We start from the raw sequence: 57,671 nt of genomic DNA, 5'->3' as shown, positions 1-57,671 counted from the left end.
TGTGCGCTGGCAATTTTGGCGTTCCAGACCGTTTTGATCTGCTCACGAAACGGAATCATTTTTTCAGCAGGTATTTTTTCAAAAAAGACGCTGATAATCAGCATGGAAACAAGCGATAATACGCCGATTCCTAAAAATAGAACGCGCCATCCGAAAGCATTGCTGATGATAATGCCGACAGGCACGCCTAAAGCGATTGCGGAGCTGAAGCCCATGAAAATGATGCCGATCGCCCGCGCTCTGTATTCCGGCGCAACGATTTTAGGGGCAATCGTTAAAGAAAGGACGACAATCAGTCCCGTACTCATGGAAGCGAGCACCCGTGACACCATAAGCACGGTGAAATTGGGACTGAAATAAGCGACCAGATTACTCAGGAAGAAAACAAAAAGTGCGATTAAATAAAGCCGCTTTCGTTCAGCTTTTGCCGTCACTGCCAAAAGCAGCGGGCCGGATACCGCGTAACCGAGCGCAAATACGCTGATCAGCTGCCCTGCGCTGACGATGGATATATCTAAGTCGGAAGCGATTTGCGGGAGAATACCGCCCACAATTAATTCAACCAATCCGACTGCAATAGTAGATGCTGCAAGCAGAAATACTTTGAAATTCATGTACAGATACTCCTTTTTTTATTTTTTAGAAAATAAAAAATCCTGATTACAAAAAGTGTGCGGGACAATTTTTTGTAATCAGGATTTTACGGTTCCTGGTAGACACCCTCAAACCATATCATTGAGGTTATACAATGTATACAATATTCGTTTGTGTCCGTTTCTGCAAAGAATTCTACCATAATAGTGAGAGAGATTCCATAGAAAATTCGAGGAAATCCTTTCAATTTCAATAGCGGCGGCTGTAACGTCATTAATGAAGCAGAAAAAAATTTTATGATAACCGTAAGGAGTCTATACAGATCAAACATTACACAGCCTGAGGAAACCGATGAATAAGTACGAAAAAATCGCCAACAAAATGAGAACGAGGATTAAAAGCAGTGTTTATGACATAGATCAGCCGCTCCCTGATGAAAAGACGCTCGCACTGGAGTTCGGGTGCAGCCGGATGACCCGATATTAGAAGTCGGAACATGCAGGTTTTTTGGACAACGGCACTTCATTTTCCCGCTGCCGCCATGACAAGTTTGTCGTGACCTCAGTCCATATAAAACGTTCATAAAAGCGACGAAGGGTGAGAGAAAAACTCACTCTTTTTTTGTTGCAGCTGTTTACACCTTCGTTTACTTTATGTTATGTTATCCAATGATAGAATCATCCTACAAATTACAGAGGTGTTCTGATGGAAATATCCAAAACAAGCAGACTGTCGCTCGTAGAACAAGTGGTGGCGCAAATTGAATCGTTAATACAATCGGATAAATGGCCGGTCGGGACGCGCATTCCTCCTGAGCTGGATTTAATGAAGCAATTTGATGTGAGCCGAAACACATTGCGTGAGGCCATTCGGGCGCTCGTACATGCCGGGCTTCTTCAGACTAGGCAGGGGAGCGGTACGTATGTCAGCTCATCCAGTGTCCTCGGCGCTGCATTTTACCGCCATATAAAAAAATCAAATTTGCTTGAAACATTAGAAGTCAGATACGCACTTGAGAGAGAAGCCGCACGATTGGCGGCCCAAAGGCGTAATGACGAAGACCTTAAAGCGCTGAAGGCATGCCTGGATGAATGTGAAGCGGCCTTGCAAAATGAAGATCGAAAACGGTATGCCGAAGCTGACATTAATCTGCACAAAACAATTGTACAGGCGGCCCATAACAACATGCTTTCTGATCTATACGAGCATATGACGGAGGCGCTTTGTGCGTCAGTCCATAATCTCTTGGAAATTACGCCTGCTATCCGGATACACAACCAGCTTGCCGCTGCGATTGCCGGACAGAAACCGGATGAGGCCATGGAGGCCGTCAACCAATACATCACAGTATTTAAAGATACAATACACATGGAGGATGGACATGAAAATTGAAGACGAACATCAAATTCTGCAAGCAAGTCAGCGAAAAAAACTGATATTGCTGGTTATCGGAGTCATATTGATAGGGGCCAACCTCAGAGCGCCTCTGACATCGGTCGGGCCGCTCGTTTCCTCAATTCGGGACAGCCTCGGCATGACCAATGCGGCTGCCGGCACCATTACGACAGTGCCTCTTTTGGCATTTGCATGTCTGTCGCCGTTTGTTCCTTTATTGTCCCGGCGCTTCGGGACCGAGATTGTCTTACTGTCATCATTAATTGTCCTGACAGCCGGAACGCTGCTGCGCTCCATCGCCGGAATCGGCACTCTCTTTTTCGGAACGATCCTGTTGGGATTGTCGATCGCCGTATGCAACGTCCTGCTGCCGGGTCTCATCAAACATAAGTTTCCCGGAAATTTAGGCGTCATGACCGGCGTCTACTCGGTTTCTATGAATCTGTGCGGCGCGATTGCATCCGGCATCAGCGTGCCGATCGCCTCTTCAGCGGGGTTAGGCTGGAAAGGCGCGCTCGGCTGCTGGGCGATCCTTTCTTTCATTGCGTTCGTCATGTGGATTCCGCAAATGCGAGGACGCGAACTGCCCGTCCGCACGACTGGGACAAACGGAGAGAAGAAAAGCAGTCTGCTGCGGTCTCCGCTGGCTTGGAAGGTGACGTTGTTCATGGGGCTGCAATCCCTTATTTTTTACACCATCATCGCTTGGCTGCCGGAAATTCTTCAGCAGAATGGACTCAGCTCAAGTAAGGCGGGATGGATGCTTTCATTAATGCAATTCTCAGTCCTGCCGATTACTTTTATCGTGCCGATCGCTGCCGCTAAAATGAAAAACCAGCGCGGACTCGCCGGACTGACGGCTTTATTTTTCCTTATCGGCATTGCCGGCGTTCTTTTCGGAAGCCCGGCTCTTACTCCGGTATGGGTCATTTTGATCGGAATTGCGGGAGGCTGTGCGTTCAGTCTGGCGATGATGTTCTTCAGCCTGCGGACCCGGCATGTTCATGAAGCCGCGGCGCTTTCCGGCATGGCCCAGTCATTCGGATACCTGCTTGCCGCGTTCGGGCCGCTCGTATTCGGCCTGCTGCATGATATCACGCACGGCTGGACGGTTCCGTTATTCATGCTGATCGCGGTCTCCGTTCTGATTTTCATTTTCGGTGTCGGAGCCGGAAAAGCAGAACAGATCAAAACAGCATAAAAAAACAAAGGGCCCGCTTAGGGTCCTTTGTTTTTTATTTAAAAAGCTGTCTCAGGCCGTCACGTTGTCAGTTTTAAGCCGATGACACCGATGAGGATAAGCCCCAGAGACACCAATTGTGACAGATTGAATTTTTCTTTAAACCAAAGTATGCCCACGGCCGAAACGCCGATGCTTCCCATGCCGGTCCAAGCCGCATACGCGACACCTGTGGGAAGAACCTGCATCGCTCCGGAAAGGCAAAAGAATGAAAGCATAAAGCCTGTTACCATGACAATCAGCGGCCACTTTTTTTTAAAACCGTCAATATGTTTCATGGCAGCGGCCGCTACAACTTCCTCCGCTCCGGCAATAAATAACAGCAGCCATGCCATTAATGTTCACCCCTTGTTTCAGTTTCTTTCGTAAATACCTTCATTCCTAAAATGCCGGACAACAGCAAAGTTAAAAAGAAGATTTGCCCGATTGAAAAAGGTTCTCCTAAAATGACGCCCGTTACATATGTGCCGACGGTGCCTATTCCGACAAAAACGGTGTATGCGGCAGCCATCGGTATTTTTTTATAAGAACGGATCAACATCAGGAAGCTGACAGCAATCAGAAGGAAAATACCAATCCAATCAAAGAGCGAATCCGCATGCTTCAGGGCGGACGCCCAAACTACTTCTAACAGTCCGGCTATCAGTACAAGCAGCCAATACATTTACAGTCACCTCAGTTATGAATGAATGTCAGTCATTTTTGTGGCGGTCAAAAATGATCGGTCTTCCGCCAATCATTTCTGCAAGCTTCTTTTGAGAAAGCTGAATATTTCTTTTTTATATACTTCGAGATCGACATCCTGTTCACAGCCGATATAAAACCGTTCAGCTGCGTTCTCGACAACATTGATAATCGTTCTGGCCGTCCATCTGACATGAATGCCGCTGTTGACTTCACCCTGCTCAATGGCCGTATTGATGACGCCTTCCAGCCAGGAATAATAAGGCTGATAAATGGCTTCCCATTTCTCCATTGAGTGATCGATGGCAAGACCGGAATAACAGAGAACGATAATATCTTTATGAAGCCGGGTGATGTGAAATGTTTCATCTACCAAAATGTCCAGCAACGTCCAAAAATCTTCAGAACCGTCCGTTTTCCCTTTTATTCTGTCCAGCGTAGTGTCGAGCAGGTTTTCTGCAATCGCGGATATCAGCGCGTTTTTAGAAGAAAAATATAAGTAAAACGTCCCTTGGGCCGTTCCGGCTTTTTTGACGATTTCTGAAATGGATGCTTTGTCTAATCCTTTTTCAGAAATGACTTCAATCGCGGCTTGCAGGATCTTTTCGTATTTTCCCGAGCTTTGTTTTGCCAATAGAGGGGTTCCTCCTTTTATGAATGACTGTCATTCATTTTATCGCACATTCGCTTTTTTGTCATCCCTTAAAATAAAAATACCGGAAAGAAGACCATACTTCTTTCCGGCGTTCGTCATTTATCACTGTCGATCATAGCCTTCGGCAGACCCGTATATTTTGCCCAGTAATAAATACCGAGCGAACCGATGGCGATCAGAATCAGGTCAAGCGGATTGCTGATAATGCCCAATCCGTGGCCGAACGAGCCGAGATAGGAGAAAATCAGCATCATGACATAAAAGCCGACGATCCACCATGCTGATTTCAGCTGCTGGCGTATGCTGACATCATCTTTAGGAGCATATTTACTGAAACAGAGGTAGATCAGAAACATGACAATTTGAGAACCGAGAAGCCAAGATACGGTGCGCCATCCGGACCAATATACAATATAAGAAGTGAAAATAAACGACAGCGGCCCGATGATGCTCATCCCTTTTAAATAAAACGGTCTGTTAATCTCCTTGGCGTTCACCCTCAGCGCCGCTGAAGAAATCGGCGCAATCGCATAAGACAGAATCAATGCGACGGAGCACACGTTGACGAGAGCGTTCCAAGAAGGGAACGGCAGCGTCCAAAAAACAGACAGACCGAACGAAAGCCAAAGGGAGGCACGCGGTGTCCCGGTTTCTTTATTGACTTTAGAAAAGATGCTGAATAATGTTCCGTTTCTGGCCCAGGCGTAGACGAGACGTGAAGTCGTATTCATAAAGATATTACCGTTACCGCCCGGTGATAAAATCGCATCTAAAATAACCAATGTCGCCAGCCACCCTAATCCGAGCAAAACGGCGATATCTTTAAACGGAAGAGAGAATTCCTTCCCGATAGCCGGCCATCCGTGTTTCAGGGTATCTGCCGGAATCGCCCCGATAAAAGTGAGCTGCAGCACGGTGTAAATAATAGTAGAAACGATAATACAGACAATCAATGCGATCGGAATGTTCCGCTTCGGATTCTGCACTTCACTTGCGACAGCCACAATCGGGTGCAGCCCAAGATAGGCGAACATGACACCGCCGGTAGAAATCGCGGCTTGAATTCCGGTGAAACCAAAAGGCGCGAATCCGTGAACGGTCATATTGCCCGGGTGAAAATGAAAAATCAGTACTATAATAACCGTAATCGGAACGACATATTTAAAAATCGAAATAATGAAGTTTGCTTTTGCAAAGGTTTTGACACTCCAATAGTTGAGGAGAAAGAACAGGCAGAGCAGCGCAAATTGCAATATCCATCCGGCAATTGTCGGCGAGTCAGAACCTTTCACGGTCAGCCCGGGAAACCAGTACGCCACGTATTGGCGGACTGCCGTGACTTCTATAGAAATAAGGCTCGTGTAGGCCACAATGGTGACAAAGGAAATTAAATATCCGACCAGGTGTCCGTGTGAATATACGGGATACCGGATAATTCCCCCGGTCCGCGGCAGCGCGGCGCCCAGTTCCGCATAAACCAAGCCGATCAATAAGATGATTCCCCCGCCGACCAGCCAGGAAAAAATGCCTGATGGGCCCGCTTTAGAGGCGACGTTACTGACGGCAAACAGCCATGCTGAACCGAATATGGCTCCCATGCCGATTAAAATAAGATCAAAAAGTGACATAGATTTCTGGAAGTTTCCTTGCTTAGACATTCGCTGCCTCCTTATAAGACATGTTCTATTTACATAATTCCCATTATCATTCGAACATACCCAGCCGGCCGGCTGGAAAATTAGGACAGCTTTCGGTGCTGAAGTATGTACAGCAGTATGCTCAAATCATAATGGAGTGACTTGATACGGCCGCATGTCAAGATCTCCCCGCTTATATTCCCCGTTTTGCTCACGTTCAAACCTTACATCTATAAAAATAAAAAAACGCCCGAAGCAGGCGTTTTTTTATTACAAGTTCATATCTTTCAGTCCGGGGCTGTGCTCATTCGGAAGCTCAGGAAGTTCCGGCACAGGGAACCCTTTAGGCGGCTCAGACACACTTAATTCGCCGCCGTTTCGGCTCGGCGTCTGTCCTTGCAGAATTTCTCCGATCCGTGTCGGATCCAGTCTGAAATTAAATTGGGTATTATGATATCCCATCTCAACGAATTTCCGGCATTCCGGATATTTTTCAATGTCATAATTCGGCACGGGGAATAATTTGCCCCATTCAACACCCAGTGTTTCCAGCGCTTTTGTAAATGCATTTTGATGAGCGTTGTCACGGACGATCAGGAAACCGAGTGTTTCTCTGAACGTCTGGTTAGAACTCATCTCATAAATGCGCGTTTTTTGCAGCACGCCGGTTGATTCCAGCACGACATTGTCCAATAAGTCGGCAATCAGATTACCGTGATTGTAGACCCAAGAGCCGTTCCATGGATTGCCGCTTGCATCTGCAGGCAGAGAACTTTGCGCCCCGATAATATAATGGTGCGGATTGGCATGCTTCACCGCTTCGTCAATCGGCGCCTGATCTGAAGCCTGATTTCCGGGGCCCTCAGCCCCGCTTTCATCGAGCAGCGCATTAATCGTATGCTGGACGAGCTCAACGTGTGCAATTTCTTCTAAAAATACGCCGCGAAGCAGGTCGCGGAACTGCTTTTCTTTTCCCCTGAAATTAGAGCTTTGGAAAAAGTATTGCATCATCGTCCGCATTTCTCCGTAGTGCCCGCCTAAAATTTCCTGAAGCACCTTGGCGGCGGCTGGATCCGGCTTGTCCGGCTTAATGATATTGATCAGTTCTTCTTTGTAATAATACATGAACAGCGCCCCCTGAAATCAGTTTTCGGTTCTTCTGTTAGTGTCTTAGCAAAGTCGGTTTTTATGTATTGGCAGCAAAAAAAGGACGGAAAGTGTATCCCGTCCTTTTGCGTTAAGCCTCGACCGCCCCGCGGAGCTTCGTGTTGACAAGCCCGTTCCATCCTTGATCCATCGTACTGTGAATCTCCGAGCTTTTCCGATTGACTTTATTGATGACAGCATCCGGCTCTTTCCATCCGCCGTGAATGAGAGTGAATTCCGTATCTCCGCTTTCCGTTTCTTTCAAGACAAAAGAAACGATCCAGCCCTCCGTATCCCATGAAAAAGAAAGACGGTACGGCGCTTCGATATCCAGCACCTTGCACGGAGACGGACCGAATGGAGATTCCAGCTGAAACTCACTGTCTTCTTGAGGAGTGAAATCATTCGGCATAAACCAGAGAGACAGTCCGTCCGCAGTGGAGACCGTATCCCAGACCATTTGCAGCGGCGCCTTGAAAACGGCGGTATGAATAATGTCCGGTAATGTTTGATTACTGCTGTTGTTATTTTTGTTATCATTGTTTTGTTTATCAGACATGCTGCTAACCACTCTTTCGCTGTTTTTTCTTTTGATCATACTACACGGGGCAGGACATTTGAAAATAAATCAAACTTATTTTATGCTTTTTCAAAGCCATTCAATACATTTTAAGGAGACATAGTGATGACAGATCAATTTAAAGCGTTAGTAGTCGATCAACGTGAAGACCGGTTTTCAGTCAGCGTACAGGAGCTCGCAGTTCAGGACCTTCCCGAGGGTGAAGTACTGATTAAGGTTTGCTATTCAGGCGTGAATTACAAAGACAGCTTGGCTGCCATTCCTGACGGCAAGATCGTAACCTCGTATCCTTTCGTGCCGGGAATTGATTTAGCGGGAATCGTCGTTTCCTCAGATGACGCCCGTTTTAAAGAAGGGGACAAAGTCATTGCGACAAGCTACGGCATAGGCGTCTCCCACTTTGGCGGCTATAGCGGGATGGCCCGCATTCCGGCAGATTGGATCGTGCCGCTGCCTGAAGGTCTGACTCTTAAAGAAGCCATGACGATCGGAACCGCCGGCTTTACGGCCGCATTGTCCGTTCAGCGGCTTGAGGAAAACCATGCCGCCCCTGAAAAAGGGAAAGTGCTGGTGACGGGAGCAACAGGAGGCGTCGGAAGCTTTGCGGTTTCCATTCTTTCTTCATTAGGCTATGACGTAGAGGCCAGTACCGGAAAAGAAGAAGAAAGCGGCTATCTGAAGAGTCTCGGTGCGAAATCGGTTATTCACCGTGACGAAGTTTACAACGGCACGTTAAAACCGATGCAAAAACAAAAATGGGCTGCGGCCGTCGATCCGATCGGAGGTGAGCCGCTTGCTTCAGTTCTCAGCCAGATTCAGTACGGCGGAACAGTTGCAGTGAGCGGACTGACAGCGGGAACGAAACTCCCGGCTACGGTCTTCCCGTTTATATTGCGCGGCGTCAGCCTCCTGGGAATTGATTCCGTATTCTGTCCCATGGAGACAAGAAAGAAAACATGGCAGCGTCTGGCTGAAGATTTCAAGCCAGCGGATCTCGAGGCCTTTATTCAAAAGGAAATTACACTTGAGGAACTGCCGGATACACTTCCTGCTCTCTTAAAAGGAAAAGCGAGAGGGAGAACGATCGTTAAACTGAACGAAGAATAAACAAAAACCCCCGATCAGCAGTTGGGGGTTTTTTCATTATATAATCATTTGTTGATTAAAACTGAGATGATTATTGAGTATATTATGAACGTGGGCTTATTTTAAACAAATATTGATTATATGTAGATCATATTAAGAAAAACTTTGAAATTATCTGAAATATTTATTGACTGAAAGCGCTTTTAAAATTAAGATAATAACATAAGTGCTAATAATATCATTACAACTTAACTAAAAAATAACTATAAAGTAACAATTCGACGAAAGGAGAGAGCGAATATAAATGATAAATGATGACGCTTTCGAGTGATTTTTTATATAGAAGCTGTTTTGAATTGTCGAAACGTGGGTAAGACATTATAGGCGTAAATATAGATAACTGAATATTCGGTTTATATCTCTGTATAAAAACTGGGAGGATTTGAAGATGAATAAAAATAGCAGCCAGTATTCATTTTTGAGAACCATCATTTTAGTATCGACGTTCGGGGGGCTTCTTTTCGGTTACGATACAGGTGTAATTAATGGAGCGCTGCCGTTTATGGCGGAAGCTGACCAGCTTAATCTTACGGCGCTGACTGAAGGCATGGTGGCAAGCTCTCTTCTCTTGGGGGCTGCGATCGGCGCAGTTTTCGGAGGGCGGCTGTCGGACTATAACGGCAGACGTAAAAATATCCTTTTCCTTGCCGTTTTGTTCTTTGCGGCGACGCTGGGATGTACACTGGCGCCTAACGTATCGGTTATGATTATCTCTCGTTTTCTGCTGGGGCTTGCTGTCGGGGGAGCTTCCGTAACAGTTCCGGCATACTTGGCTGAAATGTCGCCGGCGGAAAGCCGGGGGAGAATGGTTACCCAAAATGAACTGATGATTGTAACGGGCCAGCTGCTTGCCTTCACGTGTAATGCCATCATCGGCAATGTGCTCGGTGATACGTCTCACGCTTGGCGTTACATGCTCGTTATCGCGGCTCTTCCGGCGGTATTCTTGTTTTTCGGTATGCTGAAAGTTCCTGAAAGTCCGCGCTGGTTGGTTTCTAAAGGAAGAAAAGAAGATGCTTTGCGTGTTCTCCGGAGAATACGGAATGACGAGAAAGCAAAGTCAGAACTCGCCGAGATTGAATCTGCTTTTCATGAGGAAGCGGAGATGGAGCAGGCGACATTTAAGGACCTTGCCGTTCCGTGGGTGCGCCGCATTGTGTTTATCGGAATCGGAATTGCTGTAGTGCAGCAGCTCACCGGCGTAAATTCAATTATGTACTATGGAACTCAAATACTAAAAGATGCCGGCTTCGAAACAAAAGCTGCATTGATCGGCAATATCGCTAACGGTGTGATTTCCGTGCTTGCGACTTTTGTGGGCATATGGCTTCTCGGCAGAGTCGGCCGGCGCCCGATGCTGATGACGGGGCTGATCGGAACGACTGCCGTGCTGCTGCTGATCGGGATTTTATCTGTCGTGCTGAAAGGATCCCCTTCCCTTCCTTATGTAGTTCTTACGTTAACCGTCACTTTCCTTGCGTTTCAGCAGGGAGCGGTTTCTCCTGTGACCTGGCTGATGCTGTCGGAGATATTCCCGCTTCGATTGCGGGGGCTTGGTATGGGAGTCACTGTCTTCTGTCTTTGGATCGCGAACTTCCTTGTCGGTTTAACTTTCCCGGTTCTGCTCGCAAACATCGGACTGTCTGCAACCTTCTTTATTTTTGTTCTGTTAGGAATAGCGTCCGTCATATTCGTGAAAAGGTTCTTGCCGGAAACAAAAGGTCTGTCGCTTGAACAGCTTGAACAAAACTTCCGTACTTATGAAAAACCAGAGCGAAAAAGTGCAGAGGTCAAGGTGAGCGGGTAATCAAGAGAGATGCAGGGTTCTTAGGAATCCTGTTTTTTATTTTCTATATATATAGAAGGAAGTAATAAGCGAGAAAAAACTTTTGTAAAAGTGTTGACGCGATTTAAGGGACATGGTATATTAGTAAACGTCGCTGATGAACAAAGCGATCACGCTAAAAGAGAAAATGAGCTTTTGAAAAAAGACTTTACAAATTCTCAGAAACGTGTATAATAAATGAGGTTGAGAAAACAACTTCAAAAAGAAATAAAAAACACTTGACATCATCACTGATTGATAGTATGATAGTTAAGTCGCCTGATAAGCGCCCGTAGCTCAATTGGATAGAGCGTTTGACTACGGATCAAAAGGTTAGGGGTTCGACTCCTCTCGGGCGCGCCAATTTAAAATGCGGGTGTAGTTTAGTGGTAAAACCTCAGCCTTCCAAGCTGATGTCGTGAGTTCGATTCTCATCACCCGCTCCATTATAATGATCTTTGAAAACTAAACAAGACAAAACGTACCTGTTAATTCAAAGTTTTAAATAAATCGCACAGCGATGTGCGTAGTCAGTCAAACTACTTTATCGGAGAGTTTGATCCTGGCTCAGGACGAACGCTGGCGGCGTGCCTAATACATGCAAGTCGAGCGGACAGATGGGAGCTTGCTCCCTGATGTTAGCGGCGGACGGGTGAGTAACACGTGGGTAACCTGCCTGTAAGACTGGGATAACTCCGGGAAACCGGGGCTAATACCGGATGGTTGTTTGAACCGCATGGTTCAGACATAAAAGGTGGCTTCGGCTACCACTTACAGATGGACCCGCGGCGCATTAGCTAGTTGGTGAGGTAACGGCTCACCAAGGCGACGATGCGTAGCCGACCTGAGAGGGTGATCGGCCACACTGGGACTGAGACACGGCCCAGACTCCTACGGGAGGCAGCAGTAGGGAATCTTCCGCAATGGACGAAAGTCTGACGGAGCAACGCCGCGTGAGTGATGAAGGTTTTCGGATCGTAAAGCTCTGTTGTTAGGGAAGAACAAGTGCCGTTCAAATAGGGCGGCACCTTGACGGTACCTAACCAGAAAGCCACGGCTAACTACGTGCCAGCAGCCGCGGTAATACGTAGGTGGCAAGCGTTGTCCGGAATTATTGGGCGTAAAGGGCTCGCAGGCGGTTTCTTAAGTCTGATGTGAAAGCCCCCGGCTCAACCGGGGAGGGTCATTGGAAACTGGGGAACTTGAGTGCAGAAGAGGAGAGTGGAATTCCACGTGTAGCGGTGAAATGCGTAGAGATGTGGAGGAACACCAGTGGCGAAGGCGACTCTCTGGTCTGTAACTGACGCTGAGGAGCGAAAGCGTGGGGAGCGAACAGGATTAGATACCCTGGTAGTCCACGCCGTAAACGATGAGTGCTAAGTGTTAGGGGGTTTCCGCCCCTTAGTGCTGCAGCTAACGCATTAAGCACTCCGCCTGGGGAGTACGGTCGCAAGACTGAAACTCAAAGGAATTGACGGGGGCCCGCACAAGCGGTGGAGCATGTGGTTTAATTCGAAGCAACGCGAAGAACCTTACCAGGTCTTGACATCCTCTGACAATCCTAGAGATAGGACGTCCCCTTCGGGGGCAGAGTGACAGGTGGTGCATGGTTGTCGTCAGCTCGTGTCGTGAGATGTTGGGTTAAGTCCCGCAACGAGCGCAACCCTTGATCTTAGTTGCCAGCATTCAGTTGGGCACTCTAAGGTGACTGCCGGTGACAAACCGGAGGAAGGTGGGGATGACGTCAAATCATCATGCCCCTTATGACCTGGGCTACACACGTGCTACAATGGACAGAACAAAGGGCAGCGAAACCGCGAGGTTAAGCCAATCCCACAAATCTGTTCTCAGTTCGGATCGCAGTCTGCAACTCGACTGCGTGAAGCTGGAATCGCTAGTAATCGCGGATCAGCATGCCGCGGTGAATACGTTCCCGGGCCTTGTACACACCGCCCGTCACACCACGAGAGTTTGTAACACCCGAAGTCGGTGAGGTAACCTTTATGGAGCCAGCCGCCGAAGGTGGGACAGATGATTGGGGTGAAGTCGTAACAAGGTAGCCGTATCGGAAGGTGCGGCTGGATCACCTCCTTTCTAAGGATTTTAACGGAATATAAGACCTTGGGTCTTATAAACAGAACGTTCCCTGTCTTGTTTAGTTTTGAAGGATCATTCGATTCTTCGAGATAATGTTCTTTGAAAACTAGATAACAGAAGTAATTCACATTCAATTGTAATGCAAGAAATCACGTAGTGATTCTTTTTAACGGTTAAGTTAGAAAGGGCGCACGGTGGATGCCTTGGCACTAGGAGCCGATGAAGGACGGGACGAACACCGATATGCTTCGGGGAGCTGTAAGCAAGCTTTGATCCGGAGATTTCCGAATGGGGAAACCCACCACTCGTAATGGAGTGGTATCCATATCTGAATACATAGGATATGAGAAGGCAGACCCGGGGAACTGAAACATCTAAGTACCCGGAGGAAGAGAAAGCAAATGCGATTCCCTGAGTAGCGGCGAGCGAAACGGGATCAGCCCAAACCAAGAGGCTTGCCTCTTGGGGTTGTAGGACACTCTGTACGGAGTTACAAAGGAACGAGGTAGATGAAGAGGTCTGGAAAGGCCCGCCATAGGAGGTAACAGCCCTGTAGTCAAAACTTCGTTCTCTCCTGAGTGGATCCTGAGTACGGCGGAACACGTGAAATTCCGTCGGAATCCGGGAGGACCATCTCCCAAGGCTAAATACTCCCTAGTGACCGATAGTGAACCAGTACCGTGAGGGAAAGGTGAAAAGCACCCCGGAAGGGGAGTGAAATAGATCCTGAAACCGTGTGCCTACAAGTAGTCAGAGCCCGTTAACGGGTGATGGCGTGCCTTTTGTAGAATGAACCGGCGAGTTACGATCCCGTGCAAGGTTAAGCAGAAGATGCGGAGCCGCAGCGAAAGCGAGTCTGAATAGGGCGCATGAGTACGTGGTCGTAGACCCGAAACCAGGTGATCTACCCATGTCCAGGGTGAAGTTCAGGTAACACTGAATGGAGGCCCGAACCCACGCACGTTGAAAAGTGCGGGGATGAGGTGTGGGTAGGGGTGAAATGCCAATCGAACCTGGAGATAGCTGGTTCTCTCCGAAATAGCTTTAGGGCTAGCCTCAAGGTAAGAGTCTCGGAGGTAGAGCACTGATTGGACTAGGGGCCCCTACCGGGTTACCGAATTCAGTCAAACTCCGAATGCCGATGACTTATCCTTGGGAGTCAGACTGCGAGTGATAAGATCCGTAGTCGAAAGGGAAACAGCCCAGACCGCCAGCTAAGGTCCCAAAGTATACGTTAAGTGGAAAAGGATGTGGAGTTGCTTAGACAACCAGGATGTTGGCTTAGAAGCAGCCACCATTTAAAGAGTGCGTAATAGCTCACTGGTCGAGTGACTCTGCGCTGAAAATGTACCGGGGCTAAACGTATCACCGAAGCTGCGGACTGTTCTTCGAACAGTGGTAGGAGAGCGTTCTAAGGGCTGTGAAGCAAGACCGGAAGGACTTGTGGAGCGCTTAGAAGTGAGAATGCCGGTATGAGTAGCGAAAGACGGGTGAGAATCCCGTCCACCGAATGCCTAAGGTTTCCTGAGGAAGGCTCGTCCGCTCAGGGTTAGTCGGGACCTAAGCCGAGGCCGAAAGGCGTAGGCGATGGATAACAGGTTGATATTCCTGTACCACCTCCTCACCATTTGAGCAATGGGGGGACGCAGGAGGATAGGGTAAGCGCGGTATTGGATATCCGCGTCCAAGCAGTTAGGCTGGGAAATAGGCAAATCCGTTTCCCGTAAAGGCTGAGCTGTGATGGCGAGCGAATTATAGTAGCGAAGTTCCTGATTCCACACTGCCAAGAAAAGCCTCTAGCGAGGTGAGAGGTGCCCGTACCGCAAACCGACACAGGTAGGCGAGGAGAGAATCCTAAGGTGATCGAGAGAACTCTCGTTAAGGAACTCGGCAAAATGACCCCGTAACTTCGGGAGAAGGGGTGCTCTGTTAGGGTGCAAGCCCGAGAGAGCCGCAGTGAATAGGCCCAGGCGACTGTTTAGCAAAAACACAGGTCTCTGCGAAGCCGTAAGGCGAAGTATAGGGGCTGACGCCTGCCCGGTGCTGGAAGGTTAAGAGGAGCGCTTAGCGTAAGCGAAGGTGCGAATTGAAGCCCCAGTAAACGGCGGCCGTAACTATAACGGTCCTAAGGTAGCGAAATTCCTTGTCGGGTAAGTTCCGACCCGCACGAAAGGCGCAACGATCTGGGCACTGTCTCAACGAGAGACTCGGTGAAATTATAGTACCTGTGAAGATGCAGGTTACCCGCGACAGGACGGAAAGACCCCGTGGAGCTTTACTGCAGCCTGATATTGAATGTTGGTACAGCTTGTACAGGATAGGTAGGAGCCTTGGAAACCGGAGCGCCAGCTTCGGTGGAGGCATCGGTGGGATACTACCCTGGCTGTATTGACCTTCTAACCCGCCGCCCTTATCGGGCGGGGAGACAGTGTCAGGTGGGCAGTTTGACTGGGGCGGTCGCCTCCTAAAAGGTAACGGAGGCGCCCAAAGGTTCCCTCAGAATGGTTGGAAATCATTCGCAGAGTGTAAAGGCACAAGGGAGCTTGACTGCGAGACCTACAAGTCGAGCAGGGACGAAAGTCGGGCTTAGTGATCCGGTGGTTCCGCATGGAAGGGCCATCGCTCAACGGATAAAAGCTACCCCGGGGATAACAGGCTTATCTCCCCCAAGAGTCCACATCGACGGGGAGGTTTGGCACCTCGATGTCGGCTCATCGCATCCTGGGGCTGTAGTCGGTCCCAAGGGTTGGGCTGTTCGCCCATTAAAGCGGTACGCGAGCTGGGTTCAGAACGTCGTGAGACAGTTCGGTCCCTATCCGTCGCGGGCGCAGGAAATTTGAGAGGAGCTGTCCTTAGTACGAGAGGACCGGGATGGACGCACCGCTGGTGTACCAGTTGTTCTGCCAAGGGCATCGCTGGGTAGCTATGTGCGGACGGGATAAGTGCTGAAAGCATCTAAGCATGAAGCCCCCCTCAAGATGAGATTTCCCATTCCGCAAGGAAGTAAGATCCCTGAGAGATGATCAGGTTGATAGGTCTGAGGTGGAAGTGTGGCGACACATGGAGCTGACAGATACTAATCGATCGAGGACTTAACCATTTTTGAATGTATGCTTACTGTTATCTAGTTTTGAGAGAACACTCTCAATGGTTTGGTGGCGATAGCGAAGAGGTCACACCCGTTCCCATGCCGAACACGGAAGTTAAGCTCTTCAGCGCCGATGGTAGTCGGGGGTTTCCCCCTGTGAGAGTAGGACGCCGCCAAGCTTTTCTAAAATTTTATCATCGCGGGGTGGAGCAGTTCGGTAGCTCGTCGGGCTCATAACCCGAAGGTCGCAGGTTCAAATCCTGCCCCCGCAACCAAAAAATAAAAATGGTCCGGTAGTTCAGTTGGTTAGAATGCCTGCCTGTCACGCAGGAGGTCGCGGGTTCGAGTCCCGTCCGGACCGCCATTTTCATTGTAAACGAAACGATCATGTTTTCGTTTTTTTTTTGTGTTTTCTTTTAATACTTTCAGCTTGGTTTCTAACCAAGCTTTCTTTTATATCGTTAAAGTCTTGGATATTGAAACATAATCCGATACACTAGAAAGAGCTGTATTTCACAAGAGCGTCAGAAAGGGAGACGGGAGAAACATGGACGAGTTTGATTTGATTCACAGTATTACTCCGCATTCGCATTATCATCCTTCTGTCGATGTTGGGATCGGTGATGATGGTGCGGTTTATACAGCGTCATCTCATATGCAGCAAATTGTCTGTTTAGACACGATGGTGGAGGATGTCCATTTTAAATCAGAGTACTCCACTCCTCAAGATATCGGTTATAAGGCGCTCGCTGTTAACATTAGTGATGTGGCGGCGATGGGAGGCATTCCGAAGTTTTATCTGGTGTCTCTTGCCGTTCCCTCCTGCTGGCAGAAAGCTGATGTCCAGGCAATGTATGAAGGGATGGCGGAACTGGCGAAACTATACCGGATGGATTTGATCGGGGGAGATACCGTTTCCGCTTCTGGTCAAGCCGTTATTACCGTTACGGTCATCGGAGAAGTCGAAAAGAATCGAGCTTGTCTGCGAAGTTCGGCAAGACCCGGGGATGTTGTGTTTGTTACGGGAGAAATCGGCTCTTCCGCAGCGGGGCTGTCTCTTTTATTAGGAGAAACACCTCCTTCTGCTTTTCATACGGGTGATTATTTTATCGAAAAACATAAACGGCCCGTGCCGAGGGTTCAGGTCGGCCGCTTCTGTTCTCAGCTTCAACGCGCCGCTCTGAATGATATCAGTGACGGATTGGCCAGTGAACTGCATGAAATAGCTGAGTCAAGCTCAGTTACGATAGAAATTGAAGAACAGCTTCTCCCGGTGCATCCGGATTTGCCTGAGGCAGATCCTCAGTGGAAGAGATGGGTGTTATTCGGCGGAGAAGATTATGAATTGGCTGGAACGGTCTCTCAGCAGGAGTGGATCTCTTTGCTTGATTACTGCACGCAGTCAGGCATTCGGATTGCGAAGATTGGAGCGGTGACTGAACGGAAGGAAGCAAGTGTTCTTTTGACAGCCAATGATCAGAGACAAATCGTCCTTGAGAAAAAAGGATACAATCATTTTAAATAAGACGGGTGACTCACTTTGAAGACATTACAATGGAGAACGAAAAACCCTGAAGAAACGAAAGCCGTAGCCAAGCTTGCCGCTTCATTGGCAAAGCCGGGAGACATTCTGACACTGGAAGGCGACTTGGGAGCGGGAAAAACGACTTTCACAAAAGGGTTTGCCGAAGGACTGGGGATCACTAGAGTGGTAAACAGCCCGACCTTTACAATTATAAAAGAATACCATGATGGTTCGCTTCCTCTATATCATATGGATGTGTATCGCATGGAGGATGAAAGCGAAGACTTAGGCCTTGAAGAATATTTTGAAGGACAAGGCGTCTGTTTAATTGAATGGGCTCATTTAATTCAGGATCAGCTGCCCGCTGAACGGCTGCAGATCGTCATCAAGAGAGCCGGTGATGAGGAAAGGGACATTACCTTTACGGCTTGCGGAACACGGTATGAAACGCTTTGTGAGGAGATTAATAAACATGACAATACTGGCAATTGATACGTCAAATTACACGCTGGGTGCCGCGCTCGTTCGTGAGAAAACGGTGATGGCGGAGTATATTACATATTTAAAAAAGAATCATTCCGTGCGGGCGATGCCTGCTGTCAATTCATTGCTGGAGGATTGCGGCCTAACACCGCAGGACCTTACGAAAATAGCGGTGGCGAAAGGACCGGGATCGTACACTGGTGTCAGAATCGGTGTGACGCTGGCGAAGACTTTGGCCTGGTCGCTGAAGCTTCCGATTTCCGCTGTGTCGAGCCTTGAGGTGATGGCGGCGAACGGACGGCATTTTCAAGGTCTGATCTGCCCGTTATTTGATGCCAGACGCGGACAGGTGTATACGGGACTTTATGAATATCAGGACGGCCGATTACAATCCGTTCTTCCTGATCAGAATGTGCTTTTGACGGATTGGCTCGGCATGCTGAAAGAAAAAGCGTCTCCGGTTTTATTTTTAGGGCATGATACAGCCATTCATGAAGAAACCATTCTGCATGAACTGACATCTCAAGCAGTGATGGGAACGGCTGCACAGCATAATCCGCGGCCGTCAGAGCTGGCGTTTTTAGGCTTGGAAAAAGAAGAAGCGGATGTCCACAGCCTTGTTCCGGATTATTTGCGTCTGGCAGAGGCTGAAGCGAAATGGATGGAATCTCAAAAATAGGGTGATGGGGATGAAAACGAAAACGGCGATTCGAAGCATGCGGCCGGAAGATATTGATCAAATTTATGAAATTGAAACAGCATCCTTCACTTCTCCGTGGACGAAGGATTCATTTTATCATGAGCTTTTGGAAAATCCGTATGCGCACTACCTTGTCATTGAAAAGGACGGCTGTCTGGCGGGGTATTGCGGAATCTGGATTATTATAGATGACGCGCAGATTACGAATATAGCCATTAAGCCGGAATACCGGGGCCAATCATTGGGAGAAGCTCTGTTTCGCGCTGCGGTAGAATTGTGCAGAGAAAAAAAGGCAAGGAGGCTCTCTCTCGAAGTCAGGGTCTCGAATCATCCCGCCCAATCCTTATATAAAAAATTCGGTCTTCAGGCCGGAGGAATTAGAAAACAATACTATACAGATAACGGGGAAGATGCGTTATTAATGTGGGTGACATTACATGAGTGAAAAACAAGATATTTATGTATTAGGAATTGAAACAAGCTGTGATGAAACAGCGGCTTCAGTCGTGAAAAACGGTAAAGAAATCGTTTCAAACGTAGTCGCTTCGCAAATTGAAAGCCATAAACGGTTCGGCGGGGTCGTGCCTGAAATTGCGTCCAGACATCATGTGGAGCAGATTACCCTAGTGATTGAGGAAGCTCTTTTAAAAGCGGAGATGGGCTTTGGTGATCTCGATGCGATTGCGGTAACGGAAGGACCCGGACTTGTCGGAGCCCTGTTAATCGGAGTCAATGCGGCAAAGGCGTTAAGCTTTGCCCATCAAATACCGTTAGTCGGCGTCCATCACATTGCGGGCCATATTTATGCAAACAGACTGGTAGAGGAGCTTCAGTTCCCGGCGCTTGCTTTGGTTGTGTCGGGCGGACATACGGAATTGGTTTATATGGAAGAGCACGGTTCATTCGAGGTTATCGGAGAAACGCTGGACGATGCCGCAGGCGAAGCTTACGACAAAGTGGCAAGAACGATGGGGCTTCCTTATCCGGGAGGGCCGCAGATTGATAAGCTGGCTGCTGTGGGAACAGATTCTATTCCGCTTCCGCGTGCGTGGCTGGATGAGGGATCTTACAATTTCAGCTTCAGCGGGCTGAAATCAGCCGTGATTAACACACTCCATAACGCCTCGCAAAAAAATGAGGTGATTCCTCCTGAGGATCTTGCCGCAAGCTTTCAGCAGAGTGTCATTGATGTACTGACGGCAAAAACCTCTAAGGCCGCAAAAGAATACGGGGTTAAACAAGTGTTGCTTGCGGGAGGCGTAGCTGCCAACAAAGGGCTGAGAGCCGCTCTGCAGCAGGAATTCAGCCATCCGGGAGATCCTGAGCTTGTTATCCCGCCGCTTTCTTTATGCACGGACAATGCAGCGATGATTGCGGCTGCCGGAACCGTTGCTTTTGAAAAGGGAATCCGGGGTTCATATGATATGAACGGACAGCCCGGCTTGGAATTAACATCTTTTGATCGTCTCACGTTGTAAAACGTGAGGCTTTTTTAATTTATTAACAGATAATTCTAACATATCCACAGGATTGTGAATATATTCAGAAATCCAGGCTGGATAAGGATCTAAAAGTTGTTAGTAAAGTGGATAAAGTCAGAAAATTTTGTGGATAGTGTGTATAAAGCGCTTACTTAAATAGCAGGCAAGGAGAAAAGCTGTGGATAAAAAAGCACCCCTTAAAGAGGTGCTTGACTTTTTCTATTCTTCTGAGGAGAGTTCTTCCCACTCTGCTAATAATCGTTCCAGCTCTTGATTCAGAGCTTCGTTCTCTGAGTGAATGGTCTGTACCTTTTCATGATCCTGATACACGTCAGGGTCGCACAGCAGCTCCTCATTGGCGCTGATTTTCTCTTCGGCGGATGAGACCGCTGCTTCGATTTCTTCAATGCGTCTCAGGCGCTGCCGTTCTTTCTTTTTCCATTCTTTTTCTTCCTCGTATGTTCTTTTCGTGTCCTGTTTTACCTTGCCGGCAGGTTGTGCTTGCTCTTTTTCCTGCCGTTTCATTTCTTCCAATTCCAGCTGCTGGGCTTTTTTCTCGGTGTAATAGTCATAGTCACCCAAATATTCTTCTGCATGATCCGGAGACAGCTCCAGCACCCTTGTGGCGATCCTGTTAATAAAGTAGCGGTCATGCGATACAAATAACAGTGTTCCCGGATAGTCAATCAGGGCGTTTTCCAGCACTTCTTTACTGTCCAGATCAAGGTGGTTTGTCGGTTCATCAAGGATGAGAAAGTTTGCTTTTTGCAGCATCAGCTTGGCAAGCGCAACTCTTGCTTTCTCACCGCCGCTTAGAGAACGGACAGGTTTCAGGACATCGTCTCCGCTGAACAGAAAGTTGCCGAGGCATGTCCTGATCTCTTTTTCCGGCATGTCCGGATATTCATCCCACAGCTCGTCCAAAACGCGTTTGGATGAGGTCAGTTCGGCCTGCTCCTGATCATAATAGCCGATTGTGACATTGGAACCGTACGTGATCGACCCGGATTTCGGACTGAGCGTATTGTTAATGGCTTTCAGCAGGGTTGACTTGCCGATCCCGTTCGGTCCGACGAGGGCGGCGCTTTCCCCTCTTGTAATGCCGAAGGTCAGGTTTTTCAAAAGCGGCGGCTGGCCGTCATAGCTGATGGAAACATCCTGTACGCGAAGGACGTCGTTTCCGCTCTGTTTTGTAATGTCAAAACGGAAGGCGGCTGATTTTTCATCACCGAGCGGCTTTGCCATGACGTCCATCCGTTCAAGCTGCTTTCGTCTGCTTTGGGCTCTTTTTGTTGTTGATGCTCTGGCCAGATTGCGGTCGACAAAATCTTGGAGCTTGGCGATTTCGTCCTGCTGTTTTTCATACAGCTTCAGGTCTTTCTCATACTGCTCAGCTTTTTGTTCTAAATAGGCGCTGTAGTTGCCGAGGTATTTTTTGCTTTCTGTCCGTGAGACCTCGTACACTTGGCTGACGACTTTATCAAGAAAGTATCTGTCGTGGGAGACAATCAGGATGGCGCCTGAATATCCCTGTAAATAATGCTCAAGCCATGTAAGCGTGTCGATGTCGAGATGGTTCGTCGGTTCATCCAAAATAAGCAGATCAGGCTGGGTCAGCAAAAGCTTGCCGAGTGCAAGTCTTGTTTTCTGACCGCCGCTCAGGCTTTGCACTTTCACGGAATCGTCAAATTTTCCGAAACCGAGGCCGTGAAGGATAGAACGGACGTCCGCTTCATACTGATAGCCGCCTTTATCCTTGAAGTCCTGCTGAAGCCTGTCATAGGTTTTCATCAGTGTCTCAAGCTCCGCGGGGGCGGCCGTAGCCATCTTTTCTTCAATAGAACGCATTTCTTTTTCCATTGCTTTCAGGAAATCAAAAACACTCAGCAGTTCTTCTTTTATGGTAAGCTGGGATTCCAAGCCTGTGTGCTGGGCAAGATATCCCATCGTTAATTCTTTCGGTTTGATTAATTCACCCTTTTCATATGAAAGGTGACCTGCGATAATTTTAAGGAGAGTTGATTTGCCGGCTCCGTTTCTGCCTACAATGGCGATGCGATCCCGAGATCTGACTTCAAGCTTTATATTGTTTAAAATAGGATCAGCGCCAAAAGATTTGGACAGCTGATTAATTTGTAAGATCATCATATTATTTCACCTCTGTTATAATAAGTTAAGTGTAGCTTATCAACCTGCTGTCAGCAAACAATACATCAGAATTGGAACATTATAGGATAAGACATCAGGGAGAAAATAGTGTATGATCAGAAGTAAGGAGAGTTTAAATATGAATGGATTTTCTCATTTTAATGAAGAAGGCCGTGCCCGCATGGTGGATATAAGCGATAAATCTTCAACAGTCCGTACTGCCGCTGCGATATCCAGCGTACACATGAAGCATGACGTGTACAGCAGAATCAAAAACCGCGAGATCGGAAAAGGAGACGTACTGGCTGTCGCACAGGTGGCCGGAATCATGGCTGCAAAGCAGACCTCAGCGATTATCCCGATGTGCCACCCGCTTTCTTTAAGCAGCGTCGACATTTCATTCGGCTGGGAGGAAAAGGATTCCGAAGCCGTTCTTCATATACAGGCAAGCGTAAAAACGAAAGGGAGTACAGGTGTGGAAATGGAAGCGCTAACTTCCGCTTCAGTCTGCGCTTTGACCGTTTATGACATGTGCAAGGCGCTGGATAAAGGAATGGTCATCGGCCCGACCTGCCTCATGGAAAAAACGGGAGGCAAAAACGGTGATTTTAAAAGAGATGCATCTGAGTATAAAGTGGAGGACCAATCATGAACAAGGATCAATCAAAAATTCCGCAGGCGACAGCAAAACGGCTGCCGCTTTATTACCGCTTTTTAAAGAATTTACACGCGTCAGGAAAGCAGCGCGTTTCATCTGCTGAACTGAGCGATGCGGTAAAAGTCGATTCGGCCACGATCCGCCGGGATTTTTCCTATTTCGGGGCGCTCGGCAAAAAAGGATACGGCTATAATGTGGATTACCTGCTGTCATTTTTCAGAAAAACACTGGATCAGGATGAAACGACGAACGTCATTTTGATCGGTGTCGGGAATTTAGGGACGGCGTTTCTTCACTATAATTTCACAAAAAATAATAACACAAAAATATCTATGGCTTTTGATGTGAATCAGAGTAAAATAGGAACTGAGGTAGGCGGCGTGCCTGTCTATGCTCTTAATGATTTAGAACTTCACATTAAGGATGAACCTGTGGCGATTCTTACCGTTCCGGCGGTTGCCGCGCAGTCAATCACCGATCGGCTCGTGTCGCTCGGAATCAAGGGAATCCTTAACTTTACGCCGGCCCGTTTGAATGTGCCGGATCACATTCGAATTCATCATATAGATTTAGCTGTAGAGCTTCAATCATTGGTTTATTTCTTAAAGCATTATTCTGTTTTGGAAGAAATTGAATAACGAAAGGAGGAGCTGCACATGATCGGTCCTGGAAGCCTGGCTGTTATCGGTGTGGTGGCGGTGATTATTTTCGGTCCGAAGAAGCTTCCCGAGTTAGGAAAAGCCGCGGGGGACACGCTTCGTGAATTTAAGAACGCCACTAAGGGATTAGCCGGTGAAGAAGAGGAAAAAAAGAAAGAAGAACAGTAAGATAGGATGACGCGTATGAGAGTGAATCAAATGACGCTTGTGGAGCATATTGCCGAACTTCGGAAACGATTGCTGATTGTGGCGTTATCCTTTACGGTTTTCTTTATTGCCGGCTTTTTTCTGGCAAAACCTATCATTGTGTATCTTCAAAAAGCCGATGAAGTAAAAGAGCTCACCCTTAATGCTTTTAACCTGACGGATCCGCTGTTTATCTTTTTGCAGTTCGCGTTTATTATCGGCATCATTTTGACTTCGCCGATTATTCTCTATCAGATTTGGGCGTTTGTCAGCCCGGGGCTGTATGAGAAGGAGCGCAAAGTAACACTCAGCTATATTCCGATTTCGATTGTGCTGTTTGTCGGCGGTGTGTCATTTTCTTATTATATTTTATTTCCGCTGGTCGTTGATTTTATGAAGCGGGTCTCGAATGACCTCGATGTCAACCAAGTGATCGGAATCAGCGAGTACTTTCATTTTCTGCTGCAGCTGACGATTCCGTTCGGGCTGCTGTTTCAGATGCCGGTGCTGATCATGTTTTTAACGAGGCTCGGGGTTGTCACGCCGATGTTTTTATCGAAGATCAGGAAGTACGCGTATTTTGTGCTGCTCGTGATCGCCGCGATGATTGCGCCGCCTGAGCTGCTGTCTCACTTGATGATTACGATTCCGCTTTGCATTTTATATGAGATCAGTATCCTGATCTCAAAAGCGGCGTACCGGAAAAGGCAGACCGGCAGCAGTGAGTCTGACCAGGACGTATCAGCATAAAAAAAGCCATTTCTCAATGATGAGAAATGGCTTTTCTTTTATTTTTGATTTTTTTTCACTTTAAATGAGAAAGCGAACATTTTAAACGAGATGCTGATATTATAAGCGGCGAAAACCATCAGCAGTATGGAATAAAAAGACCACATACTTCCCGGCGAGCTTGCGGCTAAATACGTAAAGATACAGCCGACTGCGAAATAAATCAAGCCCCAAGTCATTGGGTTCCTCATACAAACAATCCTCCAATAATTAATTGCATTTGTTCACTATGCTGTTCAATATATTTTTGGGCGGGGCCGAGCTGCATGACCACGACAATGGTATTCATCATGACATGGGCGAATATCGGCACAATAATCCGTTTCGTCTGCACATACAAGAACGCAAAGGTAAAGCCCATGGCCGTATATAGCAGCAGGTGTGTGAGGTCCTGATGCACAATGCCGAAAATGACGGAACTGATCAGTCCGGCGAAAAAGAAATTCGTTTTTTCATATAATACACCGAAGATGATCTTCCGGAAAATGATTTCTTCAAGAATCGGCCCGACGATAGAAGAAACGATGATCATGAGCGGCATGGCTTTTATAATGTTGAGAATGGCTTTCGTGTTTTCGGAACCGCTGTTCACGTGAAAGACATACTGCTCAATCATTCCGGCGATACCCTGAGAAAATAAAGCGAGCCATATTCCCGCGACCGCCCAGAGAACGGACATGCCGGCGGATGCTTTCTTCCCGTTTCTTAATGTCTGCTTCGGCGCGGTTCTCAAAATCAAGAGAACGATAATCAGGCAGATAAAAAAGCTTACGACGGAATAAATCCCCTGAGCCATGGTGAGATTCGCATTCGTAGGATGCCCGCCCGCATAGCCGAATTTGTACATTAAAGGAATGCCGATCAATGCGGAAAGCTGCATGATAACGTATGTCAAAATGATATACCAATACTGTTTTCTCAAATGATATGTACTCCTTTATCCTATAAAATCAACTTATTTGTTCTTATTGTAACACAAGTGAACCAGACGTGAAAAAAGGAGAAAATCAGTGTAAGAGAGAATGATGTAAGCGTGAAAATTTTTTATTCTTATGACTTGAAATTGGAAGTGAGATTCTTTATTATAATAATTGTGTTAGCACTCTTTAGAGCTGAGTGCTAAAATTACATATTCATACTATTGAGGAGGTTATTACATTGTTAAAGCCATTAGGTGATCGCGTTGTCATTGAACTCGTAGAATCTGAAGAAAAAACTGCCAGCGGAATCGTATTACCGGATTCTGCAAAAGAAAAGCCGCAAGAAGGCAAAATCGTGGCAGCCGGTTCAGGTCGCGTGTTGGAAAGCGGAGAGCGCGTTGCTTTAGAAGTAAAAGAGGGCGACCGCATTATCTTCTCAAAATACGCCGGTACTGAAGTGAAATACGAAGGTACTGAATACTTAATCTTACGTGAAAGCGACATTTTAGCTGTTATCGGCTAAGCAAATAAATACTTTTAAAAATTCGAGGAGGTTTCGTTAACATGGCAAAAGATATTAAGTTTAGTGAAGAAGCACGCCGCGCTATGCTTCGCGGTGTCGATGCGCTTGCTGACGCTGTAAAAGTAACTTTAGGGCCAAAAGGACGCAACGTGGTTCTGGAGAAAAAATTCGGTTCTCCATTAATTACAAATGACGGTGTAACAATCGCAAAAGAAATTGAACTTGAAGACGCGTTTGAAAACATGGGTGCGAAGCTTGTAGCTGAAGTAGCCAGCAAAACAAACGACGTTGCCGGTGACGGTACAACGACTGCAACAGTTCTTGCGCAGGCTATGATCCGTGAAGGCCTGAAAAACGTAACTGCGGGAGCTAACCCTGTCGGCGTGCGTAAAGGTATGGAACAAGCCGTAACCGTTGCAATCGAAAACTTAAAAGAAATTTCTAAGCCGATCGAAGGCAAAGAGTCTATCGCTCAGGTTGCTGCGATCTCTGCTGCTGATGAGGAAGTCGGAAGCCTTATCGCTGAAGCAATGGAGCGCGTAGGAAACGATGGCGTCATCACAATCGAAGAGTCTAAAGGCTTCACCACTGAGCTTGAAGTTGTGGAAGGTATGCAATTCGACCGCGGATATGCATCTCCTTACATGGTGACTGACTCTGATAAGATGGAAGCGGTTCTTGATAATCCTTACATCTTAATCACAGACAAAAAAATCACAAACATCCAAGAAATCCTTCCTGTGCTTGAGCAAGTTGTACAGCAAGGCAAACCATTGCTTCTGATCGCTGAAGATGTTGAAGGTGAAGCTCTTGCTACACTCGTTGTCAACAAACTTCGCGGCACATTCAACGCTGTTGCCGTTAAAGCTCCTGGCTTCGGTGACCGCCGTAAAGCAATGCTTGAAGACATCTCTGTTCTTACAGGCGGAGAAGTGATCACAGAAGATTTAGGTCTTGACCTGAAATCTACTGAAATCGGACAATTGGGACGCGCTTCTAAAGTTGTGGTAACGAAAGAAAACACAACAATCGTAGAAGGCGCCGGCGATACTGAAAAAATCGCTGCACGCGTTAACCAAATCCGCGCTCAAGTGGAAGAAACAACTTCTGAATTCGACAGAGAAAAATTACAAGAGCGTCTTGCGAAACTTGCCGGCGGCGTAGCTGTCATCAAAGTCGGCGCTGCGACTGAAACTGAGCTGAAAGAGCGTAAACTTCGCATCGAAGACGCCCTCAACTCAACTCGCGCAGCTGTTGAAGAAGGCATCGTTTCCGGCGGTGGTACAGCGCTTGTCAACGTATACAACAAAGTCGCTGCAGTTGAAGCAGAAGGCGATGCGCAAACAGGTATCAACATCGTGCTTCGCGCGCTTGAAGAGCCGATCCGTCAAATCGCGCACAACGCTGGTCTTGAAGGATCTGTCATCGTTGAGCGCCTCAAAAACGAAGAAATCGGCGTAGGCTTCAACGCTGCAACTGGCGAATGGGTAAACATGATCGAAAAAGGTATCGTTGACCCGACAAAAGTTACACGTTCTGCTCTGCAAAACGCAGCGTCTGTAGCAGCAATGTTCTTAACAACTGAAGCTGTTGTCGCTGACAAACCGGAAGAAAACGCCGGCGGTGCAGGAATGCCTGACATGGGCGGCATGGGCGGTATGGGCGGAATGATGTAATTAAACGGTGAAAACCCTTGATATAACAAGGGTTTGACCGTTTATTATCACCCCAATCTGCTGAAAAAACAGCAAAAAGATAACATTTATTGAGGATGCTTCCAAAAGTCTGCTGGGACTTTAGAGGAAGCATCCTTTTTTATTTATAAGGTGAAAAGTAGGTATATATTTTATTGTTGACTCCGCTTACCTTTTTCAATAATTGCATGTATTAATTTAAAATGTCTTAATTTTTCATTTATAAGTATTTTAATGCAAAAAAAGCCTATTGATGAATTTTGCCATAGTATGATGAAACCCTTCTCAACTGTGAAGGGTTTCCTTGTCATACGCTTGCCACCTAGATATGAATACTATAAAAGAGGTGATCATAATGGATGAAATGATTCAGAAAGTACAACTATGGGTAAATGCTGCTTACTCTGGAAAGCCTGGCTTCGTTCCAGCCCCTGAAAGTGGGAAAACTGGTTGGTCCACGATGTATGCTTTAACTAGGGCTTTGCAAATTGAACTTGGAATCTCTACACCTGCTGATAATTTTGGACCAGGAACTGAAGTGGCTTACAAATCATGGGGAGAAATGGAAATTGGGCGTGTTCCTACTGATGACAAAGGAAAAAGAATTGTACTAATTCTTCAAGGAGCAATGTATTGTAAAGGTTACAATCCAACTGGATTTACAGGAACTTTTGGAGAAGGGACTAAAGCTGCAGTAATTAAATTACAAACTGATGCGGGACTGCCTATTCGTGATGGGAAAGTTTATTCCTATATATTTAAAGCATTTTTAACTATGGATGCTTATGTGCTCACATCAGGTGGTAATTCTAGAATTAGAGAAATGCAAAGAGATCTCAATTCAAAATATTACAAAACATCTGGAGTCCAGCCCTGTGATGGTTACTACCAAAGAGGGACTAATAAAGCTTTAATATACGGTATTCAAACAGAAGAGGGAATTGCTCCCTCTCTACAAACGGGATCAATAGGGCCTTCTACGACCAACCTTTTACCAACTCTTAGCATAGGGAGTACTAATGCAAACTTTGTTAAGCTCCTTCAATATGCATTATATGTAAATGATTTCAATCCAGGAGAATTCAATGGACAGTACAGTACACTATTAAAAAATGTAGTTAGTGAATTCCAACAGTTTGTTAAGTTGCCATCCGATGGAGTTACAGGAAAACAAACTTGGCTCTCTTTGTTGCAGAGTAAAGGAGATCCTAATCGCAAGGGTACAGCTTGTGATTGTATAACAGAAGTTACGCCTGCTAGAGCTAAAGCTTTAAAGAATGCAGGCTATGAAAGTATTGGTCGTTATCTTGTAGACATTCCAGGAGGATTGGAGAAAAAAATAAAACCTGGCGAATTAAAAACTATTTTTAATGCTGGTTTAACTGTTTTTCCGATATATCAAACTTATGGGAACAATTCAAGACATTTCAGTGAAGCTCAAGGGAAAAGAGATGCTCAAGATGCTTTTACAGCTGCCAAAAATTATGGATTTAAAAATGGAACAACAATATATTTCGCCGTGGATTTTGACGCTTTAGGAGATGATATAACTAACAAAATTCTTCCACACTTTAAGGGTATCAATGAACAAATGAAATATCTGGGGAACCGTTATAAAGTTGGAATATATGGAGCTCGGAATGTTTGCAGTCAAGTATCGGAGAAAGGTTGGGCAACAACCAGTTTTGTAAGTGATATGTCCACGGGATTTAGTGCAAATTTAGGCTATCCATTGCCGAAGAATTGGGCATTCGATCAAATTTCAACTATTAGTGTTGGTTCAGGAGACAGTAAAATTGAAATAGACAATAATATTAAGTCGGGACTTGATAAGGGGGCTTCAAGTCTTGATTTCTCAACTGATCTCAATCAAGAGCTATACAAGCAATTATATGAAATTCAACTTTTAGGACTTCAATATACAAACAATGATATTAATCAAGCGAATAAGCTTACAACCAACTATTATCGTCGCAAAAGATATGAATCTTTAATATGGACATTAACTTCTGGCCAATTTGATAAAGACTTTGAAGAGTATGTGATTAATGCTGTAGGGGAAAATAGTTTTGTCTATGCAACTGATCCTGTTTCAAAATCTGAAGTTATTGATTTTCCTCATCTTATGGCTACATTATCTGCTCTATTGTATGCGAATCTTCCATTAGTTGGAACTACACAGCAAGATTTAGCAGGGTGGGGTGGTGATTTATTTACTGTTGCTGCAGATGTATATAAATATAGAGATAAGTATAGCGGCGATATTGAAACAAGAACATATCAAGCTGCTTACGACCTAATCGGTACAAAAACAATGGCCGGTAACTTTGATAATTCTGATTTTCTTGGAGATATCGATGCTATTAACATCGCACAGATCTTATTAAATAACAACACTAAGCCAATTTTAAATGCAGTTCAAGAGTATTATGATAGTCTTGTTTTCTCAAGATATAAGCTGTTTTATAAAAATAAATTTAATAGTAATGAAAATAATTTGAGACTGAATGCGAGTAATATTATGATTGGAGATAATCCTGATATTACAGCGGCAAGGGTAGCCCTAAGGGGTTCAATGCAAATGGAAGTCCCTTATTATACGGAAGAAGAGGGAGAAATGATTGCAAATGCTTTTGCTGATAAAATATTAGACCTTGTAGCAAGTGAATAGAAAATTTAGAGTAGAGTACCATACATTTCGAAAAATATGGTACTCTATATTTTAAGATCTTAAGAAGATACAACAAATTATAAGTTCAATTTTCTTTTTGATTTTATGGAAGGAAAGAGAAAGGGGGAAACATGAGGAAATATTTAGGGATAGTGTCACTTATCATGCTGTTATTCACATTGTGTTTTCTACCCCATATCCATTGGGCGCTTGGAATTCTAGGGATAGTTGTGGGGGGGCTTCTAGCATTAAAAGCCCCTAAAGGGATTGCTAAGTATCTTTCTATTTTTATCCTGGCACTCTGTATTCTTTTATTCTTATTATTGATCGTAGCAGGCCTTTTGATGGCGGGTTTAGTGGGGAAGTAACCATTATGTATAACCATACTAGATTTAAGAAGTATGCCGAAGCTATGAAAGATTACTAAAAGTAAGACTAAGCTCTAAAAAACTCGACAGTCCTTTTATTTCCCAATGGAATATCCATTTTGTGAAAATAGCAGACTTCAAAGGCAGGTTTCTTTTTTAATATTAAACACAAGAATTTCTTTTCAGCATAAGCTGAATTTGATTTGTCTAAGCGAATCGTACAAAGAGGTTCACTGTTTTAAAAAATTGATTAATACATAAATCTTTTTCATCATAAATAAGTTAAACCCTAATATCGTGAAATAAAGGAATCTGCTGATTTCATTAAATGATATTCACGGATATCTTCGTGGTATCCGTTTAGATAGACAGTTCTAAAGATAAAATTTATTATTTAATAGTGCGTAACACATGGTTTCTTGGGTTGAATATCAACGATATAATATTCTGCACAACTCACTATAAACTGGAAGAAATGCACTAACTTTATGAAATACAACCAACTTACAAGATGTTTTTGATAAAATTGTACTTCAGGCCATTATTCATAATATATTGGCCGAACGTGTCTTCACATATTTTAAAGCCAATGTCCAACAAGAGTAAATGCACAAGAAAACAATCGAAAAGATAAACAAAAATTCACATACACAATAACTGACCGAAAAGGCTATCGATGATATAGATCAATTCTTAAATGTGTTCACATACCCCCCTGCTTTAGAACTGCACAAAATCAAAGCTCCGTCGAAAAGTCATCACCCTGCATGTATGGGAAAACCATAAGAAAAGAAGAGGTTGGAAAAATCACTTAAAGTTTCAGGAAAAAAATCCTATGAAAAAATAAAACGCAATTTTGCAGATGGAAATAATAACTGATTCGTTATTTCGAGCATGCAAATAAAAGGCGTGCGAACAAATTATCCTCACATCCGCCTACTAGATTTGAAAAAAATTTTTTATAAAAGTGTATTTGTCTAGCACTTTGTAATCTTTTATTCGTGTATATGGGTTTATTGGACACCTTGGCAAAGCTTTTATAGATCTGATACTTCAAATTTTAAGCTTCATTTCACAAGAATCTTAAATTTGCATTAATATTAATAAATTTCTATCATACTTATTCATTTCTCGGAAGAAAGATATGGAAAAACCTCTGTTTTTTTTAGGAAAATATGTTATTATAATTGTGGATTTAAAATATTAAAAAGAAAAGAGGAATTCTAAAGATGAAAAAGTTAGTAATGACCCTGTTTACAGCAGTACTTTTGGGAGTTGCCATTTTCGCAGGTGGGCCAGAAGCCTTAGCTATGGATTCGAAAGGTACAATCAAATTTAAAACAGATGCTAATACATATACGAAAAGTGCTACTTCCATTGTGGTTACGGGTACTTTGGCTAGGGATTTAGATAATGGCTTTTCAGTAATTATCTTAAATAATAAAGGTAAAGTATTTGCCAGAAAAGATATTTCGCATAGTATTGGTTCACGTAATTTTCGTGTGAGTTTTTCAACGAAAAATCTTCCTGCAGGTAAGTATGATGTGCAAGTTGGACAGGATTGGGGAGGAAGATATTGGTCAGGTGAACTAAAACATTATATTACAGTACAGCATTAATACGGCTGTATAAGTATTAACCTCTTGTTGTTAAAAAGTTTAACTTTAGAAATTTGTTTTCTGTGAAAAATTAATTTTTCAATCAAGGTATCTTAATCAATTTACTGTACTGATAAAGATACCTTTTTATCTTTAAAAACAACAAGGTCATGAGTGTTTTTCAAAGCTCTTACCGCTAGCCGCAATATAGTTGTCTTTTAAATGAGAATATCCATTTGCTCCACCTCACCCCGAATCCCAATCCCAGGCTCCCACGAATCAATCAGACGAATCGCCTTTTGATTAGCTTCTATCGCTTTCGTATTTTCTCCTTTTCGGTACAACAGCTGTGCCATTCCGTAATGATAGTAAATCAGTTCAACTTGATTGGCGTTGTGTTTGTCATAGAGCATCTGTTCAAAGGCTTTTTCCGCTTTTTCGAGCTGATCACACTTGATGTAAGCCATGCCCAGGTTAAAATAGGCTTCTATCGTTTTTTCGCCGCCGTATGCGGCGCTGGTTGTGTTTGCCGCTTCGTATAATGTGATGGCTTCTTCATAGTGAGAGCGGGCGAAACTCAGGTCGCCGCGGACCAGAAGAACCCTGTGCCGGATAATGGGCGAGACGGGCTGATCTTTGATGCCGTCCAGCATTGCTGCCGCTTTGTCCGGTTCTCCAGTTTTTAACAGCAGCCTCGATTGCAGGGCGGTTCCCCATACTTTTAAGTCATCGTGATCCGGCGCGCCTGATTGTTCGAGTATCTTCAGGCCGGCTTCTATTTGCCTGAGAGCTCCGTCTGAATCGTTGACTTCCATCAGCGCCCAGCCTGCCGTGTCGATCCTGAAGTAGGCTTCCCGTGTGTGTTCGCCTGATTGATGGGCGGCATCGGCGGCTTTTAATCCGTATTCGATTCGCAGGGGCAGACTGATTCTGCTTAGAAAGTGGCTGATGCGGATGATGAGTTTAATCAGGATGTCATGTTGTCCGGTTTCGCCCGACCATTCGATGACCTTCAAGATATTCGGCCATTCCTTTTTCATTAGCTCTAAATTCCGTCCCAGCAGATAGCTCCAATAGATGGAATTCGGCTGTTCCCGTTTTATATGGGTTTCCGCATAATCCATATAATAATGCGCCCAGCGGCTTCGGGCTTCTTTTGCAAAATCATGATTTTCGGATAAGTGCTGTTCGCCGTAAGCGACAACGGTTTGATGGGCTGCGTATTGAATTCTTCCTTCGCTTCGTTCCGGCTGTATTAAAGCATATGACCGCATTTGCTCAATCGCGTAATGAAAACGGCGGGCGTCTAATCCGGCCGCTTGAGCCAAGCTTTTTTCGTCAGGGGGCTTAGCGAAAAAGCAAAGCGTCTGCCATAGTTTCCGTGTGTCTTCATGACATCTGTCCCATGTGCGGCCAAAGAGAACCTCAAACAATTCCAATAATGAGTAACCCGCTTGTTTAAGCTCTTGAATGAGCTGGGGAGCGGGGATGTCGTCGTCTGACATGTATGCAATGCTGAGTGCCATGACCTTCGGGTTGCCGGCGGCTGCCGAGACGAATTCATTCTTAAGGTCAGGCGATAGCTCCAACAGATGCTCCAGCTTTTCCCGTTTATGCGGGAGATTGCATGTTTGCAGACAGCGGTGCACTTCTTGGTGAAAAAAATCAAGGGCATCCGTTTGTTCAAGACCGCTCAGCTGGATGGCAGCCAGTTCTCCGAGGCCGTCCCGATATGTCTGTTTTACGTTTTCCCGTGCTGTAAGGAGGACTTTTACACCTTGCGGAAGGCCGATGATAAATTCGTGAATGTCACGTTCCGCTGTATCAATGCCGTCAACGATCAGCAGCACGGGTTTTTCATTTGCATGAGCGGCTAATGCATTGCGGACGACGAACCGTTTTTCGTTGATGGATTTGTCGATTTGTTCGGTGCGTCCGAGCTGATAGGCGATCGTGTTTAAAAAATCGCTGAAGCTTAATCCTTTCCAGTCAGCGCTGATCCAGATGATGCTGTTGAATGCCGGCCAATTTGAAGAACCTCCGGCACAAAGGCAGGCTGCTTCAAGAGCGAGCGTTGTTTTTCCCATGCCGGCCCAGCCTGTGATTAAACAGACCGGTGACGGAGAAAGCATCCATTGCCGGATCGCTTCTATATCAAAGCCGCGGCCGATAAAGTTTCCGGTCCGACGTGATGGTAAGTTATGCGTGACGGACTGTTCTGTAAGCGCATCCGTTTTATGGCTTGGTCTGTCATGAAACAGCCGCTTCACTGCTTTTTCAACATCTTCATCAGTCGGTGCTCCGAATGATCCGTCTTTCCGGCGTATTTTTGCTTTTTTTAGACAAGACGCCGTCCAAACGGGCAATGCGGGTGTAATGACAGGAATCGTGGTGTTTTCCAGAAGGCCTGTCAGCCATTCAGGATCCATGTCGGTCTTTTCTATAATAATCCAGATCATGCCGAACAGCTTTCCGTCGTCAATTCGTCCGGGAATGTAGTTTGCGCCCATCTGTCCGATCCAGCTTTTGATCGTGTTAGAGGATACGCCTAATCGGAGTGCAATTTTGTCTATATAAGACTGTCTTGCTTTTACGTTCTTTGTCCTTTTGATGTTGTAATCAGGATGAAGTTTCAGTGATTTGACGGCAGGCGCCAGCAGTTCTGCAAATTGTGCCCGGTTTTCAAGTTCAGCCATTAGCCTGCACCTCCTATTAGTACTATTTTATCAATTCAGTGTTTTTTGTATATGAAAAAATAAAAAGTACAGTGCCGCTGTCCTTTTATACAGCAGGAAAGGCTGTTGTACGTCTTGAAAAGCAGATAAAATGGGGGCAGTAACAGAGAAAACAAAAATGTATGCACTTACATTTCAGAGCAGAGAAAGGATTTTGCAAAATGACTCACACAGTGCCTCAAAACATGAAAGCGGCGGTTATGCATAACACGAGAGAAATCAAAATCGAAACATTGCCCGTGCCTGAGATCAATCATGATGAAGTATTGATAAAGGTGATGGCTGTCGGAATTTGCGGATCTGATCTGCATTACTATACAAATGGCAGAATCGCCAATTATGTAGTGGAAAAACCATTTATCCTCGGTCATGAATGCGCGGGAGAAATTGCCGCCGTCGGATCGTCTGTCGATCAATTTAAAATAGGAGATCGGGTCGCTGTCGAACCGGGGGTCACATGCGGACGCTGTGAGGCGTGCAAGGAGGGGCGTTATAATCTTTGTCCGGATGTACAGTTTTTGGCGACACCGCCGATTGACGGCGCGTTTGTCCAATACATCAAAATGCGTCAGGACTTTGTTTTTTTGATTCCGGATTCACTTTCCTATGAAGATGCGGCTTTGATTGAACCGTTCTCTGTCGGTATTCATGCGGCAGCGAGAACGAAGCTTCAGCCCGGATCAACGGTTGCAATTATGGGAATGGGGCCTGTTGGATTAATGGCTGTTGCGGCAGCGAAAGCATACGGGGCAGGCACAATTATTGTGACCGACTTGGAGCCGCTTCGGTTAGAAGCCGCGAAGAAAATGGGAGCGACGCATGTCATCAATGTCCGTGAACAGGATGCCGGTGAAGAAATCAAAACGATCACAAATGGCAGAGGTGTTGATGCTGCCTGGGAAACAGCGGGGAATCCGGCAGCATTGCAATCCGCACTGGCTTCCGTGCGCCGGGGCGGAAAACTGGCGATTGTCGGTTTGCCTTCTCAGAACGAGATTCCGCTCAATGTGCCGTTTATTGCGGATAACGAGATTGATATATACGGAATCTTCCGTTATGCCAATACGTATCCGAAGGGAATTGAATTTCTCGCTTCCGGCATTGTGGACACGAAGCACCTTGTAACGGACCAATATCCGCTTGAGAAGACGCAAGAGGCGATGGAACGCGCCTTTCAATACAAAAATGAATGCTTAAAAGTGATGGTGTATCCAAATCGCTGAGTGAACGGGGAGGATCTTTGCATTCTCCCTCTTGCTTATCAAAAATGAAAACGGATTCTTGGGGTGGGATATGATGATTGAAACAGAAAAAGCAGCGGCAATAAAGATGAAACATCGCGGCCTGTCCTGGATGGAACGGATCGGATACGGATTCGGCGATATGTCGTACAATGTGATCTTTCAGTTTGTAAACGCATACTTATTATTCTACTATACAGACGTCGGCGGCATTAAGCCTGCGGTTATTGCAGCTTTGTTTCTGATCGTAAGGGTGCTGGACGCTATTTTTGACCCGATTATGGGCGTGATTTTAGACAAGACGAATACTAGATGGGGGAAGGCAAGACCGTATCTGCTGTGGGTGGCTTTTCCTTTTGCGCTATTTACGTTCTTATGCTTCACGACCCCTCATTTCGGCGAGACGGGAAACATGGTATACGCGTACATCACCTATATTCTGCTTGGGATGTCCTTTAGCATGCAGACGATCCCGGTCAACAGCTTAACGGGGCGGATGACGAATTCCGTGGAGGAACGGACGGTTCTGACGACGACACGGATGATTTTGGTTTATATCGGAATTCTGTTATCGATTTCCTGTGCGGCACCGCTTGCGGACGCCATCGGCGGGAAAGACCAGGCGTTTGGTTTCCAGATGACGGCGCTTATTTATGCGGCGGTGAGCATCGCATTGAATCTGTTCAGTTTCTTTACTGTACGGGAGCGGATTCAGCCTAAAAAAAGAAAAAAACAAGGAATGAAAAAAACGTTATCTGTTTTGTTCAGAAATAAGCCTTTGCTTATTTTGGTTTCTTCATTTTTAGCGTTTGCGATCGGGTTTAATATTAAGCTCAGCACGATGGTGTACTATTTTACGTATAACGTCAGCCATAAGGAATTTGTGTTTTTAGGAACCGTATTGTTTTTCGGAGCGGCGCTGATCAGCAATCTGTTTATTCCTTTCTTTGCTGAGAAGCGGGGCCGGAAGCAGGTCATGATCATCACGGCGGCGCTATCGCTGATTTCTTATGCGGGCCTTCAGTTTACATCGTATTCCTCGATTCCGCTTATTTTCTTTTGGCTTTTCGTTTCTGGATTTTTCACGACGCCTTTGAATACCCTTGCTTGGGGAATGGTTGCCGATTGTGTCGATTATGCGGAATGGAAAACCGGAGTCCGGGCTGATGGCGTGGTGATATCGAGCATGAGTTTTATCAATAAGCTCGGCGTTGCGTTAGCCGGGTCATTTTCGGCCGTTTATCTCGGAATCGCCGGGTATGCCGCGAATACCGAACAGGCGGCATCGTCATTGAATGCAATTAAAAATATGAATGCGCTCATTCCGGGATTGTTCATTCTGCTGTCCATTATTCTTATTTCTTTTTATCCTTTAACTGAAAAAAAATATCAGCAGATGATGTCTGATCTGGAGCAAAGAGCTGCAAGGTGAGTATATGTAAAATTTAAAATATTCAATGTAAACGGTTGTATTTATGACAGAAAGCACTATACTGAAACTATAATCGAGAATTGATAAATGAGTGTGATAATGTGGGAAGGCAATCTGTTATTTGTATTGGAGAATTATTAATTGATTTCTTTTGTACCGATGTGGATGTCGATTTGACGGAAGGGCGCAATTTCTTAAAAAGTGCCGGCGGGGCACCGGCGAATGTGTCGGCAGCGATTGCCAAACTGGGCGGAGACGCGGCTTTCAGCGGAAAAACAGGCAAGGATCCGTTCGGGTATTTTCTGAAGCAGACATTAGACGCCGTACACGTCGATACCTCTATGCTCGTCATGGATGAGAAAGCGCCTACAACGCTGGCGTTTGTTTCATTAAAACAAAATGGGGAGCGCGACTTTGTGTTTAACAGAGGAGCGGACGCTTTGTTTACGCTTGAGGATATTGATCAGGAAAGGGTCAACGATGCGAAAATCCTTCATTTCGGCTCAGCGACAGCACTGTTATCAGATCCGTTTTGCTCAGCCTATTTACGGCTGATGTCGATTGCGAAAGACAATGGACAGTTTGTTTCCTTCGATCCTAACTACCGGGAGGATTTATGGAAGGGAAGAGTTTCAGAGTTTATAAACACCGCAAAAAAAGCAATTGCCGTAAGTGATTTTGTGAAAGTCAGTGACGAGGAGCTTGAGATCATCAGCGGTGCGAAGGATCATAAAGAAGGTGTTGCGATCCTTCACGAGATCGGGGCCGGCATTGTGGCAGTGACACTCGGAAAAAGCGGAACCCTTCTTTCAAATGGAAAGGACCTTGACATCATTCCGAGTATTCAGGTGACATCAATAGATTCAACGGGAGCGGGAGATGCGTTTGTCGGCGCGGCGCTGTATCAGCTGGCGCGCATTGATGAGATTCAGACGGCAGCCGCTGATTTTGCGAAGCTGCGTGATATTGTCTCATTTGCCAATAAGGCAGGAGCGCTCGTGTGCACCAAAATCGGTGCGATCGATGCTTTGCCGAGCTTAAAAGAGGTTGAAGTATCACTTTAAATATGGAGGATGTTTCTTGAAAGTCATCGGACTTCGGGAAGCATCCTTTTTTATTTAGGACTGAAACCCTTTTCGATATACGGTATACTCTATAGTGATATCCAGTAAATTGAACCATTGTGAAGTACATACAATAACGTTTTTATCAGATCCCGAGTAAAACCAAGTTTCTGCTGCTGCCGTCATGTACAGGGTGACGGTCTTTAAATATTGGACTGCGGAGGAATGTTCATGAAACATATTTTTCTTATTGTGCAATGCGCGTTTTCTGTTTTTTGTTTTTTCTGTCTCGCTGCTGTGAATTGGTATCAGGGGAGTGAGCTTGTTACTGATTCGTTTGATTGGAATTATACGGCTAAATTTTCAAAGCTGCTGAATGGGACGGATACAATTACAAGGCCCGAGCAGATATCGCAGCTGGATTTCTTCGTGTATTCTGCTAAGCATTATCCGTTAGTGAGCGGATTGATGATCGGGCTGTTTATTTATTTTTTGTTTTCACTGTATCTGGTCATGAAGAATATCCGCCGGCAAAAACGGGCTCGATGAGACTATTTTCATATAAAAATACATAAATTCATGAGAAATTGAAACTTTTTTCGAAAAAAATCAGTATATATAACTGTGAATTTGTTACTATTTAACTTTAGGAGGAAAATGAAAAATGAGTATTTTAGGAAGATTTAAAGACATTATGTCAAGTAATATCAATGCGTTGCTGGATAAAGCTGAAAACCCTGAGAAAATGGTTGATCAATATTTGCGGAATCTGAACAGTGATTTAGGAAAAGTGAAGGCGGAGACGGCTTCTGTCATGGCTGAGGAACAGCGGGCGAAAAGAGCGTTGACGGAATGTCAGGCCGATGCCGAAAAGATGGAAAGCTACGCGATGAAAGCTTTACAGGCAGGCAATGAAGCCGATGCGCGGACATTTTTGGAAAGGAAAGCAGCTGTTGAATCAAGACTGACTGAGCTGCAAACGGCTTATCAGCTCGCTTCTTCCAACGCGTCTCAAATGCGCAAAATGCATGACAAGCTTGTTGCTGATATCGGAGAGCTTGAATCGCGGCGAAATGCCATCAAAGCGAAGTGGTCTGTGGCAAAAACACAGGAAAGAATGAATAAACTGGGGTCCTCTGTGTCAAATGCGGACCAATCGCTGACCGCTTTCGGCAGAATGGAAGACAAGGTCAACCGGGCGCTTGATCATGCCAATGCGATGGCGGAGCTGAACGCGTCTCCGAAAGACGATATTGACGAGCTGACGGCTAAATATGACAGCAATCAAAGCAGTGTTGATGATGAACTGGCGGCGCTCAAGCAGAAAATGCTTTTCAGTAAAGACCAATAGAAAGCGGGCTGCAGCTTTGTCCGATATAAAGAGAAAGTGAGAGAAACAGAATGATCATTTCTTATAAATGCCCGAACTGCGGAGATGATATGGTCTTTGACAGTTCATCCGGCATGCTGACATGTCACAGCTGCGGGCGGCAGGATCAGATTGAAAGCCTGCCAAAGGAGTATATTACGACGAGATTTTCCGAAAATGAGGCGAACGAGTACCGCTGTGAGAACTGCGGCGCGGTTCTGATGACTGAGGCGGAAACGACGGCCACAACGTGCGGATTTTGCGGAGGAGCCGCCGTTCTCGCCGACCGATTATCAGGAAACCTCGCACCTTCCATGGTGATTCCTTTTACGATCAGTAAAGAAGAGGCCATGAGCGCTTTTAAAAAGTGGTGCCGAAACGGCCGGCTGACACCGAGGGGATTTATGACTGCCGATCGGGTGAAGAGCATAACCGGTATGTACGTGCCGTTTTGGATGTTTGACTTAAACAGCAAGGTTCAGGTCAATGCCGTTTGTACGAGAGTGCATCATTATGATGATGGAGAATACCGGGTGACGGAGACCGAGTATTACAACGCGTATCGTGATATCAATCTCGATTATCTCAAAATTCCGGTCGACGCTTCAGAAAAAATGAATGATGAATTAATGGACAAATTGGAGCCTTACGCTTACAGTGAGCTGAAGGAGTTTAATACGGCTTATTTAGCTGGCTATATAGCGGAAAAGTACAATTATACCGATGACGATCTCTTTCCGCGGGCGAAGGATAAAATCAGCCATTATATTGATTCTTATATCAGATCCACCTTCTCCGGCTATACGACGGCTGACATAACGGATGAGCAGATTCAGACCGATAAAATCAGCAGCTTTTACGTACTGCTTCCGGTCTGGATGGTCAGCTACGATTTTGAACGGACTGAACATATTTTCGCAATGAACGGGCAGACGGGCAAGGTTGTCGGCAAACCGCCGATCAGCGCCGGAAAAGTGGCCGCGTGGTTCGGCGGCATAACCGCCGGTGCGTTTTTAGCATTAAGACTTGTCTCCCTTATGATAGGAGGCGGTTTTTGATGAGAGGATCGATGAAAAAAGCGTGTCTCTTGTGCTTCGTCCTTTTTCTGATGCTGTCTTTTTCTTTACATACAACAGCGTCTGCTGCGGAACAGAAGCAATATGTTTATGACAATGCTCATTTATTAACGAAGGATGAAACGAAGAAACTTGAGGAATTGGCGGGGAAGCTCGGGGCAAAGCGCCATACCGATTTTATCATTCTTACCGCAAACGGAACGGGCGGTAAGGACATCGAGCAGTATGCCGGTGATTTTTATGACAGTCATTTTAGCGGAAGCACGGCGATATTGACCATTGATATGAAGGACCGGGAAGTATTTATCTCCGGGTATAAAAAGGCGGAGACGTATTTGAACAGCAGCCGGCTGAATACGATCAGGAATACGATTTCGTCAGACATTTCCGCAGGTCATTATGAAAAGGCATTTCAGACCTACATTAAAATGTCTTATAAAGATATGGGGAAAAGCCCGGACAGCAAGTCTGACAATCTGCTGCTTACATGGTGGTTTCAGCTGATGATCGCCGCAGCCGCAGCCGGTATCGCCGTCACAGTGATGGTGTACAATTCCGGCGGCAGGGTCACCGTCACCGGAAGCACGTATATGGATCACGATACGTCTGAAGTGCTGGACCAGCACGACACATATATCCGAACGGACGTGACAAGAGAAAGAAAGCCTGACAAAGATAATGACAATGACGGCGGAGTCACGAGGGGCGGCACGTCTTACAGCGGAAGCAAGGGAAGCTTTTAAATTTAACGTAAAGGATTTGAACATACATGGGCTTTTTCAGAAATCAGTTAGCAAATGTGGTGGAATGGGAAGAATTCAGAGACGACATGGTTTTCTATAAATGGAACAACCGTGAAATTAAAAAAGGCAGCCGTCTGATCATCCGGCCGGGACAGGATGCCATCTTTTTATACAACGGGAAGATTGAAGGGATTTTCCGTGATGACGGCGATTATGATATCGAATCAGAAATCATTCCGTTTCTATCGACATTAAAAGGATTTAAGTTTGGCTTTAACAGCGGCATGCGGGCTGAAGTGCTGTTTGTGAATACGAAGGAGTTCACCGTGAAGTGGGGCACGAAAAACGCCATTAACATTCCGGCGGCGGGAATGCCGGGCGGTATGCCGATCCGAGCAAACGGCACATTTAACTTCAAGGTCATTGACTACATCGGATTGATTGATAAGATTGCGGGTGTCAAGGACAGCTATTTAGTGGATGACATTAAAATCCGGATTACGTCTATTCTCGATCAGCTTTTGATGAAATGGATCACAAAAGAAGGAAAAGACATGTTCAATCTGCAGTCGAATTCATTTGAAATTGGAAAAGGGATTCAAGAAGATCTTGATATGCAGCTGATCGGAGACGGGATGTCGATTACGGGCTTCAATATTATGAGCTTTAACTATCCGCAGGAAGTGCAGGATATGATTACGAAAAACGCTTCTTACGGCATGGTGGGCGATGTGAACCGCTATCAGCAGATTTCCATGACGGACGGAATGTCATCCGGCAAAATGAGCGGAAGCGGTGCTGCCTCCGACATGGCGGGCATGATGATGGGGATGAATATGGCCAATCAAATGATGAACCAAATGAATCAAAATCAGCAGAACCAGCCGCAGCAGAATCAAAGTCAGCAAAATGAGGGGACGGCGCAGGCAAACGGCTCAGAAGGAGCGGCTAAGCCGAAATTTTGTCCGAACTGCGGAACGAAAACGGAAGGTGCGAATTTTTGCCCGAATTGCGGACAGAAGCTTGCCTGACGATATACGAAAAAGAGGCCTTCTTGGGGCCTCTTTTTTTTGTCATGATTTCATGGTTTGGACGATGAGGGATGTCAGCGCTTTTGATCCCTCAGGTATGAGATGGACGCCGTCCGGTGTGAAGTATTCAGGGTGCTGCAATGCTTTTGCGTGCCAATCGACAAGGGTCACATTTTTGCGTGACTCGGCCTGCCGGCGCAATGACTCGTTTACTTTGCTTTCCCACTGCCGGGGCACACGCGTGTTGACAAGATAAATATCGGCTTTTGAGAAGGAGCTGATCAGTGATTCAATTTGGCTGTTTGTGAAATAGCCGTTCGTTCCTAACTCGATGATGACCGCTTTGTCCGGCTGATTAAATGACGCATATTCCGAAGTGAGCCGGAGTGCTTGAGAGACTTGTCTTCCTACCTTTCCGTCGATGGTGACATGAGGAAGGGACTGCCGCAGGTATGACGCAATGTCCAGCATCACCGAGTCACCGATGGCCAGCACGTCTTGCTGAGGCTGTGTTTGTTTTGGGTCAGCCGTTTTTTGAGATGACTGTTCCTTTTTGTCTTTCGTCTTCTTCGTATCTGATTTGCCTGTTGTTTTTTTCTTGTTGTTGTCTGATACGGTATCCGTTTTTTCGCCGCCGTGTTTTTTCTTGCTGTCATCTTCTTTAACAGGTTGATCGTGATCGGCCGTTTTGTGCGAAGCGGCGGCTGTTTCTTGCTGCTCGCTTTGCGCGTACGTCCATTGCGGCTGTTTTTTCTCTTCGGCTATCCCTGACAGCCCGCCCGCAAATACGAGAATGGCGGCAAGAATGAGGCCGAGCGACATTCTGCTGATGACAGAGGACGTCTTCCATTCCAGAAAGCGGTTCAGAAACACGCGGCGTAAAAATGGTCGGAAGCCCGCAGTGCGGATCGGCTTCTCAATGAAATGATAAGAAAGCTCGGCCAAAATGAAAGTGACGCCGATTCTGACGGCACAATGCCAATAAACAGGATTTCCGATTTCCTGCACCGGGGTGCTCAGCACGATAACCGGGTAATGCCAAAGATAGATTCCGTATGATCTCGTTCCGATCCAGCGAAGCGGTTTCCATGAAAGGACATATCCTATAAAGCTGCTCGGATGGCATATACATGCAACAAGAACCGCTGCGGTGATGCTGATCAAAAGCATGCCGCCTTTGTATAGGAAGGGTTCGTATTCATCCGTGTAAAAGACGCAAAGCACGAGTGCGGCAAAGGCGGCAAGCTCTGCCCCGTGAAGCAGGTGTTTCATGCTGCTCGGCAGCCGTTTGGAAGATAATCGTTTCATCGGCCATACTAAAGCTAAAGCGCAGCCGATCAGCAATTCAAATGAACGGGTGTCCGTCCCGTAATAAACGCGGCTCGGATCTCCGCCGGGCACATACATCATACTCATTACGACTGCTGAGCAAAACGCGAGGAACATGACCGCGGCTGCAAGCCGGGCCCGTGTTTTACATATGTACATTCCCGCAAGCAGCAAAAAGGGCCATATGATATAAAACTGTTCTTCAATCGCCAGCGACCACAGGTTTTTTAATGGCGAAGGGGAGCCGAAGCTGTCGAAATAAGAAAGTTTATGAAAGATAAACCACCAATTGCTTATGTAAAAAAGTGAGGAGACCGCATCTCCGCGTACGGTATGCAGGAGCTCGCTGTTAAACAGTACGACCCAAATGACTGTCGTGATAATCATGAGATAAGCCGCCGGCAGAAGCCGTCTGATCCGGCGCACCCAAAAATCACGCAAATCGAGAGTGATGTCATTGCCTTGGGCAGGCAATATAATAGATGTAATTAAATATCCCGATAAAACAAAAAAGATATCAACACCGATGAAACCGCCGTCGGCCCAATTAAAATTCAGGTGATATGCGATCACGGCGAGGACGGCAAAGGCGCGAAGTCCATCCAGTCCGGGAATATAGCGGTGGTGCAGTGACTTGTCTGACATGGTATTCCTCCAATAATATGTGCGGAAATTCTCGCTGTTTTGCGGATGGCTATGGCAGATTTCTGTACAGTCTTCCATTTGTTCCGTTAAATAGACGCATCCGGAAGGGGATTTTGTTTCAGAAAAAATGAATGAAATGTTCTGATTCTCTTAAACTTTTCTGCCCCTGTCCGGCGTCTGCTATATGAAAGGGTTCCCTTGCGCAATGGCTGTTGCGGGGAAAAAGAAAAAATCCATGATCTGCGGATATCATGGATTTTTTTCTTTTACCGGATATAGCGGTCTCCGACAAGCAGTTTGGAGATGACAGAGGTCGGTATTGTAAACTCTGTAACGCCCATATATCCGGGTGCCGCTTCATATTCATCAAATGAGATGACAAGTTTGTGCTGATCTGTAATATAAAAGTTTTGGTCAGCGCGGATGGATTTGAAAGGCTCCGCCATATCATCTCCCTCGACCCAGTATATTTTATTCGGGTCTTCTTTCATCTGCTTTTTCATTTGTTCTTTAATATTTTGGCTGATGACTTTGATATAACGGTCATCTTTGAATAAACTCTTTAACGTAAGCACGGCCTCATTTTTTTTATCAATCGTGATGTATCGGCTTTGCGTATAAGCGGAAGCTTGTGTTTTTTCGATATCACGGCGGACTGAGATCAGATCCGTTGTATCAGTCACGGTTTCATAATCGCTATAGATGCTGAGGTGGCCTTTTTTGCTTTTTGAGGCCGCCTTCATAAATTCCTGATACAGCTCTTTGCTTTCTTTCATATAATGCCGGTTGATGCTGTCTTCAAGTTTATGATTGGAAAGGCCGGACAGTGCGGGTGTTTTCACATCAATGCTTGATTGGTTCTTTTCTTCTTTCATCTCCACGAACGTGATGGCTTGGACGACTTTGCCGATGACGGGGATTTTGGACATGGCCTGTGCGGCATCCGGGTTGATATTGACAACGGCGGTAAATAAGACTGCCGCAGCGACTGCCGCGGATGTCGGCCACATCACGATTCGTTTTTTCTTCGGTTTTGGCTGAAGGGCTTTTTCGACAATGCTGTCCAATTCTTTAGGAATGGGCACACTTTTGTACTCTTCCCTTAATTGCTCTAATCTCTTTTCCATTAAGAAAGATCCTCCTTCGTCAGCTGAATGCGCATAAGCTTCAGCCCCCTGTAAAGGCGTGTTTTAACGGTATTGATGTTTTCCCCCGTGATGTCTGCGATTTCTTCTAATTTCAGGTCTTCAAAGAAACGCAGAATGATAATGGTTTTATATGGATGCGGCAGGTCGTCAAGCGCTTCGTGAAGGTCTGTGTCTTTGTAGTGATCTTCCTTTCCGCGGCTTAAAAACTCGATCGTTTCATCGTCCATCACTTTAAGCTTTTTCTGTTTGCGGAGAAAATCAATGGCCGTGCGCACTAAAATTTTATAAAACCAGCTTTTGATGACATCGGGGTTTTTGACGGATTCGACCGATGTCAACGCTTTTTGAATTGATTCCTGAACAATATCTAACGCGTCATCCTTGTTCTTTACATAACTGTACGCAAGCCGGTAAAAGTCTTCTTTGCGCTCAGTTATGCACGTCACAAGCGACGCTTTGGCTGTTTCGTTCTTCATTGCTTCAAAGGGCTCCTTTTTAAAAAATACGTATCATAGGCTGCTGCCTAAGGATAGACGGGACAGGGTGAAAAATAGTTTGCGCAGAGCGGATCATTTTTAAAAGGAAAAGGAAGGGAAGAGGAAGAGACGAAAAAAAAGAGCCTGAACGGCTCTTTTTTTCGGATGTGTCTGGTATTTTGCCATGCCAAACGGCTTAGTTCGGTTTGACTAAGATTTTCACTTGGTTTTTCTCTTTGATTAAAGCGCCGAAGCCTTCTTCAATCAAATCGTCGAGCACGATTTTTTTCGTGACGAGCTTATTTGCTGAGAAGTAGCCTTCTTTCATCAGTGCGAGAACGGAAGGGAAGATATCACGGTATCCGATAATGCCTTTTACGGTCCGTTCTTTGATGACGATATCGTTCGGATGGATTTCGGCTCCTTTTTCCCAGATGCTGACGATAACCGTTTCACCGGAAATGTTTGTTGACTGGATCGCCTGGCGGAGAACGACAGGAACGCCTGTCACTTCATAAGAAACGTCAACGCCGCCGTTTGTGCGTTTAGCGATTTCTTCAACGACATCATCCGTTTTTGACGGATCAATGATGATAGCGCCGAGTTCTTTCGCTTTTTCCTGGCGTTCCGGTGAAAGTTCGACCGCGTAAATATCCGTTGCGCCGGCCGCTTTCAGGGCTTCAATCACAAGCAGTCCGATCGGTCCGCAGCCAAAAACGGCTGCCGTGTCGCCCGCTTTTAATTTGCTTTGGCGGACGGCGTAAAGCGCTACTGCTGACGGCTCAACAAGCGCGCCCTGTTCGTAAGAAAGCTCTTCAGGAAGCTTAAACAGCAATTCTTCGTCAACGGACACATATTCAGAAAATCCGCCGCCGCCTCCGGCTAAGCCTAAGAATCCCATTTGTTCATCAAGGTTATAGGCTCCCTGATGTCCGTGTGTGGCAAAAATCGGTTCCACGACGACACGGTCGCCGACGCTGTAATTTTTGACGCCTTCTCCTACTTCCACGACTTCTCCTGAGAATTCGTGACCCATCGTGACGGGCGCCATTTCGTTTGTTAACGGATGAGGTTTGCCGACCGGAATAAAGATCGGACCTCCCAGATATTCATGAAGGTCGCTACCGCAAATCCCGCACCATTTGACTTTAATTTTGACTTTTCCCGGTTCTGCTTTAGGTTCATCAATGTTTTCGATTCGAATGTCTTTTTGATTGTGCCATCTTGCCGCTTTCATTGATTATCACTCCTAGTCTGATAGAAACGAGTATAGGTACATGATCAATATGAACCACGGTTAAAAGGAAGAAATGCTTCCTGAAGCCTGATTTCACAAACTATATCATATTACGCAACTATCAATAGGCCTTATAAAAAGTCCATATTGAATGCAGAAATACTCTATGAATATTATAACGCTAATGTATTAAATTTTGTAGTATAATTTACCATGGAATTATATAGAACAGAAGTTTGTGTCATCAATTGAGTGCGTATCTCCGTCACGTTGTAATGAACATGTAAAGTGATTGAAATATTATAAACGTCTTCTTGGTGTATAATTTTGCCTAGAATAAAGAATCAGGAGGATGAAAGCTTGAAGAAGTTATTCTTAGCCTTATTGATTTTAGCAGGAAGCACGCTGGGAGCGATCAGTTTCTCTTCTGATGCAAGTGCTAAAAAAGTGAACGGAAATATTACATGGTATAATGGAGTCGGTAAAAAAGGATCGTCCGGTAAAAAACTGGGACACTGGGATTGCGCGACAAAATTAGGATTTGACGTTCCGAGAAACGGAACGAAAATCAGAGCTTATGCGAAATCAAAACCGAAAAAGGTTATCACAGTATACAAAAATGATGTAGGCCGTCTGCCGAATGCCGTATTGGATGTCAGCCCGAAAGCGTTCAAAGCGCTCGGATATCCGTTAAGCAAAGGAAGAGTATCCGGACATTACAGCTATTAAAATAGACCATCTTAAAAAGCAAGGAGACTGATTCTTGCTTTTTCTGATTGACGGAGAGATTGATAATGAAGAAGAAACGATGGATTTGGATCCTCGCAGCCGCTGTTTTGGCGGCGGCGGTCATCGGAGCCGTTCTGCTGATCAAAGGAAAAAGCGGCAGCGGCGGAAAAGCCGTTGTTTCCGGCGGCCATGACAAGCTGCTTGTTTCGCTTACAGACAAAGATCTGATGACGAAATATTACGAAGACAGCCGCATGCTGTACGAGGAAAAGCTTTCGGCATATCCGGCGTTTGCGCTGGATGACGCTCACCAGGCGCTCTATTTTGTCGGTAATAATGATCAAAATGAAATGCGTCTGTATAAGCTTGATCTGAAGACGAAAAAGAAGACGGTGCTTTATAAAGGATCGGCGAGCGCTGACAGTCTGTTTTTATCAAAGGACCTGACGCACATTTATTTCCGTCTCGGTAAAGCGGATGAAGATATTTTCCGTCTCGCATCTTTTGATTTGAAAACGAAGCGTTATCAAAATCTGTATCCGGCGGCGGATGAGAAAGACGACAGTGTGAGCAGCTTCTTTTATAACCGCAGCCAAAACGATTTTGCGCTTCTGCATTATTCCGTTAAAGAGGATTACAAAAAAACGGATGAGGCAAATGAGAAGGGGATTGACCCTGAACCGACGAATATCCGGTTTGCAGCAGGGGCGGGCAAAAACCTTCAGGATCTGACCAATCTTGAACAGTTTATCAGCGACGTGGCGATGTCACCGGACGGAAAGAACCTTGTCTTTACATCTTATACACAAAAAGGGACGGAACAAAAAGCATCCATCCGTCTGATGAATGTCAAAACGAAAAAAGATGAAACGATTATTACAAACGGGAAGGATTTCTCTCCGCTGATAGATGCCCAGCCGCAGTTTTCTAAAGACGGCAGTATCATTTATTTCATGGCGGAAGCCAAAGGCGCTAAGCGCTTGAAGGATGAAACGGGGCGGAACGCGAAGGTCCGGACCATTTATGCTTATCATTTGGATACGAAAAAATGTGAAAAAGTCTGGGAAAATGACAGCGGCATTATCAACAGCTTTTCCGTTATCCAATAATGAAAAAAACACTCAGCGCCAGCTGGGTGTTTTTTTAATAAACAAAGCTGGCTGCGGCTGAGGCGAGCCATTTGAAAAAACGGAGAATCGGAACGGCAAAATGGAGTGTTCGATGAATGACTGTGCGGCAAGGTTCTTTTTCTTCCGTTTCGCCATTTCCTTCAGGTCTTTCTGCTGCTGATCGTTTTTCATGTTCAATGCTCCTTTGCATCATAAAAGGACATGATAACGCAAAGGCCTCTCATGGGACATGGAGGCCTTCTCTATGTTGAGACTCGTAAAAGGGAGGTCTAACTTGATGCCGTTTGATTGTTGTTTTGGAGATTCACCAACGAACGGACGCCGTCGATCATTTTACTGCCGCAAAGGGGGCAAGTCGGGGTATCACTGCCGGTGCCGGCAAAATTTTTTCTGCTCCAGCCGATACAGTCCTCTTTTGTGCATTCCCACGTACTGACATCTTCTTTAGGCAGCGGTTCCTGATTACGTTTGTTGTAGTAAGACATAAAGTCACTTCTTCCCTTATGAATTTTCGTGCACTCCGTCATTGTCTCATACTTTTCCCTAATCTCCTAATTCCTTTTTCTATCCATATTTCCAATGAGGGTGCATCGTCTTCCTGTTATTACAGTATATGCAAATAAGCGGCTTCTTATTTTTTCTTTTTGGATAAATAAAAAAAGCCCCTTCTGGAAAAAGGGGTGATTCTTGTTTACTGCTTATCCGTGACGTCCATCGGTCTCATCATGTCGTAATCTTCATGCTCTAAAATATGACAGTGCCATACGTAGCGTCCGCTGTAAGGAGCGAATGTCGCCGCGATTCTGATGACTTCTCCGGAGTGCGCCTGCACGGTGTCTTTCCAGCCTTTTTCACTTGGAGGAGGCGGGACGGCGGGGCCTGTATACACAATGTCGCCGAATTTGTTATAACGCTCTAAGTCAAAAGGACGCCGGTCAAGGACTTGAAAGGAAACAAGGTGCAGGTGTATCGGATGGGTTCCCCGCGTCGGATTGATAATCGACCAGATTTCTGTTGACCCGAGCCGCGGGGCTTCTGTCACGGGATCATGCCAGCGCTTGTTATTAAGCGTCAAAACAGGCCTGCCGTATTTGTCCTGCGTATTTGTGAGTTTAAGCGTCCTGATATTGTGTATTCGTTTTGAGGTCACATCAGGCATGGCTGAAAGATATTTAGGCTTCCGGCTTGTGTCCTCTCCCTTCAGCGGTTTTGTGACGCGGAACTGCATGACATTGGCGTCGGTATCCAGGTTGACGTCGCCCCCGCAGCCGGTGCTGTTCGTCAGAATGATATGTTCTCCGTCAAAAGCGGAAAAATCAATCAGCACATCATACCGCTCTGCCGGGGCTAAGCTGATGGTCTGTGTTCTGACAGAGCGGGGGAGCAGTCCGCCGTCAGAACCGATTTGGATAAACCGGCCGCCGTTATTGAGCGAGAGAGTAAATGTTCTCGTATTTGAGGCGTTAAGGATGCGGAAACGGTATGTCCGCGGTTCGACTTCCATATACGGCCATGCTTTTCCGTTGACGAGAATGGTATTTCCGCAAAGAAACGGGACGATTGAAGGAGTGGGGAGCGTTTCGGAAGGATTATCCGGCCCGCTCGGATAAGACAGGGAACCGTCGTCATTTAACGTGCGGTCCAAAATCATAAGCGGTACGTCGTACTCTCCGGCGGGAAGCTTCAGCTGCTTTTCTTTTCGCTCACGGATGATATACATCCCGGCAAGTCCGGCGTACACATTAAGCCTCGTGGCCGCCATGGCATGGTCGTGATACCATAATAGCGCCCCGCGCTGTTTGTTTGGATAATGGTATACCTCTTTTTCAAAATAAGGCCCCGTTTCCTTAAAATCCCGTGTGAACCAGGCTTCCGGATAGCCGTCGCTGTCAGGCGGCGTTTCTCCTCCGTGTAAATGGACGACGGTTCTGACATCGGGTTCCTGATGGCCGCTTTCTGAATGGTGAATGGTATGGTCTACGGGCAGAAAGTGCTTATCCGGCAAGTCATTCATCCATTTTACATAAATGCTTTCACCTTGGTTGACGTCGATCGTCGGGCCCGGAAACAAACCGTTATACCCCCACAGCCGGGTCGGCGGGAGATCGCGGTGCAGCTTGTGAAAGCATTCCTTCATTGTGACTTCGTAATACGTGCTGCCGTCTGATTTCTTCTGCGGCTCCAGTGTTTCGATAATCGGCAGTTCATCTGCAAATTTTTCAAGTGCCATTATTTATCCTGTCCTTATCATTTATTGAATTCCTGTACTATAGATAATGCCGCCTGGAACAAGTTGGTTAAAAAAACACCCGCCCTTTTTTGAGGACGGGTGTTTCTGTTATTGCGCAACCCGGTTTGCGGAAGCGCTCTCTTTCGGTTTTTGTTTTTTGCGGAATACATAGGAGGCGAGCACCAGCAGTGTAATAAATCCTGTCAGCAGAAATTCAGACCGCATTGAGCTGATAAACAGCATAGATAACAAGATGGCGCAAATAGCAATGATCGTCAGGTAGGTTAAGTATGGGTAGCACCACATTTTGATTTTAAGAGATTCAGGGTTTGTCCGTTCGATTTTCTTTCTCATTCTCAGATGTGAGACGGCGATGACGAGATAGACGAGCAGTGCGATCGCCCCTGATGCATTGACCAGAAATAAGAATACGGAGTCGGGAGAAAAGTAGTTCATGACAACGGCAATATAGGAGAAAAAGGTGCCGGCGATAATGGCTTGGACCGGTACGCCTCTTTTACTCAGTTTCATAAAACGCCGCGGCGCTTCATTTCGCGCCGCCAGTGAATACAGCATCCGTGACGTCGTATAAAGCCCGGAGTTCAGGCAGGACAGAACGGCTGTCAGGACGATGAAATTCATGATCTGAGCGGCTGCGGGAACCCCGATATGTCCCAAAACGGCAACGAAGGGGCTTTCCAAAATATTGGCTGAATCCCACGGAAGCAGCGTGACCACAACCGTAATGGAACCGACGTAAAAAATAATGATCCTCCAGACGACTGAGCGGGTCGCCTTTGTGACGGATTCGACCGGGTTTGACGTTTCTCCCGCTGCGATTGCGACGATTTCAGATCCCATGAAAGAGAAAATGACGACGACGATTCCGAGCAGAACGGAACTTGGGCCATTAGGGAGAAATCCGCCGTTGCCTGTCAGATTTTCCAGCCCGACCGGTTTGCTGCCGGGGACGATTCCGAAAATGAAAGCAAATCCCGCGATTAAGAAGACAACGATCGTCGCTACCTTCACTAAGGAAAGCCAGTATTCAAATTCGCCGAACGATTTAACTGAATAAATATTCGTCAGTGTTAATAGCACGGTCAGAAGCAGACTCGTCAGCCATAACGGAATCCCGGGGAACCAGTACTGTATGATTCCGGCGCCTGCAATGGCTTCAATGGCAATGACGATGACCCAGAAAAACCAATACAGCCATCCGATGGTATAACCGGCCCACGGCCCGATGGCGTCATGTGCGTACTGTGAAAACGAACCGCTTGTCGGATTGACGGAGGACATTTCCCCCAGCATCCTCATAATAAAAATCACTAATAGTCCTGCTAATGCGTAGGAGACAATCGCTCCGGGTCCGGTGGAATGAATGACGGATCCGCTTCCGACAAATAATCCGGCGCCGATCACGCCGGCAATTGAAATCATGGTCATATGCCGGGTTTTTAATCCCTTCGATAAAGAATTAGGCTGATTCATTCTTTGCCTCCTTTGGGGTTATTTTATGCTGAATATTCGGACAAATATTATTCTATCATACATGCAAGAGACATTTGTTAATGATGTGAGAAAATGTGACTTCTTTTCTCATCCGTACGCAGAAAATGACGCAAGGTGTTTCTATAGACCCACTGTGGTTCAGTGATGTGTCTCATTAATAGGAAAATACGAGCAGAGAGGAGTTTTTTGGTAAGGAGAGATAAGATGAACTGAAAAAAGGGAGAATCCGGGACAATGGTCACTATTGCTGCTTATCCTGTTCTATCTGCAAAGATCATCGGTTATGTTTTTCACTCAGAAGCACTTACTGCAGAGGTTTAATAATAACTGACATTATTGTTTCGGTGGCTGTGATAATCGCATCCATTCACGGCCACTTTCGGGCGGAAACGATCGCATCGCTTATTGAATCTTTTATTGTGATGGTTGTCGGACTGCTAGTGCTGTTGGAATCTATTTTTTCTGCTAGACAAGAGATGCCAAAAGCTTGGACGACAGCGGGCATGCAGCCCTGATGTTTGTAGTTTGCCAGACAATATTAGGAAGCTGGTGATAATAAATTTCGAGGCATTCGTCAGTATCAGTACGTTATCGGAATTACAGGAGAGAACAGATAATTTGGACTATTTAATATATTTTTAATTGACAGAATCATTTCGTTATAATAATCTGTTTTCTGTAAATGTATTTAATTACAAATATACAATTTATTCTTATTTTTGTAATTAAATTTAAAGGTTAATTATGTTTATTTACTAATATTCAGAATAGGAAGGTGTAACAAATGAAGGTTGAAATTGAAAATTTAGATACTAGAAAACTCGCTTATAATGAAACTTATGCGTGGACTTCAACTCTTTTAAAGTCGCTGAGAAATTCAATGGATTTATTTAAGTTTGACGAAATTGTTCCAACTCCCTTTTCTAGAAGGTATGAGCCAGGTGCCAAGCATTCAGTAATCGTACTAGGGGATAAAACTTTACCTGACATTAAAGAAAATGGGGATCATGACTCCTCCTTTAACTCAAAAGTTGAGGTGGCAGGTGAACAGTATTACTATATGAGTGTTAGTCATGTTGTAGAAAAACAGATGGCAACGGAATATTTACCTAAGGTTTATTGCCTTGCCCCATGCCTTCGATTATTGATGGAAGGGGAAGAGCTATCTGCAAAACATATTTATTCCTTCTTTCAATTTGAAATTGAATGGAGAACTGAGAGAATGGAAGATGTTTTCGATTTAGGGGAGAAGATTCTCTATGAAGCAGGCAATAAGATTTTATCTCTAATTGATAATAATGATAATTTGACGTTAACTCCTTTAGCAAAACGCAACACAGAGAGCTTGGTAAAAGGCTCATATCCTAGAATAACATTTGAAGAGGCCTTAGAAAGAGTAGGACGATCTAAAGATTCAGAAGGGGATCTTACTTCTGAAGAAGACGCACTTCTTTCTAACCAATTCGACACACCTTTTTGGATTTATAACTATCCAGCAGGAGTTAGAGATTCAATTTATCACGAAAGTCCAAAAGGTGTTTTTCAAACTTACGATTTAATGTTACCTTTTGGCTACGGTGAACTAACTACCGGGGGTATCCGCCCAACTAGCGGAGAGGAGATTATTAACCAATCAAAAACGCTCGGCAATTCTTATCATCCCGAATATGCTCAATGGAAAGATAAATCACAAGTACAAACAGCTGGATTTGGAATTGGACTGGAGAGATTGTTAAAGTTTATCTCTGGCGCAGAAAGTATTTTAGATTTCATTCAATATCATGATGCAGGTCCAAACACGACGATTACACGTCCTAATCAAAAATAATAACTTCTGATAGGGGAGAGGGTAAGGAATTAAATTCTAACCCTTTTCTTTCTTTTGAGTCGTATAGAAGGGAGAATTAGAAAAACGTGAAAACCTTATTTGTTATTGATTCTTCTGTTATTGGGCCAGAGTATATTGTAAAAGCGGCAAAGGAAATGAATCTGAATGTTCTGTTCTTGACAAACTTAAATAGTCAGGAAGGAGATGCACTCTCTCAACTTACATCTTATAAGTTTATTAATTGTAATACTAATTCTTTTGAAGAGCTGTATGAGATTATAAGAACTTTTCCAAAAGAGGACATTGCAGGAGTTATCTCTTTTTTAGATAGTAAATTAGAAATTTGCACTAAATTATGCGGCGCTTTAGATATAAAGGGAATTGATCCAAAAATTGAATTACTTAAGGATAAGGCGTATGTCAATGACATTATCCCAGAATTTACGCCGCTATCACTTTCTTTCACTACAGGGGCGATTCCTTATTCAGAGATAAAAAAAATGTTATCTGCTTCACAGAATGGATTGATACTAAAACCATCCTTTGCAGCTGGTGCTAAAGGTATAAGTGTATTAGAGGATGAAAATGATATTGAGAATATAGAAAAATTATTTGATAAAACCTTACCTAAGCATCTGCACCCTGACGAATATGTCGTTCAAGAAATAATAGACGGAGAACTTGTAAGCTTAGAGGGATACGTTTTAGAGAGTAAAGTAATTCCAATTGGAGTAACTGGCAGAAGGAAGACGGAAAATGCAGAATCGGTATTCATATTCCCTTATCAATCTATAGCTCAGAAAGAATTGTGCAAGATTGTTCAAACTCTCGTGGAGAGAAGCGGGTATAGCAGAGGATTTTTTCATACTGAATTTATTGTTTCAGAAAATCAAGTTAAATTAATAGATTGTAACTTTGGAAGGCCTGGCGGAGCAAATATTACTGAGATTATAGCTTGTTCATACGGAATTGAACCACATAGTATTTACCGACAATCAATGGAGTTAGTCCTAAATGAAAAAGAGATCATTCCAACGGCCTTTTGGGGAGAAGAATGTAAGGAGAGCTTAGGGATAGCTTACGGAATTCCTAATCAAGATAGAGTACTTGAAATTAAGTATGCAGAAAATATGAAATCTAAGCATACACAGGCCCAAAATTTAGGGGACACCGTTTCCGCTATGGGAAGCAGTAATTGGAGTTGGCTGGGAATGCTTTCTGGACTAAAGGAAGACGTAATTAAAGATGTAGATTCTATAAGAGTAAAAACTCTACATAACGGATGGATAAAACCTGTGTACTATAATATGGAATTAAAGGAGCCTTTAGACTATCTTGAAAAAGTCTAATAGTATCTATACATCTAAATTGATTTTGTTTCTTGGGTGCAGATTTGTATCAACAGTATCCGAACAACTTCTGCTATTTGCTATCCCTTTATTAATTTTTCAATACACCGGAGAAGCGTCCAAATCAGGATTAGCATTCCTTATAGAGTGGCTGCCGGCAGTATTATTACTCCCCTTTATAGGAGTGCTTGTAGATACTTATAAAGAAAAGAAACTTTATATTATTGGCGATAGCCTGCGAGCATTAGTTTCCATATCAGGTTTCTTATTATTAATCTATATGCCAAGCCAAACATTTATTATACTTTCAGTTGCAGCCTCTTTGTTCGCTATTTTAAACTCATTAAACTTTGTCACATTAGAAACAACTATCGGGAGGAACTTTGATAATAACGATATTCCCCGCATCCAATCGTTAATCCAAGGATTGGAGCTTAGTTCCCAAGTGATGGGACCAGCTTTGGCAAGTATATTGGTTCTATTTATAAAAGAGATGGATTTTCTTATTATTACTGGTATTGCATTTGCAATAACAGGTTTCGGAGTACTGGGTCTTCCCAATAAGGCTAAAAATCTGGTTGTTAGGGAAACGAAGTCCATTAAACGAGTTCTAGGAACAATTGGGGATGGGTTTAAGTTTATAGCTAAAAATTTCTTTCTTCGGCTGTTGGTACTGGCAACAATGCTTATTAATCTTGTGATGGGGACTGTAATGGCTTTAAATCCAGCTGTAGCCCAAGGGGTTCTTGGTGCAACCTCTAGAGAGTATTCATTATTGGCGATGTTTGGCGGGATCACGGGATCTATAGTGGTTTTGTTAATTCCTGTGTTTTTGAAAAAAAGTAAGAGTATTAATAATATAGGCATAGCATCT

The 57,671-nt window shown here is 45.2% G+C and carries 49 protein-coding genes, 4 tRNA genes, 3 rRNA genes, 3 pseudogenes and 1 riboswitch (2 of these 60 cut by a window edge); of the genes and pseudogenes, 40 read left to right on the top strand and 19 right to left on the bottom strand.

What is annotated here, in order from left to right; genetic code table 11:
- Positions 1 to 614, bottom strand: partial view of an MFS transporter gene (locus tag ACQE26_RS01345; protein ID WP_500470444.1) — the 5' portion only. The gene continues 547 nt to the left of window position 1, outside the view; 614 of the gene's 1,161 nt are visible here — the first part of the coding sequence; the start codon lies at positions 612 to 614; its stop codon lies beyond the left edge, outside the window.
- A gap of 55 nt (positions 615 to 669) precedes the next feature.
- Positions 670 to 769, bottom strand: a riboswitch (purine riboswitch).
- A gap of 176 nt (positions 770 to 945) precedes the next feature.
- Between ACQE26_RS01345 and ACQE26_RS01340 the strand changes: the two are divergent.
- From ACQE26_RS01340 to ACQE26_RS01325, 4 genes and pseudogenes are all read left to right on the top strand, one after another.
- Positions 946 to 1,071, top strand: a pseudogene (locus tag ACQE26_RS01340) (GntR family transcriptional regulator); the annotation flags it as partial.
- Positions 1,065 to 1,179, top strand: a pseudogene (locus tag ACQE26_RS01335) (GntR family transcriptional regulator); the annotation flags it as partial. The pseudogenes ACQE26_RS01340 and ACQE26_RS01335, both read left to right, overlap by 7 nt.
- Before the next feature lie 120 nt (positions 1,180 to 1,299).
- Positions 1,300 to 1,986 (top strand): FadR/GntR family transcriptional regulator, encoded by a 687-nt coding sequence (locus ACQE26_RS01330; protein ID WP_500470443.1) that lies wholly within the window; start codon positions 1,300 to 1,302, stop codon positions 1,984 to 1,986.
- Entirely contained in the window at positions 1,976 to 3,190 is a 1,215-nt protein-coding gene (locus ACQE26_RS01325; RefSeq protein ID WP_500470442.1) for a CynX/NimT family MFS transporter, read from the top strand. Before ACQE26_RS01330 ends, ACQE26_RS01325 begins: the two co-directional genes overlap by 11 nt.
- 59 nt (positions 3,191 to 3,249) lie before the next feature.
- Here ACQE26_RS01325 and ACQE26_RS01320 read toward each other — a convergent pair whose 3' ends face one another.
- The 6 genes from ACQE26_RS01320 to ACQE26_RS01295 form a co-directional block, all read right to left on the bottom strand.
- Positions 3,250 to 3,564, bottom strand: coding sequence for a DMT family transporter (locus tag ACQE26_RS01320; protein WP_060963448.1), 315 nt, complete (start codon positions 3,562 to 3,564; stop codon positions 3,250 to 3,252).
- The gene (locus ACQE26_RS01315) at positions 3,564 to 3,893 is read right to left on the bottom strand and encodes a DMT family transporter (protein WP_500470441.1); all 330 of its coding nucleotides are present in this window, start codon (positions 3,891 to 3,893) and stop codon (positions 3,564 to 3,566) included. The genes ACQE26_RS01320 and ACQE26_RS01315 overlap by 1 nt, the downstream gene beginning before the upstream one ends.
- A 72-nt stretch (positions 3,894 to 3,965) precedes the next feature.
- The gene (locus tag ACQE26_RS01310; RefSeq protein ID WP_060963446.1) at positions 3,966 to 4,547 is read right to left on the bottom strand and encodes a TetR/AcrR family transcriptional regulator; all 582 of its coding nucleotides are present in this window, start codon (positions 4,545 to 4,547) and stop codon (positions 3,966 to 3,968) included.
- 116 nt (positions 4,548 to 4,663) lie between these two features.
- Positions 4,664 to 6,226, bottom strand: a complete 1,563-nt coding sequence (locus ACQE26_RS01305; protein WP_500470440.1) for an APC family permease — start codon at positions 6,224 to 6,226, stop codon at positions 4,664 to 4,666.
- A gap of 249 nt (positions 6,227 to 6,475) precedes the next feature.
- Positions 6,476 to 7,330 (bottom strand): manganese catalase family protein, encoded by an 855-nt coding sequence (locus ACQE26_RS01300; protein ID WP_060963444.1) that lies wholly within the window; start codon positions 7,328 to 7,330, stop codon positions 6,476 to 6,478.
- Positions 7,331 to 7,442: 112 nt separating this feature from the next.
- A complete protein-coding gene (locus ACQE26_RS01295) occupies positions 7,443 to 7,910 on the bottom strand; it encodes an SRPBCC family protein (protein ID WP_500470439.1) in 468 nt (155 codons plus the stop codon).
- A gap of 126 nt (positions 7,911 to 8,036) precedes the next feature.
- Here ACQE26_RS01295 and ACQE26_RS01290 point away from each other — a divergent pair, with 126 nt between their 5' ends.
- The 14 genes from ACQE26_RS01290 to tsaD all read left to right on the top strand — a co-directional run bounded on the left by ACQE26_RS01290 (position 8,037) and on the right by tsaD (position 20,273).
- A complete protein-coding gene (locus ACQE26_RS01290; protein WP_500470438.1) occupies positions 8,037 to 9,038 on the top strand; it encodes an NADPH:quinone oxidoreductase family protein in 1,002 nt (333 codons plus the stop codon).
- Positions 9,039 to 9,465: 427 nt separating this feature from the next.
- The gene (locus tag ACQE26_RS01285; protein WP_500470437.1) at positions 9,466 to 10,884 is read left to right on the top strand and encodes a sugar porter family MFS transporter; all 1,419 of its coding nucleotides are present in this window, start codon (positions 9,466 to 9,468) and stop codon (positions 10,882 to 10,884) included.
- A 304-nt stretch (positions 10,885 to 11,188) separates the two neighbouring features.
- Positions 11,189 to 11,265 (top strand) — tRNA-Arg (locus tag ACQE26_RS01280).
- 9 nt (positions 11,266 to 11,274) lie between these two features.
- Positions 11,275 to 11,348, top strand: a tRNA-Gly gene (locus tag ACQE26_RS01275).
- A 98-nt stretch (positions 11,349 to 11,446) separates the two neighbouring features.
- Positions 11,447 to 12,996 (top strand): 16S ribosomal RNA (locus ACQE26_RS01270).
- A 174-nt stretch (positions 12,997 to 13,170) separates the two neighbouring features.
- A 23S ribosomal RNA gene (locus ACQE26_RS01265) occupies positions 13,171 to 16,099 on the top strand.
- A 51-nt stretch (positions 16,100 to 16,150) separates the two neighbouring features.
- A 5S ribosomal RNA gene (gene rrf, locus ACQE26_RS01260) occupies positions 16,151 to 16,266 on the top strand.
- Together the 16S, 23S and 5S rRNA genes with 4 tRNA genes alongside form the textbook arrangement of a ribosomal RNA operon.
- A 19-nt stretch (positions 16,267 to 16,285) precedes the next feature.
- Positions 16,286 to 16,362 (top strand) — tRNA-Met (locus tag ACQE26_RS01255).
- A gap of 12 nt (positions 16,363 to 16,374) precedes the next feature.
- Positions 16,375 to 16,451, top strand: a tRNA-Asp gene (locus ACQE26_RS01250).
- Between the two features lie 183 nt (positions 16,452 to 16,634).
- On the top strand, positions 16,635 to 17,612 hold the full coding sequence (gene thiL / locus ACQE26_RS01245; RefSeq protein WP_500470436.1) for a thiamine-phosphate kinase: 978 nt from the start codon (positions 16,635 to 16,637) through the stop codon (positions 17,610 to 17,612).
- A 15-nt stretch (positions 17,613 to 17,627) separates the two neighbouring features.
- Positions 17,628 to 18,104, top strand: a complete 477-nt coding sequence (gene tsaE, locus ACQE26_RS01240; protein WP_045926870.1) for a tRNA (adenosine(37)-N6)-threonylcarbamoyltransferase complex ATPase subunit type 1 TsaE — start codon at positions 17,628 to 17,630, stop codon at positions 18,102 to 18,104.
- On the top strand, positions 18,085 to 18,774 hold the full coding sequence (gene tsaB, locus ACQE26_RS01235; protein ID WP_500470435.1) for a tRNA (adenosine(37)-N6)-threonylcarbamoyltransferase complex dimerization subunit type 1 TsaB: 690 nt from the start codon (positions 18,085 to 18,087) through the stop codon (positions 18,772 to 18,774). Before tsaE ends, tsaB begins: the two co-directional genes overlap by 20 nt.
- Positions 18,775 to 18,784: 10 nt before the next feature.
- Positions 18,785 to 19,240, top strand: a complete 456-nt coding sequence (rimI, locus tag ACQE26_RS01230) for a ribosomal protein S18-alanine N-acetyltransferase (protein WP_016937067.1) — start codon at positions 18,785 to 18,787, stop codon at positions 19,238 to 19,240.
- On the top strand, positions 19,233 to 20,273 hold the full coding sequence (gene tsaD / locus ACQE26_RS01225; protein ID WP_438421334.1) for a tRNA (adenosine(37)-N6)-threonylcarbamoyltransferase complex transferase subunit TsaD: 1,041 nt from the start codon (positions 19,233 to 19,235) through the stop codon (positions 20,271 to 20,273). Before rimI ends, tsaD begins: the two co-directional genes overlap by 8 nt.
- Before the next feature lie 222 nt (positions 20,274 to 20,495).
- On the opposite strand, the gene ACQE26_RS01220 is transcribed toward tsaD, so the two are convergent.
- The gene (locus ACQE26_RS01220) at positions 20,496 to 22,424 is read right to left on the bottom strand and encodes an ABC-F family ATP-binding cassette domain-containing protein (RefSeq protein WP_500470434.1); all 1,929 of its coding nucleotides are present in this window, start codon (positions 22,422 to 22,424) and stop codon (positions 20,496 to 20,498) included.
- 139 nt (positions 22,425 to 22,563) lie between these two features.
- Here ACQE26_RS01220 and moaC point away from each other — a divergent pair, with 139 nt between their 5' ends.
- From moaC to tatC, 4 genes are read left to right on the top strand one after another with little or no spacing between them, the layout of a single operon-like run.
- Positions 22,564 to 23,076, top strand: coding sequence for a cyclic pyranopterin monophosphate synthase MoaC (gene moaC, locus ACQE26_RS01215; protein ID WP_003155986.1), 513 nt, complete (start codon positions 22,564 to 22,566; stop codon positions 23,074 to 23,076).
- The gene (locus tag ACQE26_RS01210; RefSeq protein WP_060963434.1) at positions 23,073 to 23,720 is read left to right on the top strand and encodes a redox-sensing transcriptional repressor Rex; all 648 of its coding nucleotides are present in this window, start codon (positions 23,073 to 23,075) and stop codon (positions 23,718 to 23,720) included. The genes moaC and ACQE26_RS01210 overlap by 4 nt, the downstream gene beginning before the upstream one ends.
- Positions 23,721 to 23,738: 18 nt before the next feature.
- On the top strand, positions 23,739 to 23,909 hold the full coding sequence (gene tatAY / locus ACQE26_RS01205) for a sec-independent protein translocase protein TatAY (RefSeq protein ID WP_003155981.1): 171 nt from the start codon (positions 23,739 to 23,741) through the stop codon (positions 23,907 to 23,909).
- Between the two features lie 6 nt (positions 23,910 to 23,915).
- Positions 23,916 to 24,677, top strand: a complete 762-nt coding sequence (gene tatC / locus ACQE26_RS01200) for a twin-arginine translocase subunit TatC (protein WP_095241917.1) — start codon at positions 23,916 to 23,918, stop codon at positions 24,675 to 24,677.
- 38 nt (positions 24,678 to 24,715) lie between these two features.
- On the opposite strand, the gene ACQE26_RS01195 is transcribed toward tatC, so the two are convergent.
- Entirely contained in the window at positions 24,716 to 24,907 is a 192-nt protein-coding gene (locus ACQE26_RS01195) for a YdiK family protein (protein WP_003155975.1), read from the bottom strand.
- Positions 24,904 to 25,638 carry a CPBP family intramembrane glutamic endopeptidase gene (locus ACQE26_RS01190; protein WP_060963432.1) on the bottom strand — a complete coding sequence of 245 codons (735 nt, stop codon included), beginning with the start codon at positions 25,636 to 25,638 and terminating at the stop codon, positions 24,904 to 24,906. Before ACQE26_RS01190 ends, ACQE26_RS01195 begins: the two co-directional genes overlap by 4 nt.
- A gap of 236 nt (positions 25,639 to 25,874) precedes the next feature.
- On the opposite strand from ACQE26_RS01190, the gene groES reads away from it, so the two are divergent.
- The 4 genes from groES (at position 25,875) to ACQE26_RS01170 (ending at position 32,511) form a co-directional block, all read left to right on the top strand.
- Complete coding sequence (groES, locus tag ACQE26_RS01185) at positions 25,875 to 26,159, top strand: co-chaperone GroES (protein ID WP_003155970.1); 285 nt, start codon at positions 25,875 to 25,877, stop codon at positions 26,157 to 26,159.
- 41 nt (positions 26,160 to 26,200) lie between these two features.
- Complete coding sequence (gene groL, locus ACQE26_RS01180; protein ID WP_445593919.1) at positions 26,201 to 27,835, top strand: chaperonin GroEL; 1,635 nt, start codon at positions 26,201 to 26,203, stop codon at positions 27,833 to 27,835.
- Between the two features lie 373 nt (positions 27,836 to 28,208).
- On the top strand, positions 28,209 to 30,524 hold the full coding sequence (locus tag ACQE26_RS01175) for a glycoside hydrolase domain-containing protein (protein WP_500470433.1): 2,316 nt from the start codon (positions 28,209 to 28,211) through the stop codon (positions 30,522 to 30,524).
- Positions 30,525 to 32,121: 1,597 nt separating this feature from the next.
- The gene (locus ACQE26_RS01170) at positions 32,122 to 32,511 is read left to right on the top strand and encodes a hypothetical protein (protein ID WP_500470432.1); all 390 of its coding nucleotides are present in this window, start codon (positions 32,122 to 32,124) and stop codon (positions 32,509 to 32,511) included.
- Between the two features lie 197 nt (positions 32,512 to 32,708).
- Here the strand turns inward: ACQE26_RS01170 and ACQE26_RS01165 are convergent, their stop codons facing one another.
- Entirely contained in the window at positions 32,709 to 35,186 is a 2,478-nt protein-coding gene (locus tag ACQE26_RS01165) for an NB-ARC domain-containing protein (protein WP_500470431.1), read from the bottom strand.
- A gap of 200 nt (positions 35,187 to 35,386) precedes the next feature.
- On the opposite strand from ACQE26_RS01165, the gene gutB reads away from it, so the two are divergent.
- The 8 genes from gutB (at position 35,387) to ACQE26_RS01125 (ending at position 43,181) form a co-directional block, all read left to right on the top strand.
- Entirely contained in the window at positions 35,387 to 36,448 is a 1,062-nt protein-coding gene (gutB, locus tag ACQE26_RS01160) for a sorbitol dehydrogenase (RefSeq protein WP_500470430.1), read from the top strand.
- Positions 36,449 to 36,521: 73 nt separating this feature from the next.
- Positions 36,522 to 37,898 (top strand): glycoside-pentoside-hexuronide (GPH):cation symporter, encoded by a 1,377-nt coding sequence (locus tag ACQE26_RS01155; RefSeq protein WP_500470428.1) that lies wholly within the window; start codon positions 36,522 to 36,524, stop codon positions 37,896 to 37,898.
- Positions 37,899 to 37,999: 101 nt separating this feature from the next.
- Positions 38,000 to 38,962: a carbohydrate kinase family protein gene (locus ACQE26_RS01150; RefSeq protein WP_500470427.1), complete on the top strand. Its 963-nt coding sequence runs from the start codon at positions 38,000 to 38,002 to the stop codon at positions 38,960 to 38,962.
- A gap of 231 nt (positions 38,963 to 39,193) precedes the next feature.
- A complete protein-coding gene (locus ACQE26_RS01145; RefSeq protein WP_500470426.1) occupies positions 39,194 to 39,511 on the top strand; it encodes a DUF4306 domain-containing protein in 318 nt (105 codons plus the stop codon).
- 115 nt (positions 39,512 to 39,626) lie between these two features.
- On the top strand, positions 39,627 to 40,313 hold the full coding sequence (locus ACQE26_RS01140; protein WP_500470425.1) for a PspA/IM30 family protein: 687 nt from the start codon (positions 39,627 to 39,629) through the stop codon (positions 40,311 to 40,313).
- A gap of 50 nt (positions 40,314 to 40,363) precedes the next feature.
- Positions 40,364 to 41,389, top strand: coding sequence for a TFIIB-type zinc ribbon-containing protein (locus ACQE26_RS01135; RefSeq protein WP_045926861.1), 1,026 nt, complete (start codon positions 40,364 to 40,366; stop codon positions 41,387 to 41,389).
- Positions 41,389 to 42,150, top strand: a complete 762-nt coding sequence (locus tag ACQE26_RS01130; RefSeq protein WP_500471437.1) for a TPM domain-containing protein — start codon at positions 41,389 to 41,391, stop codon at positions 42,148 to 42,150. The genes ACQE26_RS01135 and ACQE26_RS01130 overlap by 1 nt, the downstream gene beginning before the upstream one ends.
- A 26-nt stretch (positions 42,151 to 42,176) precedes the next feature.
- Complete coding sequence (locus tag ACQE26_RS01125; protein WP_438421342.1) at positions 42,177 to 43,181, top strand: SPFH domain-containing protein; 1,005 nt, start codon at positions 42,177 to 42,179, stop codon at positions 43,179 to 43,181.
- A gap of 42 nt (positions 43,182 to 43,223) precedes the next feature.
- Here the strand turns inward: ACQE26_RS01125 and ACQE26_RS01120 are convergent, their stop codons facing one another.
- The 4 genes from ACQE26_RS01120 to ACQE26_RS01105 form a co-directional block, all read right to left on the bottom strand.
- Positions 43,224 to 45,155 (bottom strand): acyltransferase family protein, encoded by a 1,932-nt coding sequence (locus ACQE26_RS01120; protein WP_500470424.1) that lies wholly within the window; start codon positions 45,153 to 45,155, stop codon positions 43,224 to 43,226.
- A 266-nt stretch (positions 45,156 to 45,421) separates the two neighbouring features.
- Positions 45,422 to 46,282: an anti-sigma-V factor RsiV gene (rsiV, locus tag ACQE26_RS01115; protein ID WP_500470423.1), complete on the bottom strand. Its 861-nt coding sequence runs from the start codon at positions 46,280 to 46,282 to the stop codon at positions 45,422 to 45,424.
- Complete coding sequence (gene sigV / locus ACQE26_RS01110; RefSeq protein ID WP_045926857.1) at positions 46,282 to 46,779, bottom strand: RNA polymerase sigma factor SigV; 498 nt, start codon at positions 46,777 to 46,779, stop codon at positions 46,282 to 46,284. The genes rsiV and sigV overlap by 1 nt, the downstream gene beginning before the upstream one ends.
- A gap of 196 nt (positions 46,780 to 46,975) precedes the next feature.
- Entirely contained in the window at positions 46,976 to 48,016 is a 1,041-nt protein-coding gene (locus ACQE26_RS01105; RefSeq protein ID WP_500470422.1) for a 2,3-butanediol dehydrogenase, read from the bottom strand.
- Between the two features lie 360 nt (positions 48,017 to 48,376).
- Here ACQE26_RS01105 and walM point away from each other — a divergent pair, with 360 nt between their 5' ends.
- Together walM and ACQE26_RS01095 are read left to right on the top strand one after the other, a co-directional pair.
- Positions 48,377 to 48,745 (top strand): cell wall metabolism protein WalM, encoded by a 369-nt coding sequence (gene walM, locus ACQE26_RS01100; protein WP_016937044.1) that lies wholly within the window; start codon positions 48,377 to 48,379, stop codon positions 48,743 to 48,745.
- Positions 48,746 to 48,810: 65 nt separating this feature from the next.
- Positions 48,811 to 49,854, top strand: a complete 1,044-nt coding sequence (locus ACQE26_RS01095) for a TolB family protein (protein WP_095241931.1) — start codon at positions 48,811 to 48,813, stop codon at positions 49,852 to 49,854.
- Positions 49,855 to 49,866: 12 nt separating this feature from the next.
- On the opposite strand, the gene ACQE26_RS01090 is transcribed toward ACQE26_RS01095, so the two are convergent.
- From ACQE26_RS01090 to gabP, 4 genes are all read right to left on the bottom strand, one after another.
- On the bottom strand, positions 49,867 to 50,046 hold the full coding sequence (locus ACQE26_RS01090; protein WP_500471515.1) for a hypothetical protein: 180 nt from the start codon (positions 50,044 to 50,046) through the stop codon (positions 49,867 to 49,869).
- Positions 50,047 to 50,144: 98 nt separating this feature from the next.
- A complete protein-coding gene (locus tag ACQE26_RS01085) occupies positions 50,145 to 50,360 on the bottom strand; it encodes a cold-shock protein (RefSeq protein WP_029575254.1) in 216 nt (71 codons plus the stop codon).
- 206 nt (positions 50,361 to 50,566) lie between these two features.
- Positions 50,567 to 52,105 carry an outer spore coat copper-dependent laccase CotA gene (cotA, locus tag ACQE26_RS01080; RefSeq protein ID WP_500470421.1) on the bottom strand — a complete coding sequence of 513 codons (1,539 nt, stop codon included), beginning with the start codon at positions 52,103 to 52,105 and terminating at the stop codon, positions 50,567 to 50,569.
- 108 nt (positions 52,106 to 52,213) lie between these two features.
- Complete coding sequence (gabP, locus tag ACQE26_RS01075) at positions 52,214 to 53,599, bottom strand: GABA permease (RefSeq protein ID WP_060963417.1); 1,386 nt, start codon at positions 53,597 to 53,599, stop codon at positions 52,214 to 52,216.
- Positions 53,600 to 53,854: 255 nt separating this feature from the next.
- Between gabP and ACQE26_RS01070 the strand changes: the two are divergent.
- The 4 genes and pseudogenes from ACQE26_RS01070 to ACQE26_RS01055 form a co-directional block, all read left to right on the top strand.
- Positions 53,855 to 54,123, top strand: a pseudogene (locus tag ACQE26_RS01070) (transporter); the annotation flags it as partial.
- Between the two features lie 281 nt (positions 54,124 to 54,404).
- Complete coding sequence (locus ACQE26_RS01065; RefSeq protein WP_500470419.1) at positions 54,405 to 55,448, top strand: amino acid--tRNA ligase-related protein; 1,044 nt, start codon at positions 54,405 to 54,407, stop codon at positions 55,446 to 55,448.
- Between the two features lie 86 nt (positions 55,449 to 55,534).
- Complete coding sequence (locus ACQE26_RS01060; protein ID WP_500470418.1) at positions 55,535 to 56,797, top strand: ATP-grasp domain-containing protein; 1,263 nt, start codon at positions 55,535 to 55,537, stop codon at positions 56,795 to 56,797.
- Positions 56,784 to 57,671, top strand: partial view of an MFS transporter gene (locus ACQE26_RS01055; protein WP_489201670.1) — the 5' portion only. Its footprint extends 360 nt past the window's final position; only the first 888 of its 1,248 coding nucleotides appear in the window; it begins with the start codon at positions 56,784 to 56,786; its stop codon lies off the right edge, out of view. The genes ACQE26_RS01060 and ACQE26_RS01055 overlap by 14 nt, the downstream gene beginning before the upstream one ends.

The organism is Bacillus sp. 5RYD7K, from assembly GCF_059831465.1.
The sequence above is the reverse complement of the archived record's forward strand: the minus strand, read 5'-3'. Positions and strand labels throughout refer to the sequence as shown.

Excerpts from the sequence above, each read along its gene's own strand:
- ACQE26_RS01330 (WP_500470443.1), top strand. The coding sequence starts at position 1,300 with ATGGAAATATCCAAAACAAGCAGACTGTCGCTCGTAGAACAAGTGGTG.
- ACQE26_RS01325 (WP_500470442.1), top strand. The coding sequence starts at position 1,976 with ATGAAAATTGAAGACGAACATCAAATTCTGCAAGCAAGTCAGCGAAAA.
- ACQE26_RS01320 (WP_060963448.1), bottom strand. The coding sequence starts at position 3,564 with ATGGCATGGCTGCTGTTATTTATTGCCGGAGCGGAGGAAGTTGTAGCG.
- ACQE26_RS01315 (WP_500470441.1), bottom strand. The coding sequence starts at position 3,893 with ATGTATTGGCTGCTTGTACTGATAGCCGGACTGTTAGAAGTAGTTTGG.
- ACQE26_RS01305 (WP_500470440.1), bottom strand. The coding sequence starts at position 6,226 with ATGTCTAAGCAAGGAAACTTCCAGAAATCTATGTCACTTTTTGATCTT.
- ACQE26_RS01300 (WP_060963444.1), bottom strand. The coding sequence starts at position 7,330 with ATGTATTATTACAAAGAAGAACTGATCAATATCATTAAGCCGGACAAG.
- ACQE26_RS01295 (WP_500470439.1), bottom strand. The coding sequence starts at position 7,910 with ATGTCTGATAAACAAAACAATGATAACAAAAATAACAACAGCAGTAAT.
- ACQE26_RS01290 (WP_500470438.1), top strand. The coding sequence starts at position 8,037 with ATGACAGATCAATTTAAAGCGTTAGTAGTCGATCAACGTGAAGACCGG.
- ACQE26_RS01285 (WP_500470437.1), top strand. The coding sequence starts at position 9,466 with ATGAATAAAAATAGCAGCCAGTATTCATTTTTGAGAACCATCATTTTA.
- thiL (WP_500470436.1), top strand. The coding sequence starts at position 16,635 with ATGGACGAGTTTGATTTGATTCACAGTATTACTCCGCATTCGCATTAT.
- tsaB (WP_500470435.1), top strand. The coding sequence starts at position 18,085 with ATGACAATACTGGCAATTGATACGTCAAATTACACGCTGGGTGCCGCG.
- rimI (WP_016937067.1), top strand. The coding sequence starts at position 18,785 with ATGAAAACGAAAACGGCGATTCGAAGCATGCGGCCGGAAGATATTGAT.
- tsaD (WP_438421334.1), top strand. The coding sequence starts at position 19,233 with ATGAGTGAAAAACAAGATATTTATGTATTAGGAATTGAAACAAGCTGT.
- ACQE26_RS01220 (WP_500470434.1), bottom strand. The coding sequence starts at position 22,424 with ATGATGATCTTACAAATTAATCAGCTGTCCAAATCTTTTGGCGCTGAT.
- moaC (WP_003155986.1), top strand. The coding sequence starts at position 22,564 with ATGAATGGATTTTCTCATTTTAATGAAGAAGGCCGTGCCCGCATGGTG.
- ACQE26_RS01210 (WP_060963434.1), top strand. The coding sequence starts at position 23,073 with ATGAACAAGGATCAATCAAAAATTCCGCAGGCGACAGCAAAACGGCTG.
- tatAY (WP_003155981.1), top strand. The coding sequence starts at position 23,739 with ATGATCGGTCCTGGAAGCCTGGCTGTTATCGGTGTGGTGGCGGTGATT.
- tatC (WP_095241917.1), top strand. The coding sequence starts at position 23,916 with ATGACGCGTATGAGAGTGAATCAAATGACGCTTGTGGAGCATATTGCC.
- ACQE26_RS01195 (WP_003155975.1), bottom strand. The coding sequence starts at position 24,907 with ATGAGGAACCCAATGACTTGGGGCTTGATTTATTTCGCAGTCGGCTGT.
- groL (WP_445593919.1), top strand. The coding sequence starts at position 26,201 with ATGGCAAAAGATATTAAGTTTAGTGAAGAAGCACGCCGCGCTATGCTT.
- ACQE26_RS01175 (WP_500470433.1), top strand. The coding sequence starts at position 28,209 with ATGGATGAAATGATTCAGAAAGTACAACTATGGGTAAATGCTGCTTAC.
- ACQE26_RS01170 (WP_500470432.1), top strand. The coding sequence starts at position 32,122 with ATGAAAAAGTTAGTAATGACCCTGTTTACAGCAGTACTTTTGGGAGTT.
- ACQE26_RS01165 (WP_500470431.1), bottom strand. The coding sequence starts at position 35,186 with ATGGCTGAACTTGAAAACCGGGCACAATTTGCAGAACTGCTGGCGCCT.
- gutB (WP_500470430.1), top strand. The coding sequence starts at position 35,387 with ATGACTCACACAGTGCCTCAAAACATGAAAGCGGCGGTTATGCATAAC.
- ACQE26_RS01155 (WP_500470428.1), top strand. The coding sequence starts at position 36,522 with ATGATTGAAACAGAAAAAGCAGCGGCAATAAAGATGAAACATCGCGGC.
- ACQE26_RS01145 (WP_500470426.1), top strand. The coding sequence starts at position 39,194 with ATGAAACATATTTTTCTTATTGTGCAATGCGCGTTTTCTGTTTTTTGT.
- ACQE26_RS01140 (WP_500470425.1), top strand. The coding sequence starts at position 39,627 with ATGAGTATTTTAGGAAGATTTAAAGACATTATGTCAAGTAATATCAAT.
- ACQE26_RS01135 (WP_045926861.1), top strand. The coding sequence starts at position 40,364 with ATGATCATTTCTTATAAATGCCCGAACTGCGGAGATGATATGGTCTTT.
- ACQE26_RS01130 (WP_500471437.1), top strand. The coding sequence starts at position 41,389 with ATGAGAGGATCGATGAAAAAAGCGTGTCTCTTGTGCTTCGTCCTTTTT.
- ACQE26_RS01125 (WP_438421342.1), top strand. The coding sequence starts at position 42,177 with ATGGGCTTTTTCAGAAATCAGTTAGCAAATGTGGTGGAATGGGAAGAA.
- ACQE26_RS01120 (WP_500470424.1), bottom strand. The coding sequence starts at position 45,155 with ATGTCAGACAAGTCACTGCACCACCGCTATATTCCCGGACTGGATGGA.
- rsiV (WP_500470423.1), bottom strand. The coding sequence starts at position 46,282 with ATGGAAAAGAGATTAGAGCAATTAAGGGAAGAGTACAAAAGTGTGCCC.
- sigV (WP_045926857.1), bottom strand. The coding sequence starts at position 46,779 with ATGAAGAACGAAACAGCCAAAGCGTCGCTTGTGACGTGCATAACTGAG.
- ACQE26_RS01105 (WP_500470422.1), bottom strand. The coding sequence starts at position 48,016 with ATGAAAGCGGCAAGATGGCACAATCAAAAAGACATTCGAATCGAAAAC.
- ACQE26_RS01095 (WP_095241931.1), top strand. The coding sequence starts at position 48,811 with ATGAAGAAGAAACGATGGATTTGGATCCTCGCAGCCGCTGTTTTGGCG.
- ACQE26_RS01090 (WP_500471515.1), bottom strand. The coding sequence starts at position 50,046 with ATGAAAAACGATCAGCAGCAGAAAGACCTGAAGGAAATGGCGAAACGG.
- ACQE26_RS01085 (WP_029575254.1), bottom strand. The coding sequence starts at position 50,360 with ATGTCTTACTACAACAAACGTAATCAGGAACCGCTGCCTAAAGAAGAT.
- cotA (WP_500470421.1), bottom strand. The coding sequence starts at position 52,105 with ATGGCACTTGAAAAATTTGCAGATGAACTGCCGATTATCGAAACACTG.
- gabP (WP_060963417.1), bottom strand. The coding sequence starts at position 53,599 with ATGAATCAGCCTAATTCTTTATCGAAGGGATTAAAAACCCGGCATATG.
- ACQE26_RS01065 (WP_500470419.1), top strand. The coding sequence starts at position 54,405 with ATGAAGGTTGAAATTGAAAATTTAGATACTAGAAAACTCGCTTATAAT.